We start from the raw sequence: 57,671 nt of genomic DNA, 5'->3' as shown, positions 1-57,671 counted from the left end.
CCTGTCGTCGGGGCCAACGTTCGGCCGCCCTTCCTGGTCGCCGACGTCGGGGCCAACCCGTGGAGTTACGGCAACCAAGGGTGGCTGCTCAACTCGGACGGGCTCAAGCAGGCGTTGTTCGGGCCGATCGACGGCCCACCGCGAAACAGCGGACAGATCGGAATGCCCGGATGACCGGCTCACGGGGCACCATCGTCAAGTTCGGCATCTTCGCGGCGATCATGTCGCTGTTGACCGTGTTCCTGTTCTTCACCTTCGGCCAGTACCGGACCGGTTCGACGAACGGGTACTCGGCGATCTTCACCGACGCCTCGCGGCTAGCCGTGGGTGACACCGTGCGCGTTGCGGGCATCCGGGTCGGCACCGTGACGGACGTGTCGCTGCAATCGGATCGCCAGGTGCTGGTGGAATTCGACGCCGATCGCAAGATTGCACTCACCACCGGCACCAAGGCTGCCATCCGCTACCTCAACCTCACCGGTGACCGCTACCTGGACCTGATCGACGGACCTGGCTCTACGAAGTTGATGCCTCCGGGTTCGCAGATTCCACTGGACCGCACCGAACCGGCGCTCGACCTGGACTTGCTCCTCAGTGGCCTCAAGCCGGTCGTCCAGGGGCTCAATCCGCAGGACGTCAATTCGCTCACGTCCGCGCTGGTGCAGGTGTTCCAGGGCCAGGAGGGCACGTTCGACTCGCTGCTGGCGAAGACGTCGTCGTTCTCCAACACGTTGGCGGACAACAACGAGACGGTCCAGCAGCTCATCGACAACCTCAACACCGTGCTGGCCACCATCTCCAAGGATGGCGACCAGTTCTCCGGTGCCATCGACAGACTCGAGAAGCTCATCGCGGGGCTGTCCACGGATCGCGATCCGATCGGCACCGCCATCTCGTCGCTCGACAACGGAACGGCGTCCATCGCGGATCTGTTGACGCAGGCGCGGCCCCCGCTGGCAGGCACCGTCGACCAGCTGAACCGCCTGGCTCCAAATCTGGAGAGCGGCAAGGGTTATCTCGACGGAGCCTTGATGCGCGCTCCTGGCAACTATCGCAAGCTCGCGCGCATCGGCGCGTACGGCGCCTTCGTCCAGTACTACATCTGCGCGCTCGACATCAAGGTCACCGACCTTCAGGGCAGGGCCTCGTTCTTCCCCTTCATCAAGCAAGAAAACGGAAGGTGCGCTGAGCCGTAATGCTCAAATATCGCGGAGCGCAACTGGCGCGGGCCGGCTTCATGGGCGTCGTGCTGGCCATCCTCGTCATCGCCGTCGGCCTGCAGCCGGAACGGCTGGTCGCCTATGCGACGTCGCTGCAGTACAAGGCGTTGTTCGCGGAGGCCGGCGGCATCATGGTGGGCAACGACGTGACCCTTGCCGGCATGAAAGTCGGCTCTGTCACCGACGTTTCGCTGGACGATGGTGATGCACTGATCGCGTTCACCATCGACGGCAAGTACCGGTTGGGGTCGGAGACCTCCGCGCACATCAAGACGGGAACCCTTCTCGGCGAGCGGGTGTTGACGTTGGATTCGGCGGGTGAGGGCACGTTGAACCGCACCGAGGTGATCCCGGTGTCGAGGACGTCGTCGCCGTATTCGCTCAGCGATGCGGTGGGAGATCTGACCACGAACACCGGTGGCACCGACACCCATCAGCTCAATCAGTCGCTGGACACGTTGTCGTCGACGCTCGACCAGATCGCACCGCGGCTTGGGCCGACGTTCGACGGGCTTTCCCGGTTGTCGCAGGCACTGAACAGCCGCGACGGCAAGCTCGGCGAGTTGCTCAAGACCGCTTCGGACGTCACCGGAATCCTCTCGGAGCGAAGCCAACAGGTGAACAGCCTGATCCTCAACGCCAATGACCTGTTGGCCGTACTCGTCGAGCGTCGTCAGGCGATCGTCGACCTGCTCGCCAACACGTCAGCGGTCTCCAAGCAGTTGGTCGGTCTGGTGGCCGACAACGAGAAGGAGCTGGCCCCGACGCTGGAGAAGCTCAACAAGGTGAACGAGGTATTGGTCCGAAACCGCGACAATCTCGCCAAGGCGATCCCGGGTGCGGCCAAGTACCAGACGACGCTCGGTGAGGCCGTGTCGAGCGGCTTCTACTACACCGCCTACGTGCCGAACTTCCAACCGTGGCAGTTGTTCCAGCCCTTCCTCGACTACGCGTTCGGCTTCCGCAGGGGTCCGTTCGGTTCCGGACAACCACCGACAAACGAGCAGACCGGGCCTCGGGCGGAACTTCCCTTGCCGTACAACGGGGTTCCCGGGGGTTCGCGCTGATGGCGACGTCTCGGAGGTGGCTGGTGCCGGCTTTGGTGGCCGTGCTCGTCGTCGCGCTCATCGGTGGCGGCTTCGTGGCTGCCAGGGCATTGTTCTTCGCACCGACGACCATCACTGCGTACTTCCCTACGGCCACGGCCGTCTACCCCGGCGACGAAGTACGCGTCTCCGGTGTCAGCGTCGGCAAGATCGATTCAATCGAGCCGGAGGGCACGCAGACCAAGATGACCTTCACGGTCGACCACGGGATTCCCGTGCCCGCCGACGCGAAGGCCGTGATCGTCGCTCAAAACCTCGTAGCCGCACGGTATCTGCAATTGACCCCGGCCTACCGATCGTCCGACGGTGGCCCGAAGATGGCCGACGGTGCCGTCATTCCCTCGGATCGCACGGCCGTCCCGGTCGAATGGGACGAAGTCAAGAAGCAACTCGAGCGGTTGGCGACGGACCTGGGTCCCACCAGCGACGTCTCGACCACTTCGGTGGGTCGGTTCATCGACAGCGCCGCCAACGCCCTCGCGGGCAACGGTGAAAAGCTCAGGCAGACACTGGCCGAACTCTCCGGTGTGAGCCGGGTACTCGCCGACGGCAGCGGAGACTTCGTCGGCATCATCAAGAATCTGCAAATCTTCGTCACAGCGTTGAAGGGCAGCAACGATCAGATAGTCGCGTTCAACGATCGGCTGGCCACGCTGTCGAGCGTGCTCGACGGAAGCAAGTCCGACCTCGATGCCGCGCTGACGGATCTGTCCGTCGCGATCACCGAGGTGAAGCGGTTCGTCGCGGGCACCAGGAACCAGACGGCCGAACAACTCGAAGGTCTCCGCCAGGTTTCCCAGACGTTGGTCGACGTGAAGACGGACTTCGAACAGGTGCTGCACGTCGCGCCCAACTCGTTTGCAAACGGCTACAACATCTACGATCCGGACACCGGTTCGCCCCGCGGCGGGTTCTCTCTCCCGAACTTGGCCAGCCCCATGCAGTTCGTCTGCGGCATGATCGGCGCCACCCAGAACACCACTGCGCCAGAGACTGCGAAGCTGTGCCACGACTACCTCGGACCCGCGTTGCGGTTGCTCAACCTGAACTACATTCCGGTGCCGATCTCTCCGTACCTGTCCAAGTCGGCCAGCCCGCACAACATCGTCTACGCCGACCCCGCGCTCGCGCCTGGCGGAGCGGGCGGCGCGCCAAGGCCTCCCGAGAACCCGCCCGCGGTTTCGGCCTACACCGGGCTGGACGGCGACGTGCCGCCGCCTCCCGGCATGGGGCCACGGCCCGACGCTCCGTTCTCGGCGCCCGACCGCCCGAGTAACTTCCCGATCCCCGCGTTGTACCCCGGTGCGCCGGTGCCGATGCCCGAGGACATTCGGATCGGACCGGCAAAGCCGCCGCCGGCGTCGGGAGAGCAGGTCGGAGTGCCGTCTGGCCTGCCGGGAATGATGCTTCCCGCGGAAGCCCCGCCACCTGATCCGGGCGTACCGCCCGGGCCGCTGCTACCCGCCGAGGGGACACCACCGTCATGATGAGTGGAGCTTCGTTCAAACTGCTCGCGGCGGGCACCTGCGTGGCGTTGACCGCCAGCGGGTGCGCGTTCCAGGGCATCAATTCGCTGCCACTGCCGGGTGCGGTGGGGCGTGGATCCGACGCGGTGATCTATCACGTGCAGATCGCGAATGTGTCGACACTGGAGTCGAATTCGCCCGTGCTGATGAACGACGTCGTGATCGGCAGCGTCGGCAAGATGGACGTCCAGGACTGGCACGCCAACGTCGAGATCTCGGTCAAGCCCGACGTCGTCGTCCCGGCCAACGTGGTGGCCAGTGTCGGGCAGACCAGCCTGCTCGGCTCGATGCACCTGGCGCTGAATCCGCCCCTTGGCGAGAAGCCCCAGGGCAAGCTGGCGCCCGGCACCACCATCGGGCTCAACGAATCCTCGACGTATCCGACCACCGAACAGACTCTTTCGTCGCTGTCCGTGGTCGTGAACGCCGGTGGGCTCGGCCAGATCGGCGATATCGTCCACACCTTCAACCAAGCCCTTTCCGGTCGGGAAGAGGACTGGCGCAACCTGTTCACCCGGCTCGACGAATTCATCGGCACGCTGGATCAACAGCGGCAGAACCTCGTTGCCACCATCGAAGGCCTCAACCGGGTCGCCTCGACATTCGCCGGCCGCCGCGACGCGATCAACGATGCGCTGCAGCGGATCCCACGCGCACTCGAGGTACTCGATCGGGAGCGACCACAACTCACCACCGCGCTGACCAAGCTCGGACAGTTCAGCGACACCGCCAACCGCCTCGTCAACGACACGCAAGCCGACCTGGTGAACAACCTGAAGAACCTCCAGCCGACCATTCAGGCGTTGGCCGACGTCGGACCGGAATTCGATGCGGCCATCGCGTACGGGACGGTATTCCCCTACGGACAGAACCTCATCGACCGTGCGGTCAGGGGTGACTTCATCAATCTCTTTGCCACGGTCGACATCTCCGGGCCACGCATGCGGAAGTCGATCTTCCTCGGCACCCGCCTCGATCAGGAGGGCCGTGACCTGGTGCCACTGCCAGGCGAACCGTTCTTCCAGCGCTATACCTACGATCCGTTGGGTCGCCCGCTCGCGCCGGCGCCGCCTGGTGGTCCGCAGGGGCCGGTGCCCCCAGACAATCCCGGCCTGAACCCCGACCCGCCGGGTGCTGCTCAGAGCCTGCCCGGGCCGGGATCCTATCCGGCACAGGCGCCGTTGGTCGCACAGACGCCGCCGCCAATGCAGGCGCCGCCGCCGCCACCTGCCAGCGGCCCGGTGCTCCCCATGGTTCCGCAGGAGAACCCGGACATGGCACCGGTCGACAGTCCGCCGCCACCGGCGGGCGGAGGCCCGATCTTCGCGGGCCCCTATGCGGGGGAAGGTAACTGATGCTTACGCGGTTCATCAGGATCCAGCTGGCGATCTTCCTGATCGTGTCGATCGTCGGCGTGGTGGTGATGTTCTTCACCTACATCCAGATCCCCACACTGCTGGGGGTCGGCCGTGTCAACGTGACGCTGCAACTGCCGACTTCCGGTGGCCTCTACCGATTCAGCAACGTGACGTACCGCGGTGTCGAAGTCGGCAAGGTCACCGAGGTGGGACTCACCAAAGATGGTGCGCAGGCGACGCTTTCGATCGCCACCTCGCCGAAGATTCCCGCGGACCTGGAGGCCGAGGTCCGCAGCGTCTCGGCCATCGGCGAACAGTACGTCGATCTGCGGCCGCGCACCGATTCGGGACCGTATCTGCAGGACGGCTCCGTCATCACGGCGAAGAACATCTCACTGCCGCCTGCGGTCGGCCCGGTTCTGGACCGGGTCAGCAAGTTGGTGGACACGTTCCCCAAGGACAGGTTGAGCGCATTGCTCGACGAGACGTACAAGGGATTCAACGGCGCCGGTTTCGATTTCGGTTCACTACTGGACTCCGGCGCGAAGCTGAGCGCCGACCTCAACGGCGTCGCCGACCAGACCAAGGCGCTCGCCGAGGACAGTCGGCCGCTGCTGGAGGGTCAGGCCGCCACCGCGGACTCGATCCGCACCTGGGCCCGCAGTCTCGCGGGGTTCACCGGTCAACTCGCCGCGGACGACGCCAAGTTCCGCACCGTGTTGCAGACCTTTCCTGGCTTTTCGGACGAAACCTCCGGTCTCCTCAACCAACTGAAGCCGACGCTGCCGGTTCTTCTGGCGAACCTCGGCACCGTCAGCGAGATCCTCATGACGTACAACGCGTCGCTCGAACAACTCCTGGTGTTGCTACCGCCGTATTTCGCTCAGCAACAGTCGTACGCGAACTTCTCCGACGCCACCGGCAGCGCGCGCGGCGACTTCCAGGCCGGGGTCGACGATCCACCTGCCTGTCGGGTCGGCTTCCTGCCGCCATCGTCTTGGCGGTCACCGGCTGACGAGTCGGACATCGACACGCCGGACGGCCTCTATTGCAAGCTGCCGCAGGATTCGCCGATCTCCGTCCGCGGTGTCCGCAACTTCCCGTGCATCAGGAAGCCGGGCAAACGCGCACCGACGGTCCAGATCTGCAACAGCGATCAGGAGTACATGCCACTGGCGATGCGTCAGCACGCCACGGGACCCTCTCCGATCGACCCGAGCCTGATTGCCCAGGGCATCCCCATCGACGACCGAACGACCTTGAGCGACGACATCTTTGCGCCGGTCGAGGGGACGCCGCTGCCGCCAGGTGCGATGCCGGGAGGCGCCTCACCCGCGGGGCCGCCGAACGGTGCGCCTGTCTCGCCGTTGGAGGCCCCACTCGCCACCGCGGTGCCGCCGCCACCGCCGGAGGGCAATTCGCTGAACGGACAACCGATTCCACCGCTCGCACCACCGCCGGGACCCGGTCCCGACGCTGCGGCACCGGTCGACGTGCCGCCGGCACCCGGCGCCAACGTCGTTCCACTGCCACCCGCCGACGGTGCTGTGCCTGCAGCGCCGAGTTCGTTCGGCGGCGCCAAGCCGGGCGCAGGCCCGACGGTCGCCTTCGCCCAATACAATCCGCGCACCGGTGAGTACGTCGGCTCGGACGGCAAGCTGTACAAGGTGACGAATCTTGTTGCGGAGAAGCCACTTCAGAAGACGTGGAAGGACCTGCTGCTGCACTAGTGCGCCGACGAAGAACGCCCTGCCGGTGACGGCAGGGCGCTTCTTCGTGGCTGCGGTACGGGCGGTCAGCTGACCTTGGTGATCTTGACCGGTAGGTTGACCACGATCGACCTGTTCCTGCCGCATGCGCCACTCTCGCCAGTGGTCACGTCCTCGCCCATCCACAGGTCGGACGGCACCAAAACGGTGCCGTCTTCTGTAGCGGGGTAGAACTTGTACACCTGAAGCCCGGGGCCACGCGTGCCGTCGGGGCATGGAATCCAGTCGGGCACATAGTGTTTGACGTACCACAACGTCCCGATTCCAGTGTAGATGTCCTCGGTCCAGCCAAGGCTGCTGGTGACCTTGCCCGAGCAGGTGAGCGCGCTGGTGCACGTGGTGTTGACCGTCCACGTGCTGCGCACCGACGGTTCGTCCTGATACCGGTCGTTCGTCCTCGCCCATTCGCCGTTGGAGACCACGGAATACGTTCCGTTCATGGCATATTGGGGATAGTCGTCCGCGGCGGACTGTGGCGCAGTCAGCAGCGATGCGGCGGTAAGCATCGCGGCCGTTGCGATCACGTTCGCTGGGCGCATGACCTGCTCCTTGAGTCTGTACATGATGGCAATGTCATTCTTAGGCAGGAGAATAACACTCTTTTCGCAGCTAAACGACTGGTTCCGGCGCCATCCAGTCCTGGTTGGGAACCCCTCGGGCGGTGCGGGAGCGGCCGATCTTCTCTGAATGGGAGAATTTCACTCTCCGTTGTGCGAGAGTAGTTTCCGTGCGAATCGTCGTAGCTGCCGCTGCCTGCCTGTTGGCCGCAGGGCTCGGGACGGCGCCCGCGGCGACGGCCGATCCCGTCGCCCCTGCGCCGGTTGAATGCAATGAGCCGTCGTGCGTGCCCGGCATCCAGCCTGGCGCCGTGCTTGGTGCGCCGTGCTCGAACACCACGTATTACGTGTTCGGCGTGACGGACTGGGGCAGGATCGTGTTCTGCGGCTCGCCGCGGAGATACGAGCCGCGCTGGTTCCGGTCGACAGAGTTGCGTGGGATCAAGGTCGAGGGCAGCAATTGCTCTGGCCGTGACGGCGAGATGGCGCAGGCGCCGGACGGCTTGTTCCTGTCGTGCGACGCGCGCAACGGCACGAGTGCCTGGACGCGCGGCGACCTCTGACTCCGCGGGGCCGCCGCTCCGCAGCGAAGAATCTAGAACTTCACCAACGAAAAGGTGTACGTGCTCGTGCCGCCAGGCGCCCCGTAACACCCCGCGTCGTACGTGGACGTGATGGTTCCCGCCAGCGACACCGCGTCCCAGTTGTAGACGTCGTGTGAAGGCAGGTTGTAGCCGATGCAGCGCACCCCGTCGATCACGTCGACCGTCAACGTGTACCGACCGTCGGCGTAGAACGCGGTGTTCTGGAACCGTTGGCTCTTGAGTGGCCGGGGAATGGCGATCACGTTCAGATTGCCCGTCGCGGGGTTGACGACGGGATCGGTGAAATCTGTGCCGCAGGCGGAATCGCCGTTGCCGCAGGAGTACATGACCGCCCAGATCCAGGAGTGGTCGTTCCAGCGGTCGTTGGCGACCTCGTAGTTTCCGATCCTCATGCCGGCGGCACTGGCGGGCGGGGCCAGCGTCATCGCCGCCGTCACGAGTGCGGTGGCATAAGTTCCAGCGATCGCCTTGTTCATCCGCGCTCCCATTCAGGCCCGTATCCCGACCGACTGTATGTCGTGGCCCAACCCGCACCTGGCGAGATTGGCATTCTCAATTGTGGAGAATAGCGCTTACGGCTACTTGACGGGCGTGAACTTGATGTTGAGTTCGGTGAGGCCGCGCAGGATGAACGTCGGCTCGTAGGTGTAGCGGCGATCACCGGCCGGTCCGTGCTTGTCCTCGTCGATCGTGATGTCGGCCATTCGGTCCAGGATGCGTTCGACCGACACCCGTCCTTCGACCCGTGCCAGGGGACCGCCCGGGCAGGAGTGCACGCCGCGACCGAAGGCGATGTGCTCGCGCACGTTCTTGCGGTCCAGGCTGAACTCGTGCGGATCGGCGAAGCGGACCGGATCCCGGTTCACCGCGCCCGGGCAAACCATCAGGATGGTGCCTGCCGAAACCTCCGTGTCGCCGACCGTGGTGTTCTTCTTCGCCAAGCGGAACTGACTCTTGACGGGGGCGTCCATCCGCAGGGCCTCCTCGACGAAGATCGGGATCCGGGTGCGGTCGTCGCGGAGCTGCTGCTGGATCTCGGGCTGGTCGCCCAACACCTTGAGCGAGGCGGACAACAACTTGGTGGTGGTCTCCTGGCCGGCCGCAAACAAGAACGTCGCCGAACGGACGACGTCGATGACCTCTGGCGTGGATCCGTCGGGGTACTTGGCCGTGGCCAGCGCGGTCAGCACGTCGTCCTTGGGCGCCTTGCGCCGCTCCTCGAGGTAGGCGATGAACTTCTCGTCCAGCCACTCCAAGGGGTTCAATGCGACGATGTCGCCGTCGAGCGAGCCGACCTGAGAGCCCGGCCTCGGCGCACCCAGCACCGCGCGGAACTCCTCGTGGTCCTTCTGGGGCACGCCGAGCAGGTCGGCGATCACCAACAGTGAGAACGGCTTTGCGTACGCGGACAGGAACTCGCACTTGCCCTGCGCGATGAAGTCGTCGAGGCACTCGTCGGCGAGCCGCCACATGAAGTCCTCGTTCTCCTTCAGCCGGCTCGGGGTGAGCAGCCGGTTGAGCAGGGACCGCGCGTTGGTGTGGTCGGGCGGATCCATCGTCACCATGTGCTCGAACAGGGGCAACTGGTTGCGGTGCTCGGCGATCAACTCGCTGATGTCGTCGCCTTCCGGCGTGAACGGCAGCGGTGGGAACGGGCCTCCGACCGCGATGCACGACGAGAACGTGTCGGTGTCCTTGAGCACGGTGTTCGCCTCGTCGTAGCCGGTGATCGCCAACACGCCGTAGTTCGGCTCCCGGACCACGGGGCACTTGCTGCGGAGGTGATCGAAGTACGGGTGCGGATCCGGGACCAGAGACTGATCGGTGAAGTAGTCGACGGTGTCGAAGTCAGCGGTCATCTTGGGTTTCCTTCCAGGCTGCGGTGAGCCGGGGAATGGGGTGCGGTGGCGGACGAACGTGCCGACGCAATCGGAGCTGAAAGTGCTGAGCACCTGCTTAGCATGGCGTAGTGTCCTGGTCAAGGAAACGGGGCCCACCGGCGTCTACGATTTGGCTTGCGAATCTGACGTAACCAGCGAAGGAAGTGTTGGCATGGCATCGGACCGGAGGATCGGGGCGCCGGACGCCAAGAACCGCGGTGTCCTGCTCGAAGCCGCCGAGGAGCTGATGCTCGAAGACGGCTATGCGGCCGTGACGTCCCGACGGGTTGCCGAGCGGGCCGGCTTGAAGCCCCAGCTGGTGCACTACTACTTCCGCACGATGGACGAGATGTTCATCGAAGTGTTCCGCCGCCGGGCGAAGCAGGGTCTGCAGGCCCAGGCGCGTGCGCTCGACTCGCCCCAACCGCTCTGGGCGCTGTGGGAGTTCGGTACCGATCCCGCGGCCACCCGGTTGACGATGGAATTCATGGGCCTGGCCAACCATCGCAAGGCGCTACGCACCGAGATCGCCGTCTACGCCGAGCAGTTCCGCGAGCAACAGGTCCAGGCGATCACGACGGCCCTGCGGCGATACGGCTACGAGGTCTCGGACGTTCCTGCCGTGGTGTGGGCGATCTTCGCGACGAGCGTCTCGCAGATTCTCGTCATGGAGCGGGCGCTCGGCATGTCCGCGGGCCACGCCGAGATGCTGGCGTTCTGCGAGGACTGGCTGCGCCGCCTGGAAGGTGAGCGCGTGCAGGCGGCCACCGCCGCCTCCGTCTGACCCGTTCGCGGTCACCAGTTGCGCAGGGAGCAGAGCGCTCCCTTCGGGCCCTGGTTGGTCACCACCACGTTGCCGTCGACGGCGATCACGCAGTGAAAGTTCGGCCGCTGCGGCGAATCGAGGCTGCTCGCCGTCACCATGGCCCATTGGTCCGGGTTGGCGAGCATGACGTCGATGGTCCACAGCTGATTCGGCCCGACGTTGGCCTCGACGTTGGGGCTGAACGCGTAGGGGTTGTGGCTGTACTCGGCGAAGTTCGGCGGATCGACGTCGCGGTAGTAGATCTCCGCGTTCGCGTACGGCGTCTCGGAGAAGACCGTGTACTGGACGCGATGCAGCGGTGGCCCGGGGATCGGATCCTCGTCGGCGGCGGCCACACCGGTACCGACGATCAGGCTGGCCGCCGCAAGCAGCGGGCCAAGTCCAAGGAGGAAGCGTCGGGGTAGTGTCCGGCGTGGCGGAAAGCTCATTTCCGGATTTTAGAACGCTGTTACCCCAGGTTGTCCAGAATGGCCCAAACCCGCAGCCCATCGACGACGAAAGCGAACCCCTGCATGGCCGATCAAGCCACCCTCGACGCGTTCTACGAGCTGACCCGGCTCAAGGCCCGCTACTGCTACACGCTCGACACCCGAGACTGGGCAGGGTTCGCCGATCTCATGACCGACGACATCGTGCTCGACGTCAGCGACGGCACCGGCGTCCCGGTGGTCACCGGCCGCGACGCCGCCGTGGAGCTGATCCGGTCGTCCCTCACGAACGCGAAGTCGGCCCACCAGGTGCACACGCTGCTCATCGAACTGAATGGCGACGGGGCCGACGTCGTCTGGGCCATGCAGGACCGGGTGATGTGGGAGAACGGCCCGGCGCTGACCGGCTACGGGCACTACCACGAACGGTGGGTGCGCCACGGCGGCGAATGGAAGCTGGCGTCGTTGCGGCTGACTCGTCTCATCGTCGAGTTAGAGAACGCCTGACCGGTGGCGCGTCGCACGAAGCTGGTCATCGGAGCAAGCGGCTTCCTCGGCTCGCACGTCACCAGGCGGTTGGTGGCCGACGGGGAGGATGTCCGCGTCATGTTGCGTGAGACGAGTTCGACCAAGGCCATCGACGGCCTGGACGTCCAGCGGTGCTACGGCGACGTGTTCGACGATGCCGCGTTGCGCGCGGCCATGGCCGACTGCGACGTCGTCTACTACTGCGTTGTCGACGCGCGGATGTGGTTGCGCGATCCCGCGCCGCTGTTCCGCACCAACGTCGAAGGGCTTCGGCACGTGCTCGACGCCGCGGTCGACGCGAACCTGAAGAAGTTCGTCTTCACCAGCACCACGGGCACGTTGGCGATCAACGACGCCCGCCCGGTCACCGAGGAAGAGCCGCACAACTGGACCGCGGGCGGCGCATACATCGAGGCGCGGGTCGCCGCGGAGAAGCTGGTGATGACCTACGCGGGCGAAAGGGGACTGCCTGCCGTCGCGCTCTGCATCTCCACCACCTATGGCCCGGACGATTGGCAGCCGACACCCCACGGCGGCGTCATCGCACGGGTGGCCAAGGGCAGGTTCCCCTTCTACCTCGGGTTCTCCTCCGAGGTGGTGGGCATCGAAGATGCTGCGCGCGCAATGGTTCTCGCCGCCGAGCGGGGGCGGGTGGGGGAGCGCTACATCATCTCCGACAAGTACCTGAGCACCAGGGAGATCCACGACATCGCGGCGGACGCGGTCGGGGTGCGGCGACCGCGGATCGGATTGCCGTTGCCATTGCTCTACGTCGGGGCGTACGCCAACGATCTCGCGGCCCGTGTCCTGAAGCGCGACCTTCCCTTCGCCGTCGCCGGCATCAAGATGGCCGAGCTGATGTCACCACTCGACCACTCCAAGGCGCAGCGGGAACTCGGCTGGGAACCGGAACCGGTGGAGGACTCGATCCGCAAGGCGGCGCGGTTCTTCGCAGGCCAGCCGAGATAACTGACCCAGGTTGGCGTATTTTTGCTGCGCAGTTAGTTGACCCGAGTCTAACTATGCCGTTAGCCTTCGAGCCGTGGACGCCCCCGCCGTGAAAGTGCCGTTACCCGGTCCCATCCGTCAGATCGGTTACGTGGTCCGAGATCTCGACGCCGCACTGGCCGACTGGCTCGCGCTCGGCGTTGGCCCGTGGTTCGTGGTTCGAGAGCACTCGCAACGGGTGTTCTACCGCGGCGAGCCGTGCGAGGTGACCATCTCCATCGCGCTGGCGAACTCCGGCGAGCTGCAGGTCGAGTTGATCCACCAGCATGGTGACACCCCGTCCATCTTCACCGAGTTCCTTGACTCCGGGCGCGAAGGATTCCACCAGTTCGCCTGGTGGGTAAAGGATTTCGATGCGGCTGTGGCGGCAGCGGAAGCGGCGGGCTGGCCGGTGGTGTGGTGTGACGCCAGTGCGAGCCCCGTGACGCGCTTCGCTTACGTCGAACCGCCTGCGGGTGGTCCGGCGACCATCTTCGAGATCATGGAACTCACCGACGTCACCAGCGGCATGGGCACCTTCGTGCGGGACGCCGCCACCCAGTGGGACGGCAGCGATCCGATCAGGACCGTCGGCGGTTAATCAGATCGCTTGGCGCGGTTCATCACTCGATCGGCGGCCGCCCAGTGTTCGTCGGACACCCAGAGCCGGGCGAAGGCCGCGACGGCCTCCGGTGCCGACGCTCCGGCCACCACGCGCTTGATCTCGCCCGCAGAGAGCGTTGCCAGTTTCCGCGCTGTCGCGCGCCATTCCTCCTCGAACGACGCACGCGGGAGCACGGCGTCGACGAGCCCGACCCGGTGAGCCTCGGCGGCGTCCAGCACCGACCCGGTGCCCGCCAGTAACAGCGCCTTGCTCTTGCCGACCAGTGCGGCGAGACGTTCGGCACCACCCCAGGCCGGCATGATGCCCAGCGTCACTTGATTGAAGCCGATCTTGATGTCGTCGGCCGCCAGCCGGATGTCGGCGGCAACGGCCACTTCGGCGCCGCCGCCGAGCGCATGGCCGTTGAGTGCGGCCACGACCGGGCCGGGGAACGCGGCGATGCGGTCGCAGATCGATCGCATCCGCCAGGCCATCGCCGACGCCTCCGCCTCGGTCCGCAACGCGGCGAGCTCCTTCAAGTCGCCGCCGGACACGAACGCCTTGTCGCCTGCTCCCTTGATGACGAGGGCGCGCGCCCCGTACGCGCCGTCCAATGCCGCACCCAACTGATCCATCGTCTCCAGCGAGATGGCGTTGCGCGCGTGTGGGCGGTCGATCGTGATGACTGCCAATCCGTCGTCGGTTTCAAGCTCGACCATCGGGTGTTCTACCACCGTTCTCCAAGTGCGGTATTGGCATTCTCGTTTCGGGAGAATAACATCACCACGACATCCCTCAGTGCCGCGGAGGTGCGTACCCCGTCCATGCAACAGCCCACGCAACACCCCGTTCGTGCCCCAAGTCGCTACGCCCGCGCCCGTCGCATTCCGATCGAGCTGACCAAACGGTACGAGGCCGAGGGGTGGTGGACGCCCGAAACCCTCGGTGGACTGTTGGCCCGGGGTCTCGAGGCCAGCCCCGATACGGGGTTCTGGGTGCACTCCGCGCAGCGACCCTGGTCGGGCACGTTTGGCGACGTCGAGTTGGTGGCCCGCCGGCTCGCCGAGGGGCTGCGCAAGCGAGGCGTCGGCCCCGGCGACGTGATCGCCTTCCAACTGCCGAACTGGATGGAGGCCGCCGCGACCTTCTGGGCGTCGGCCTTGCTCGGCGCCGTGGTGGTGCCGATCGTGCACTTCTACGGACGCAAGGAGGTTGGCCACATCCTGGCGACCGCGAAGCCGCGCGTGTTCGTCACCACCGAGCAGTTCGGCCGCATGACGTTCCAGCCCGACCTGTGCGGGGACGTGCCGATCGTCGCGTTGGTGGAATCGGACGAGCGCACGCACGAGGAGCGCATCCACCGCTTCGACGATCTGCTCGACGACGAACCGATGACCGGAACCCTTGCGACCGATCCCGCCGACCCGGCGTTGATCGCGTTCACCTCCGGCACCACACGCGATCCCAAGGGCGTCATCCACAGCCACCAGACGCTCGGTTTCGAGACCCGTCAGCTGCTGGCGAACTACCCGCCCGGTCGTGGCAGGCAGCTCACCGCGACGCCGGTCGGCCACTTCATCGGCATGGTCGGAGCGTGCCTGATTCCCGTTCTCGAGGGCGCGCCGATCGACCTCGTCGACGTGTGGGATCCCGCCAAGGTGCTGGCATTGATGAAGTCCGACGGCCTGTCCATCGGCGGCGGGCCGCCCTACTTCGTCACCAGCCTGCTCGATCATCCCGACTGCACCGACGATCACCGCAGACTCATCACCACCGTGGGGCTTGGCGGTTCCACCGTGCCGGCCGCGGTGACGCGCCGACTGGCCGACATGGGCGTGTTCGTGTTCCGTTCGTACGGCAGCACCGAGCACCCGTCGATCACCGGGTCGGGCCCCGGCGCGCCGGAGGACAAGCGGCTCTACACCGACGGCAACTGCCGGCCCGGTGTCGAGATCAAGCTCGACGATGACGGCGAGATCCTCAGCCGCGGGCCCGATCTCTGCCTCGGCTACACCGACCCGGAGCTCACGGCCGCGCACTTCGACGACGAGGGCTGGTATCACACCGGTGACATCGGCGTGCTCGACGAGGACGGCTACCTCACCATCACCGACCGCAAGGCCGACGTCATCATCCGCGGGGGCGAGAACATCAGCGCACTCGAAGTCGAGGAGGTGCTGCTGGCCATGCCGCAGGTCGCCGAGGCCGTCGTGGTGGCCGCGCCCGACGCGCGGCTCGGCGAGCGCGCGGCGGCGGTGCTGCGGACGAAGGCCGGGCACGCCATGCCGACCCTCGACGACGTGCGCGCGCACTTCGAACGGACCGGCGTCGCCCGGCAGAAGTGGCCCGAGGAGCTGCACCAGGCAGATGACTTTCCGCGGACGGCGAGCGGGAAGGTCCAGAAGTTCGTCGTCCGCCAGGACATTTCAACGTGAGTCCGCCAGGACATTTCAACGTGAGTCCGCCAGGACATCTCAACGTGAGCCCAGGCAACGGATTGCCACTTAACGTTCGTGAGAATATGATTCTCTCAATAGGAAAAGGAGTGTTTCATGGGCCAGATTTCGACGAGGGTCGACATCCCGTTTCCGCTGTTCGACGCGGACAACCACCTGTACGAGCCTGAAGAGGCGCTGACTAAGTACCTGCCCACGGAGTACAAGGACATCGTCCAGTACGTCCAGGTCAACGGCCGCACCAAGATTGCGCTGCGCGGCCAGATCAGCAACTACATCCCCAACCCCACGTTCTCGGTGGTCGCGAAGCCCGGCGCGTGGGAGGAGTACTTCAAGTACGGCAACCCGGACGGCAAGAGCAAGCGGGAACTGTTCGGCGAGCCCATGCGCGCGATCCCGGCGTTCTTCGAGCCCGCGCCGCGTCTGGAGCTGATGAACGAGCTGGGTCTTGACCGCACGCTGATGTTCCCGACCCTGGCCAGCCTGGTCGAGGAGCGGCTGCGCGACGATCCGGTCGCCATCCACGTCATCGTGCACGCCCTCAACGAGTGGCTCGACGACGTCTGGGGCTTCAACTACCAGAACCGCATCTTCACCACCCCGGTGATCACGCTGCCCATCGTCGAGAAGGCGATCGAGGAGCTCGAGTGGGCCGTCAAGCGCGGCGCCAGGGCCATCCTCATCCGGCCCGCTCCGGTCCCCGGGTTCCGCGGACCGCGGTCGTTCGCGCTGCCCGAGTTCGATCCGTTCTGGCAGAAGTGCGTCGAATACGACGTGCTGGTCGCCATGCACTCCAGCGACAGCGGCTACTCCCGCTACACGTCCGAGTGGGACGGCGCCGCTCAGGAGATGCTGCCCTTCCAGACCAACGCGATGAACATCCTCAACGAGTGGCGTCCCGTGCAAGATGCGGTGGCCTCCTGGGTGATTCACGGCGCGCTGTTCCGGTTCCCGACGCTGAAGGTGGCCGTCATCGAGGCCGGGTCGAAGTGGATGTTCCCGCTGCTGGACAACATGGAAGAGGTCTGGAAGAAGGCGCCAGAAGCCTTCCCGGCCAACCCGATGGACGAGATCAAGAACCGCATCCACGTCAGCCCGTTCTATGAAGAGGGCATCGACGACCTGATCAATCTGATCGGCGTGGACCGCGTGCTCTACGGCTCCGACTACCCGCATCCCGAAGGGCTGGGGGAGCCGACGCACTACGTGACCGCACTCGAGCATCTCTCGCTCGAGGATCAGGCAAAGATCATGGGCGGCAACCTGAGTCGCCTCGTCACGGTGTGACCTACCAACCGCGTTGGCGGTCCATCCCCGAGATGGTCCTGAGCGCAGCGGACCGGTTCGGCGACGCCGAGGCGATCGTCGACGGTCCGCTGCGCCTCACCTTCACCGAGCTCACCGACCGGGTGCGGCGGGCGGCGGGCGCCTTCCGCGCATTGGGCATCGACAGGGGTGACCGCGTTGCGGTCTGGGCGCCCAACTCCGCCGAGTGGATCATCGCCGCGTTCGGACTCGTCACCGCCGGCGGAGTGCTGGTGCCCGTCAACACCCGGTTCAAGCCCGAGGAGGCGGCCGACGTCATCGGCCGCAGCGGCGCCAAGGCGGTCCTCGTCCAAAGTGGTTTCCTCGGTGGCGATTACACCGCACCGCCCGGCGTGCCCGTCATCGACGTGAAGTCGGACTTCCTGGGCAGCGGCGAGCCGTTCGAATCCCCGCTCGACGGCGAGGACATCGCCGACATCATCTACACGTCGGGCACCACCGGGCGGCCCAAGGGCGTGATGATGAATCACCTGCAGACGCTGCGGCTGTACGAGGAGTGGGGCGACCTCAACGATCTGCGTGAAGGCGACCGCTACCTCATCGTCAACCCGTTCTTCCACACCTTCGGCTACAAGGCGGGCTGCATCGCGTCGTTGATCCGCGGAGCCACGATCCTCCCCGTGCCGGTGTTCGACGTGGAGTCCGTCGTCGACCTCATCGAGGCAGAACGCGTCACGATGCTGCCGGGACCGCCCACGCTGTATCACTCTCTGCTGGCGGTGCGGGACAAGCACAAGCTGGCCACGCTGCGTGCCGGCGTCACCGGCGCCTCCGACATCCCGGTCGAACTGATTCGCCGGGTGCACGACGAGCTGCCGTTCAAGACGGTCAACACCGGCTACGGCCTGACGGAGTGCGGTACCGCCACGTTGTCCCGACCGGGCGACTCGTTCGACGACATCGCCACCACGGTCGGAGTGCCGTGCGACGGCGTGGAGGTTCGCGTCGCCGAGGACGGTGAGGTGCTCGTCCGCGGCTACAGCGTCATGCAGGGCTATCTCGACGATCCGGTGGCCACGGCGGAGGCCATCGACGCCGACGGCTGGCTGCATACCGGTGACCTCGGCGAGCTGACCGATGCGGGCAGGCTGCGCATCGTGGGGCGCAAGAAGGACATGTTCATCGTCGGCGGCTTCAACGCCTATCCGGCCGAGATCGAGGACTTCCTGTTGGAGCATCCGGCGATCGCTCAGGCGGCGGTGATCGGGGTGCCCGACGAACGCCTGGGAGAGGTCGGCAAGGCGTTCGTGGTTCTCCGCTCGGCGGCCGATGCGCCAGACGCCGCTGCGCTGATCGACTGGAGTCGGCAGCGAATGGCGGGTTTCAAGGTGCCTCGGTATGTACAGTTCCTCGACGAGCTGCCTACGAACGCCACCGGCAAGGTCGTGAAGGATCGACTGCGCTGAGCGTGCGCACAGCGTGATAACAGCATTTCCGCAGGAAATCGACCAGACTTGGCCCGTTTGCGGATGGGGTATCGTCGGGGCGATAGCGAAAATTGAAAACGTCATTCTCATTGTTTGCAAGTTCCACGGATAAGGACAGGAGGTCGCATGCCGCCACGCAAGCGAACCTCGTCGGTGCTCAACGGCGACGCCAAGGATCATCCGAAGGACCCCGACGAGGCGACCAGCCCAGACGACGCTCTCGCGCTCGCGGACGAGGCCGAGGCGGAGGCCGCCGAAGCGGAGGCCATGGCCGCCGCTGCACGCGCCCGCGCGCGAGCCATCCGGCTGCGCAGGCAGGCGGCCGCTGCGGCGGTCTCGACGGGCAGTGCCTCCAACGGCGCCATGACGGCGCACGCGCCGGCCGATGACGCGATCGACGATGAGGCGATCGCCGACGCCGCGCCCGCCGACACCGCGGAGACCGCGAGCGTCGAGCTCGACGAGCCTCCGGCCTCCGATTCCGAGGTGGAAGCCGAGTCCGACACCGACGTCGACGAAGCCGCCGAAGACATCGATGCCGAAGCCGACGAAGACGCGGAAGACATCGACGAAGCCATCGCGGCGAAGCCCAAACGCCGCCGACTCAAGATGCCCCGGATCGGCGTCAAGGCCGTTGCCGCTGCACTCGTAGTGATCCTCTCGCTCGGTCTGCTCGGCCTTGGCGGATGGATGGTCTGGCATCACCAACAGGTCGCCGCCGAACAACAGCGCTCGGCGGAGTTCGCGGCCGCAGCCCGCCAGGGCGTCGTGACGTTGATGTCGCTGGACTTCAACCACGCCGAGGACAACGTCAAGCGCATCCTGGAGAACACGACCGGTGACTTCAAGAAGGACTTCGAAGGTCAGGCCGACGAATTCATCGGCGTGGCCAAGCAGTCGAAGGTGACCACCCAGGCCACCGTCAACAGCACCGCCGTGCAGACCATGACCAAGGACACCGCCACCGTGCTGGTCGCGGTCACCACCAACGTGTCGAATGCTGCAAGCAAGGAGCAGGAGCCGAGATCGTGGCGGCTGCGCGTCGATCTGGCCCGCGACGGTGGGCAACTCAAGCTGGGGAAAGTCGAGTTCGTGCCGTGACCGCAGACGACAAGGACGACGTGGTCGACACGGCCGTCATCGCCGACGAGGCAAAAGAGGCCGACGAGGCAGACTCCGCGACCGAGGCGGACTCAGCGACCGAGGCGGACGAGACCGACTCCGCGACCGAGGCCGACGAGGTCGCCGACGAGACGTCCGAGGACGACACCGCCTCCGACGAGCAGTCCGGTGCGGATCGCCGGGGGCTCAAGCGCTGGCTGGTGCCGATCGTGCTCGCCGCGGTGCTGCTCGGCTCGGCCGGGTTTGCGACGTGGGCGTATCTGGCTCAGTTCCGCCCCGACCAGCAGACCAACGACGCCGTCGCCGCCTCCACGATCAAGGCGGCGACCGACGGGACGATCGCTCTGCTGTCGTACTCACCGGACTCCCTGGACAAAGACTTCGCGTCCGCGAAGACGCATCTGACCGGTGACTTCCTGAACTACTACACCCAGTTCACCCACGACATCGTGACGCCCGCGGCCAAGGACAAGGCCGTGAAGACGTCCGCCACCGTCGCTCAGGCCGGCGTCGCCGAGTTGAAGCCGGACTCTGCGGTCGTGTTGCTGTTCATCAACCAGAACACCACCAGCAAGGAAAACCCCAACGGCTCGTTCACCGCGAGCAGCGTGAAGGTCGGTCTCACCAAGACGAACGGCGCTTGGCTCATCTCCGCGTTCGACCCGGTGTAGCACCGGCGTCGGCCCCGTCGGGGCACTGGTCCAGAATCGCACCATGCCACCTTCGTTGAAGCGCGCCGACCTCGTCCTATCCGGCGGCGGTGTGAAGGGCGTCGGTCTGGTGGGCGCAGTGGTTGCGCTGATGGACGCCGGATATACGCCGCAGCGGGTGTCGGGCACGTCGGCCGGATCGATCGTCGGGGCGGTCGTCGCGGCCGCCGCTCAGACCGGCGAGATGACGGGCTCCCAGGTGAAAGAGCTTGCGCTGCAGCTGGATTACCGGAAGTTCCTCGATCCTGGCCCGGTGGAGCGGGTGCCGCTGTTGGGACCGTCGCTGGCGGTGGCCCGCGGTTCCGGCATCTACAAGGGGGACTACGCCCACGACTGGGTGCGCGGCCAGCTGCGCGACCTCGGCGTGACGACGTTCGGGGATCTCGCTCTGCACGACGACACGTTGCCCGAAGAGCAGCGCTACCGCCTGGTGGTCACCGTCGCCGACGTCACCACGGGCCAGCAGGTGCGGTTGCCGTGGGACTATCGGCGGGTCTACGGGCTGGATCCGGACGAGCAGCTCGTCGCCGACGCCGTCCGCGCCTCGATGTCCATCCCGTTCTTCTTCCGCCCCGTCACGCTGACCAGCGCCACCGGCCGTGCCTCGACGTTGGTCGACGGCGGCCTGTTGTCGAACTTCCCGCTCGACTCGCTCGACCGCACCGACGGGGAGGCGCCGCGGTGGCCGAGTTTCGGTGTCACGGTGCTGCCGAATCTGCCGGACGGCAACGACAAGGTGATCCCCGCGCTCGGGGCGTTGCGTCTGCTCGGACCGCCGCATCTGTTGGAGGACGTGATCACGACGGTTTTGGTCGGGCGTGATCAGGCGTACTTGAACCAGCCGTGGGTGAGTGCGCGCGCGATCCGGGTTGATTCGACCGACGTCGGCTTCCTCGACTTCGACATCACCGACGACGAAGTCGAGGCGCTCTACGCCAACGGTTACTCGGCCGCCGAACGGTTCCTCGCCAGCTGGAACTGGTCGGCATATCTGCGCAGGTTCCGCTGATGGACGTCGTCGCGATCGTGCCGCTGCCGGCGGACGTGCCTGCCGCGGCGGTGCTGGCGCAGGTGGCGGGGGAGGCGGCGCTGGTGCGCGTCGTCGGTGCCCTGATCGGACCGAACCGCGTCCCGCAGGCGTCGGTCATCGTCGTCGCCGCCGACCCGCTGATGGCCGACGTCCGCGCCTGCCTGGACGCCGCGGGCTTGTCCGGGGTCCCAGTGCTCGCATCCGGCGCACCGGGTACGCGCCGTCAGTGCCTGGCAAGTGGCATCGAATACGTTGGGCGCGAACGCCCTTCGGCGTCGCACGTGCTGGTGCACGATCACCGGCATCCACTCGCGCCTGCGGACGTGACGGACAGGGTGATCGCCGCGCTGCGCTCCGGTCACCCGGTCGTCGTACCGGTCCTGCCCATGACTGACACCGTCAAGGCGGTAGACGACCGCGGCGCCGTGATCGGCACCGTCGATCGGACCACGCTGCGGACGGTCCAGTACCCCCGCGGTTACGAGCGTTCGGTCCTCGCCGAGTCGATCATCGGCGACATGGAGTGGCCCGACGTGCCGATCGCCACGGTGGACGGTGACGCCGACGGCTTCGCGGCCGAGTTGCCCGCCGACGTCGACCTCCTCGAGGCGATCAGGGCTGCGCACCGTCCGGGCTGACCCGTTCGCGCAGAAGGTGCGCCGCCACCGTCACGTCATCGGCGAACGTGACCTTCAAATTCGTTGCGGTGCCAGGGAACACGTGCACCTCGATGTCGCTGAACCGCTGAATGCACGACGACGTGTCGGTGCCTTGGAAGCATTCCTCGCCCGCCGCCCGGTACGCGGCTAGCAGCGGCAGCGCCCGGAACGCCTGGGGCGTCTGCACCCGCATCAACGTGACGTCACCCAGTGAGGCGACGCGGCCATCGGCGTCGGCCCGGACCATGTCACCGGCGGGCAGTGCCGGCACTGCGCCGCCGAACTCGCGCGCCGTCGCCAGCGCAGTGCGCATCAACTCGGGCCCTGCCAACGGTCGCGCGGCGTCATGGATCAGCACCACGTCGACGGCACCCGATTCGATGGCCGCCGACAGGTACTCCAGCACGTTGAGTTCCGAATCGTGCCTGGTTTCGCCACCTTCGACGAGTTCCACCGTGGCCCATGGCAATTCGGTGCCGAGCATGCGTTCGGCGATGGCGTGCTCGCTGCGGCGGTACACCAGCACCGTGCGGTCGATCTCGGGTGTGCGTGCGACCGCCTCCACCGACCAGGACACCATGCTGCGGCCGGCCAGCGGCAGATACGCCTTGTTGCCGTCGGCGCCGACGCGCGTACCCATCCCCGCGGCCAGCACCACTCCAACCGCTCCCGGTACTGCGCGCATCCGCTCACGCTAGCGCCCCGCGGCGACGTGCCTCGGGAGCGGGGCGGCCGATCGTCACTCGAGACTGCTGTGAGATCGCAAAAACTCGCGCAGAAGCGATCTCACAGCAGTTTCGAGCGGGGGGTTGACCGCTAGCCGAACTTCGATGCCCGCCGATGCTCGCGATACCACTGCGCCGCCCGGCGGATCGCGTCGTGGATCGGCTCGGGCTGCCAACCCAATTCGCGTTCGGCCTTGCCGTGATCCATCGGCGACATGATGTGCATCAGGCGCACGCTGAGGCTGGACAGCTCCATGTCACGGCGCAGCACGCGGGCCGCGACGTCGCCGGCGTAGCCCAGCGCATAGGTCAGTCCCAGCGGTATGCCGAAGCGAGGCGGTTTCGAACCACCCGCCGCGGCCGCGGTCTCGTAGAGTTCGCGCGCCGACAGGAACCGTTCGGAGATGATGTATCGCTCACCGTTGCGGCCCTTCTCGGCCGCCAGCAGCAGCGCGGCCGCGGCGTCCTCGATGCCGACCACCTCGCTGGCCGTCCCCTTGATGTAGACGGGCATCCGACCCGCAGCGGCCGCCGCGAGCAGTGCGCCGTGGGGTGTCGGCTGGTAGTCGCCGGGCCCGTAGGTGTTGCCGACGCACATCGCGACGGCGGGCAGTCCCTGCTCGGCCGCGTAGCGCAGCACGAGGTTTTCGGCCTCCACGCGGGACTGGATGTAGCCGCCACCCTTGGCGGCCCAGTTCATGGTGTCGGCCTCGGTGGCGGGGGTGCCGTCGTGACGGATGCCGATCGTCCCGATGGTGCTGGTGAAGACGAAACGCCGCAGATCCGCCTCGACCGCCGCGTCCAGGACATGCTGCAGGCCTTCGACGTTCGTGCGGAACAGCGGCGCCGGGTCGCGCAGCCACGCCCGCGTGTCCACGACGCAGTAGAAGACGTCGTCGACCCCGACCATCGCCGCGCGCAAAGCGGCGTCGTCGAAGACGTCCCCGTAGTGGTAGTCCAAGTCGAGGCCCTCGAGCGCCAGCGTGGAACTCGTCGGGCGCACCAACACGCGGACGTCGTCGCCGCGCTGCGCGAGTTGCCGCGTGACGTGGGAGCCGAGGAAGCCGCTCGCACCGATGACCAACTTCCTGGGACCTGCCATGGCGTGAATGTAGCGGGCCGACCACCGAACAGGTACGGTCACCGCCGTCGAGAAAGGACCGAGCGTCCGTGAACCAGCCCGAGCATCACTCAGCACCACCGCCCACTGCGTCGCGCGCACACCGCCTTCGCCGCATGGCAGGCCGTGACCCGCACGAGGAGCACCGGGTCGCGACGCCGCTGGAACTGCTCTTCGACCTGACCTTCGTGATCGCCTTCGGCATCGCGGCGTCCGAGTTCGCCCACCTGCTGGCCGAGGGGCACATCGGTACCGGCCTGACGGCGTTCCTGTTCTCGACGTTCGCGGTCTGCTGGGCATGGATCAACTTCAGCTGGTTCGCGTCGGCCTACGACACCGACGACTGGATCTACCGCCTGATGACCATGATGCAGATGGTTGGCGTACTGATCCTCGCGTTGGGGCTGCCCGTGTTCTTCGCCTCGGTCGATCACGGCGGGCACGTCGACAACCGGATCCTGGTCGCCGGCTACGTGGTGATGCGAATCGCCTTGGTGGGGCAGTGGTTACGCGCCGCCCGCCAGGATCCCGCGCGGCGTTCGGCGTGCCTCATGTATGCGACGGTCGTCGCGATCGTGCAAGTCGGCTGGATCGCCACCATCTTCGTGGACGTGTCGGTCCCCGTCGGTCTGTTCTTCTGGGTGGTGCTGGTGTCGGCGGAGATGAGCGGGCCGTGGTTGGCCGAGCGGCGCGGAGCGGGTACGCCGTGGCACGCACACCACATCGCCGAACGCTACGGACTATTGGCGATCATTGCGCTCGGTGAGGGCGTCGTCGGCACCGTCGCCTCGTTGTCGGCGGTGGTTTCCGAACACGGCTGGACCTCTGACGCCATCCTGCTCGCCGTAGCCGGGACCGGACTCACCTTCGGCATGTGGTGGATGTACTTCATGGTGCCGTCCGCCGACGTGCTGCACGTGCACCGCGAGCGGTCGTTCTGGTTCGGCTACCTGCACATCCCGGTGTACGCCGCGATCGTGGCCACCGGTGCCGGGCTACACACCGCCGCCTACTACGTCGAGCAGCACTCGGAACTCGGCTCGATCGGCACGGTGGTATCAGTCGTGATCCCCGTCGCGGTGTACGTCGGGCTGATCTATCTGCTCTACGCACTCATGGTGCGCACCCGCGACCTGTTCCACGTGCTGCTGATCGTGCTGACGGCCGCGGTTCTCGGGGCGGCCGTCCTGCTGGCCCTGGCCGGTGTGCCCATGGCGGTTTGTCTGCTGGTCGCCACGCTGGCGCCGGTGGTCAGCGTGGTGGGCTTCGAAGTTCTCGGACACCGGCACATCGCCGAAGCGCTCGCGGCCGATCGCGCCGGTGGTGGCTGATTCGTCGGCGCCCCTTCGGGGTAGGCAACGAGCGTCGCTCAAGAGACAAGGAGCACGACGATGCCGAAGACAGGTAAGGGCGGGCAGGCCAAGCAGAGCGAACTGCCCAGCACACTGAAGAAATCACCCGAGAAGGCGCAGCGGACGTTCGCGAAGGCACACGACGCGGCGGCTGAGGAGTACGGCGAAGGCGAACGCGCGCACCGAGTGGCGTACAGCGCCGTCAAACACAGCTTCGAGAAGGTGGGCGACCACTGGGAGGCGAAGGACGAGAAGGGTCCGTCGGATCAGCGCGCGCGCAGCGGTGGGCCCAATGCCAAGGGCGACACCGCGGAGGGCGTGAACGCCAATTCGACGAAGAAGCACCTCATGGACGTGGCGCGCCGACTGGACATCTCCGGTCGGTCGACGATGAACAAGGACGATCTCGTCGAGGCGATCGAGAAGGCCAACCGCCGGGTTTCCGCGAAGAACCGCTGATCCTCAGCGCGCGTCGAAGGTCTCCAGCAGCGAGCGTTCCTGCTCGGCCTTCATCAGCCTGCGGGCCTTCTTCCGGGTGATCAGAATGCCGATGACCGCCAGGATCCAGACGGCATACTGCACGGTCCAGGCCAGCCTGAACGACTCGAACGAGTATCCGCCCGTGGCGCCGAGGATCACGCCCATCGCCTGCATGACCATCAGCGAGGCGAGAAATCCGCCCATGTTGACCATGCCTTGAGCGGTGCCGAGGGTGGCGCTCGGATTGAAGGTCCGCGCGAAGTCGAACCCGACCATCGAGCCCGGGCCGCCGACCGAGATGACCACGATCAGGACGATCAGCAACCACAGCGGCGCGCGTCCAGGCAAGGCGAGCACCACCGTCCACACCAGGGCGTTGCTCGCGATGATCCACAGCACCACGCGCGACCGCCGATGTGGATGGCGGCCGGTGAAGATGCCGATGGCGATGCCTGCCGAGATCGCCGCCACGACGGAGATGGTGAGCAGCGCGCCAGCGGTGCCCGCCGATTGGCCTTGCGCCACCGTCAGATACGGGACGCCCCACATCAGCGCAAAGACGGTCACGGAGAACTGCGTGCCCATGTGCGTGAAGAAGCCCAGCCGGGTTCCCGGACGCAGCCACACCGTCTTCACGCTGGCCAGGGTGGCGCGCACCGACAGGGTCTCCGTCGCGATGACCCTGCCGTGCGGCGCGTCTCTGACCAACGTGAGCACCAGGACCAACGCCAGGACGCCGAGCGCCGACACCGAGATGTACGCGGTGGCCCACGTGGTGCCGGTGAGGATGGCTAGGAACGGTACGGCAGACAGCACTTGGCCCAGCTGGCCGCAGATGCCCGTGAGTTGGGTCAGCAGCGGAACCCGGCGAGGTGGAAACCAGTGCGGCACGAGGCGTAGGACCGAGATGAAGGTGACCGCATCGCCGAGTCCGACGATGGCGCGTGCGCCGATCGCCAGAGGCAGTGACGACGTCAGCGCCAGCAAGAGCTGGCCGGTGGCCATCAATGCGGCACCGACGACGATCAGTGACCGCGACCCGAAGCGGTCGAGCAATACCCCGGCAGGCACCTGTGCGCCTGCGTACACCACCACCTGCAGCACGACGAAGGTGGACAGCACGCTCGGGCTGGCGGCGAACCGCTCGGCGGCGTTCAGTCCGGAGACACCGAGCGTGGTGCGGTCGAGCACGGCGACGATGTAGGCGAGCAGCCCCGTCGCCCAAATGATCCAGGCACGCACTCGGTCAATCGTTGCGCACGGGCGCCTCTCATGGCCAATCGATATCGGACGACGGCGATGAACTCGTGCTGCCTAGATCGCCATATCGGCAGTACAGTTAACATATGTCTCGTTGCGGAGCGCGCACGACAGTGGGTGTGAGCGGCGTATTGAGCGGATACTGTGTTGGCTGAATACCGTTTGGACGAACTCGCGAGCCTGTCTAACGTCAGTTCCCGCAACATCCGCGCGTATCGCGAACGGGGCTTGCTCGACCCTCCGCGCCGGAAGGGGCGGTCGGCGTACTACGACGATCATCACCTCGGTCAGCTGAAGATCATCACCGATCTGTTGCGCAAGGGCTTCAGCTCCGTGCACATCGCCGAGTTCTTCACCAGCATCCGCAACGGCCACGACCTTGCCGACCTGCTCGGTCTGCAGGAGGCGATCTTCGGCCGTCGGCACGAGGAACCGGCCGGGGTGGTGGCCATCGACCCGGAGTGCGACGAGGCGCGTCGGCTGCGTGCATGCGGGCTCGCCGAAGTGGTCGACGGCGAATTGAGGTTCCTCAACTCGAAGATGGCCGAGATCGTGGGCCGAGCCGCCGAGCCGCTGGACTACCTGCGGGCGATCCTGCGGGTGTACGACGCCGCCGGTGAGCCGATAGCGAAATTGGCCGCCGCGAAGGCGCGGGCCTTGCAGCAGTCGATCCTCGCCCGGTACGGATTGAACTTCATGCCGAAGCCCGAGGACATGGCGCAGTTGCGCCGCGTGGTGGCCGACTACCGCGACCTCGGCGACCAGGTCGTCGCCGACCTCCTCGGGGCTGCCGTGGAGCGCTCGCTGGAGACCGCGGTGTCGGACTACGCCGCGTCCGTACTGAACAGTGACTGGGAGCGCAAGGCGCAGTAGCGGTTACACCCGCGTGGTGGCCGGGTCGCCACCGAACCGCTGTGCCAGCCACACCGGGATGATCGCTACCAGCGTCAGTGCGGCCGCAACCACGTTGATGACGGGTGCTTGGTTGGGGCGGAACAGGTTTCCGAAGATCCAGATCGGAAGGGTTTGCACGCTGGGCCCCGCGGTGAACGTGGTCACCACGATCTCGTCGAACGACAGTGCGAAGGCGAGGATGGCACCAGCGACCAAGGCGCCGCGCATCATCGGGAACGTGATGTAGCGGAACGTCTGCCACTGCGATGCGCCGAGATCGGCGGAAGCGTCCTCGAGCTGGGTGCCGAGCCTGCGCAGCCGGGCCTGAGTGTTGTTGAAGACGATCACGATGCAGAACGTCGCGTGCCCGATGATCACGGTCGCCAGCCCGAGCGTGATGCCGAGTGCCGAGGTGAACGTTGCATTCAGCGCGATGCCGGTGACGATGCCGGGCAACGTGATCGGAAGCACCACCAGGAAACTGACGGTGTTGCGGCCGAAGAACTCGTACCGCTGAACGGCGAAGGCCGCCATCGTCCCGAGCACCAGGGCGATCGCGGTGGCGCCAAGGCCGACCAGCGCCGAGTTCGCCAGCGACTTCCACATCCCCGCGCTGTGCGCGGCGGTCTTCCACCAATCCAGCGTGAACCCGCTCGGCGGGAAGGCGAAGGACCGCGACGAGTTGAAGGCGTTGATGATCACCAGAAGCAGTGGCGCGTAGAGAAATACCAGCACCAGTACCGTCCACGCCCGAACCAGGTGTCGGGCTCCCGCCGAGAGCATCAGACGTTCTCCAGTGCACCGGTGCGGCGCATCGCCAGCAGGTACAGCACGATCGCGGCCAACGGGATGATCGACAGCGCCGCGGCCAACGGTTGGTTGTTGGCGGTGACGAGCTGGCCGTAGATGATGTTGCCGAGCAGCTGAGTCTTGCCGCCGACGATGGTGACGGCGATGTAGTCACCGAGCGACAGCGAGAAGGTGAAGATCGACCCGGCGGCGATACCGGGAAACACCAACGGCGCGACCACCATTCGCAACGTCGAGACGTCTGATGCCCCGAGGTCCGAGCTCGCGTCGATCAGTGAGCCGGGGACGCGCTCGAACGCCGCGAACACCGGAATGATCATGTACGGCAACCACAGATAGGTCAGCGTGATGATGGTGGCGATCAGCCCATAGCCGGGGCTGTACCCGATTGCCCACGACAGCGGGCCCTCGGGAGAGAGCAGCATGCGCCATGCGTACGCCTTGACCAGATAGCTGGCCCAGAGCGGGGTGGTCACCGCCACCACGAGCATCAGGCGCACGCGCGGCGAGGCGATCTTCGCCATGTAGAGGGCCAACGGCACCGCGAGGATGGTGCACAGCACCGTGACCACCAGTGCCACGCCGATGGTGCGCAGCGTGACGGTGCGGAACACCTCGTCGGTCAGCACCCGGGTGATGTTGTGGCCGGTGACGGTGCGCACCACCGCCCCGGTGAACGAGTTCGTGGTCCAGAACGCCGAAATCAGCAGCACCACCAGCGAACCCAGGTATGCGATGGTGAGCCAGGCCAGGGGCGGCACCAACAGGAAGGCCAGGCCGAGTCGCCGCGGCAGCCGGGGTGAGGCCGGCGGCGGCGCCGTGGTCAGCGCGTCGTCGGCGCCAACCGTCACCCCTTGATCTGCTGCCACTTGTCGACCCACTGGTCGTAGGCCGTGCAGTTGTCACCGCTGCCATCGACGCACTGGGTCTGGGGCGTGGTCCAGTAATGGATCTGGTCGGCGTACTTCTCGTCCGTCGCGTGATAGATGTCGCAGAAGTCCTTCTCGGTCGTGAAGTCGCACGCCTTCGTCTGGGCCGGCGCCTCACCGAAGTACTCGGCCACCTGTGCGTTGATCTTCGGCGAGGTGATCCAGTCCATCCACTTGTACATGCAGTTGGGGTGCGCGGCCTTCGCTGCGACCATCCAGGTGTCCGACCATCCGGTGGCGCCTTCCTTCGGCAGCACGGTGTTCACCTGGACCTTGTTGTCGGTCCCGATCGTGTTGGCGATCACCTGCCACGTGGTGCCGATCACCGACGTGCCGGACTCGAACGCCTGGACCTCCTTGGTGTAGTCCGACCAGTACTCACTGATGTTCTCCCGCTGCGCCTTCAGCAGATCGACCGCCGCGTCGAGCTGCTCGGACGTCAGTGAGTACGGATCCTTGATGCCCAACTCCGGCTTGGTCTTCGACAGATACAACGCGGCGTCGGCGATGTAGATCGGCGAGTCGTAGGCCGTCACCTTGCCCTTGTACTTGCTCGCCCCGTCGAAGACGGCACCCCACGAGTTCGGCGCGTCGCGCACGACGTCGATGTTGTACATCAAGAGGTTGGCGCCCCAACCGTGCGGGATGCCGTACATCTGCCCGTCCACCGAGTTCCACTTCTTGTCCTTCAGGAACGAAGAAATCGACTCGTAGTTCGGCACCAGCGAGGTGTTGACGGGCGCGACGTCGCCGGCGTAGATGAGTCGTAGCGTCGCATCGCCAGATGCCGACACCCCGTCGTACTGGCCGCTGCGCATCAGCTGCACCATCTCGTCGGACGTGTTGCCGACCTTGACGTTGACCTTGCAAGCGGATTCCTTCTCGAACGGCGTAACCCAGTCGACCGCAGGGTCATTCGAGCCGTTCTCCGCGTAGCCCGCCCACGCGATGAGGTTGAGCTCGCCCTCACCGTTGCCGATGCTGCCGAGCGGTTCGAGCTTCGGCGGCGTTGTACCGGAGCCGGAGCCGGAGCCGGAATCCGAACTGGAACAGGACGTCACCATTCCGGAGACCAGGACGGCACACGCGGTGAACGCCATGCCGAGCCGAACCGCAGACGAATTCATGGGAGCTCCTTAGTCATCACTCGAGGGATTGAGATCGTGTACGGCCTTTTCGGGCCACGCCAACGTGATTGGTGCACCGTGATGCAGAGTCGACGGCAACCAGGTGCTCGCGGTCAGGACGGTCGCGGTCAGCGTGACACCAGGAGAGGCCACGGCGGCGATCTTGGTCGTCGGCCCGGCATAGATGATCTCGGCCACCGTGGCGTCGACCGTCCGCACCCCTGAGACCGAGTCGGTACCGGGAGCGAACACCGCGATGCGCTCGGGCCGGATGGCGAACGTGCCGGTGCGGCCAAGGATGGCCTCGGCGGCGGCGCCGTCGAGCACGTTGGACGTCCCGACGAAATCGGCGACGAACCGATTCGCGGGGTGCTCGTACACCTCGCGCGCCTTGCCGATCTGCTCGATGCGCCCGTCGTTGAAGACGGCGAGCCGGTCGCACAGCGTCAGCGCCTCGTCCTGGTCGTGCGTGACGATGACGAAGGTGATGCCGACCTCGCGCTGGATCGCCTTCAGTTCGATCTGCATCTGCTCGCGCAGCTTGAGGTCCAGTGCGCCGAGGGGCTCGTCGAGCAGCAGCACCCGCGGCCGCCCGACGAGGGCCCGGGCCAACGCGACGCGCTGACGCTGACCGCCGGACAGCTGGGCGGGACGCCGTGGCGCGAAGTCGGTCAGCCGGACCATGTCCAGCGCGTCGGAGGTGCGACGGCGCCGCTCGATCTTCGGCACCCCACGTACCTTGAGCCCGTACTCGACGTTCTGCGCCACCGTCATGTGGGGGAACAGCGCGTACTCCTGGAAGACGGTGTTGACGTCGCGCCGCCGGGCAGGCAGGTCGGTCACGTCGACGCCGCCGAGCCGGATGCTGCCCGCGGTGGGTTGTTCGAAGCCGGCGATCATCCGCAGCACCGTGGTCTTGCCGGATCCGGACGGGCCGAGAAGCGCGAACAGTTCGCCGTCGTCGACGGTCAGGTCGGCCCCGTCGACTGCGACGACGCCGTGGTTGCCGTGCCCTTGGTTTCCGTGCCCGCTGAACACCTTGCGCAGGCCGATCAGCTCGATCTGCGGTTCGCCTCCAACGGTGGCGGTCGTCGACGCCGCGGCGGCGGTCACGGAGGGCGGCCCAGACGGCATGCGCAGAATCGTATGGATCCGTCGGTCAAACCGCACCCCAAAGTGCGGATTTCGTATGAAGCCGGTACTTCGCCGACGGGTTTCGTCTATTCAGCAACGTGAACGGATCTGTGAATCTTGATGCTGCCGTGACCAGTGGCGTTGACGGGGAAATTGATGCCGGTGTCATATTCTGTGGTTCATGTCGATTTCTCGACGCGACGTGCTGAAGTACGCGGCGGTCGCGCCGGCCGTGCTCGGTTTCGGCGGGACGCTGGCTGCGGTCTCCGCGTCCACGGGTGCGCCCTCGGCGTCGGCGGCTCCGCTCGGCGTGCTTCTCGACTATGCGGCGGGCGTGATCAGGGCAACCGACATCCGCGCGGCAGGAGCGGCAGGCGCCATCCGCTACGTCTCCGATCGGCGCCCTGGCGGCGCGTGGATGCTGGGAAAGCCGATCCAGTTGCCCGAGGCGCGCGACCTGTACCAGAGCGGTCTGAAGATCGTTTCCTGCTATCAGTACGGCAAGCAGGACAGTGCGGACTGGCTCGGCGGGCAGAACGCGGGCGTGCAGCACGCCAAGCGGGGCTGGCAGTTGCACGTCGCGGCGGGCGGGTCGTACGGCGCACCGATCTACGCATCGATCGACGACGATCCGACGTATGAGCAGTACAAGCAGCAGGTCGCGCCCTATCTGAAGGCCTGGGAGTCGGTCCTTGGTCGCCAACGCGTCGGCGTGTATGCCAACTCCAAGACCATCGACTGGGCGCTACAGGACGGCATCGGTTCGTACTTCTGGCAACACAACTGGGGATCGCCCAAGGGCTTCACCCATCCGGCTGCGCACCTGCATCAAGTCGAGATCGACAAGCGCAGCGTCGGTGGTGTCGGCGTCGACCTCAACCACATTCTCAAGCCTCAGTTCGGGCAGTGGGACTAAACTTACCGACCAGTAAGTCTTGCCAGCAAACTATTTGGCGCTAGTCGGTCGCTTGGGTAGACAGATTGGCCGCCGGTGTCGCTTTTTTCGCGACCGCCCCGAGGCATTTGGTCGCCGAAAATTTCTACATAACGATTCGGTAACAATACTGCCTTGATCAGCACAGTTGTAGCTACTCGACCGTAACCACGCTCCAGCAGGACGTTTGTACCGCAAGACTCTCGGGCCGCTGCAACGCTGCGTAACCCAATGTGTGGTTACTCGAGCGTAGAACTCGCCAGTAACCATTTGAGGGCAGAAAATTGCCCTGGCTCTTATGACACCCTTATTGCAGCTGGCCCATACCCGGGCTGCCCGATCGGGGAGTCCGGCCACGTCCCTCGATGCCAGAGATGGCGGGAGGTCGACCGGAGCCAGTCGAGATTCGACGCCGAATCGCACGACCCCGCACAGAAGCGGGGCCGCGCCCCAGACGACAGCCCAAAGACGAGCGATACGCGCCACAGCGCAACGAGGAGATGGCAAGACGTGACGATCAACGAACACGACAGAGTGACCACCGGCCGCAATGGCGATTCGAGCGACACGTCCTCGGCACTGACCAGCGCGAACGCGCTGGTCGACCTCCTCAACGCTGGTGAACCCTATGCCGTCGCGTTCGGCGGGCAGGGCGGCAACTGGCTCGAGAACCTCGAGGAACTGATCAGCGCCGCCGGGATCGAGTCGGAGCTGAGCGAGGTCGTCGGCGAGGCCGAGCTGCTGCTGGAGCCCGTCGCCCGCGAGCTGGTGGTCGTCCGCCCGATCGGCTTCCAACCGATGCAGTGGGTGCGCGCGCTGGCCGCCGACGAGCCGCTGCCGACGTCCAAGCAGCTGACCACGGCCGCGATCTCCGGCCCCGGCATCCTGCTGGCCCAGATGGCCGCGATCCGCGCGGTGAAGCGCCAGGGTCTCGATCTGCAGGGCACTCCGCCGGTGGCCATGGCGGGTCACTCGCAGGGCATCATGGCCTGCGAGTCGCTTCGGGCAAACGGTGCTCGCGACGCCGAGCTGCTGGCCCTGCTCCAGCTGATCGGTGCGGCCGGGTCGCTGGTATCGCGCCGGCGCGGCATGGTCGGACGCGGTGACAAGACGCCGATGGTGTCGGTCACCAACGCGGATCCCGACCGCATCGTCGAACTGCTCGAGGACTTCTCCACCGACGTGCGCACGGTGCTCCCGCCCGTGTTGTCCATCCGCAACGGACGACGGTCGGTCGTCATCACCGGCACCCCGGAACAGCTGTCCCGGTTCGAGCTGTACTGCAGCAAGATCACCGAGAAGGAAGAAGCCGAGCGCAAGAACAAGCTGCGCGGCGGTGCGGTGTTCGCACCCGTCTTCCACAGCGTCCAGGTCGAGGTCGGCTTCCACACCCCGCGACTGGCCGACGGCGTCGACCTCGTCGACCGCTGGGCCGCCAAGACCGGTATCGATGCGGCCATGGCGCACGAGATGACGGACTCGATCTTCGTGCGGCCCATCGACTGGGTCGCAGAGGTCGACCGGTTGCACGAGGCCGGTGCCCGCTGGATCGTCGATCTCGGTCCCAGTGACACCGTCACGCGGTTGACCGCACCCATCATCCGCGGCCTCGGCGTCGGCATCGTCGCCGCGGCCACCCGCGCCGGGCAGCGCAACCTGTTCACGGTCGGTGCCGCACCCGAGGTCGCGCCCGCCTGGTCGAGCTATGCCCCGTCGGTGGTCACGCTGCCCGACGGCTCGGTCAAGCTCTCGACCAAGTTCACCCGCCTCACCGGACGCTCGCCGATCCTGCTCGCGGGCATGACGCCCACCACCGTCGACGCCAAGATCGTCGCCGCGGCGGCCAACGCCGGCCACTGGGCCGAACTGGCCGGTGGTGGCCAGGTCACCGAGCCCATCTTCGACGCGCGCATCGAGGAGCTCACGCAGCTCCTGGAGCCGGGCCGCGCGGTGCAGTTCAACACGCTGTTCCTCGATCCGTACCTGTGGAAGCTGCAGGTCGGCGGAAAGCGCCTGGTGCAGAAGGCCCGTCAGTCGGGCGCACCGATCGACGGCGTCGTGGTCAGCGCCGGCATCCCCGAGCTCGACGAGGCCGTCGACATCATCGAGGAACTGAACTCGATCGGGATCAAGCACGTCGTGTTCAAGCCGGGCACCGTCGAGCAGATCAAGTCCGTCATCAAGATCGCCGCCGAGGTGCCCGACCGCGACGTCATCGTCCACATCGAGGGTGGCCGGGCCGGTGGACACCACTCCTGGGAAGACCTCGACGACCTGCTGGTGTCGACGTACGGCGAACTGCGCAAGCTGTCCAACATCACCGTGTGCGTCGGCGGCGGCATCGGCACGCCAGAGCGTGCCGCCGAATACCTCTCCGGCGCATGGGCGGAGCGCTACGGCTTCCCGAAGATGCCGGTCGACGGCATCCTCGTCGGCACCGCGGCCATGGCCACGCTGGAGTCGACCACCTCGCCCCAGGTGAAGCAGCTGCTGGTGGAGACCACCGGCACCGACTCCTGGGTCGCCGCCGGAAAGGCGCAGGGCGGCATGGCATCCGGGCGCAGCCAGCTCGGTGCCGACATCCACGAGATCGACAACGCCGCATCCAGGTGCGGTCGACTGCTCGACGACGTCGCCGGTGACGCCGACGCGGTCGCCGAGCGGCGCGACGAGATCATCGCCGCGATGGCCGCCACCGCCAAGCCGTACTTCGGCGACGTCGACGACATGACCTACCTGCAGTGGCTGCAGCGCTACGTGGAGCTGGCGATCGGCGACGGCGACAGCACTGCCGACACCAAGCGACGCGATTCGCCGTGGCTGGACGTCAGCTGGCGCGACCGGTTCGAGGAGATGCTCAAGCGCGCCGAGGCGCGGCTGCATCCCGCCGACTCGGGCCCCATCGACACCCTGTACGGCGTGGACGCCGAAGGTGAAGCGCTGCTTGAGGATCCGCCGCGCGCCATCGCCGCACTGCTGGCCCGTTACCCCGACGCCGAAGCGGTCAAGCTGCACCCCGCCGACGTGCCGTTCTTCATCACCCTGTGCAAGACGCTTGGCAAGCCGGTCAACTTCGTGCCGGTCATCGACAAGGACGTGCGGCGCTGGTGGCGCAGCGACTCGCTGTGGCAGGCGCACGACGCGCGCTACTCCGCCGACGAAGTGTGCATCATTCCCGGCACCGAGGCGGTCGTGGGCATCACCCGCGTCGACGAGCCGGTCGGTGAGCTGCTCGACCGCTTCGAGCAGGCATCCATCGACGAGGTCATCGCATCCGGCGCCGAGCCGGTCGCCGTGGTGTCGCGCCGTCAGGCCCGCGCCGACGTCACCGGACCACTCGCCGTCGTGCTCGACTCGCCCGACGTGCTGTGGGCCGGCCGCACAGCGATCAACCCAGTGCACCGGATTGGTGCGCCAGGGGAGTGGCAGGTCAACGAAAATCGTTCGGCGACACACCCGTCCACGGGTGCGCGCCTCGAGCTCAGCGGTGAGCAGGTCACGCTGAGCGTTCCGCTGTCCGACATCTGGATCACGATCCGCTTCACGCTGCCCGCGGCCACGGTCGATGGTGGCATGCCCGTCGTCACGACCGAGGACGCGTCGGCCGCCATGCGCGCCGTGCTGGCCATCGCCGCCGGCGTGGACGGCCCCGAGGCCCTTCCGCCCGTCGCCGACGACACCACCACGGTCACCGTGTCCTGGGATCCGGAGGAGGTCGCCGACCACACCGGTGTCACCGCGACGTTCGGTGCGCCGCTGGCCCCCGGCCTGACCCTGGTGCCCGACGCCTTGGTCGGGCGCTGCTGGCCCGCCGTGTTCTCGGTCATCGGTTCGGCCGTCACCGCCTCGGGCTTCCCGGTCGTGGAGGGTCTGCTGAGCCTGGTCCACCTCGACCACGCCGCGCACCTGCTCGCGCCGATGCCGAAGGCGACGGCCGAATTGACCGTCACCGCAACGGCTTCGCCCGCCGTCGACACCGAGGTCGGCCGCGTCGTCCCGGTGTCGGTGACCATCCGCGACGCCGCGGGCACCGAGCTGGCCCGGCTCGAGGAGCGGTTCGCGATCCGCGGCCGCACCGGCGCCGTCGAGCTGACCGACCCGCCGCGCGCGGGTGGGGCCATCACCGATAACGCCACCGACACGCCGCGCCGGCGCCGTCGCGACGTCACCGTCGCCGCGCCCACCGACATGAGCGCGTTCGCCGTGGTGTCCGGTGACCACAATCCGATCCACACCGACCGCGCCGCCGCTCTGCTCGCCGGGCTGAAATCGCCCATCGTGCATGGCATGTGGCTGTCGGCTGCCGCGCAACACGTCGTCACAGCCACCGACGGCAGGGCCACCCCGCCCGCGCGACTGGTCGGCTGGACCTCACGGTTCCTCGGCATGGTGTTGCCCGGTGACGAGATCGACTTCCGCGTCGACCGCGTCGGCATCGACCGTGGCGCCGAGATCATCGAGGTCACCGCGAAGGTCGGCAGCGACCTGGTGATGTCGGCGACCGCGCAGCTCGCCGCGCCCAAGACCGTCTACGCGTTCCCCGGCCAGGGCATCCAGTCCAAGGGCATGGGCATGGACGTCCGCGCCCGGTCGAAGGCCGCCCGCAAGGTGTGGGACACCGCAGACAAGTTCACCCGCGAAACGCTCGGTTTCTCCGTGCTGCACGTGGTTCGGGACAACCCGACCACGTTGATCGCCAGCGGCGTGCACTACCACCATCCCGAAGGCGTGCTCTACCTGACGCAGTTCACCCAGGTCGCCATGGCGACGGTGGCCGCGGCCCAGGTTGCCGAGATGCGCGAGCAGGGTGCCTTCGTCGAGGGTGCGATCGCGTGCGGTCACTCCGTCGGTGAGTACACCGCATTGGCCTGTGTCTCCGGCGTTTACGAGCTGGAGGCGCTGCTGGAGGTGGTGTTCCACCGCGGCAGCAAGATGCACGACATCGTCCCGCGCGACGAGCACGGGCGCTCGAACTACCGACTGGCCGCCATCCGGCCGTCGCAGATCGACCTCCCGGACGACGACGTGCCCGCGTTCATCGACGAAATCGCCGAGCGCACAGGTGAATTCCTGCAGATCGTGAACTACAACCTGCGCGGCTCGCAGTATGCGATCGCCGGCACGGTGCGCGGTCTCGAGGCGTTGGAGGAAGAGGTCGACAGGCGCCGCGAGATCAGTGGTGGCAAGCGCTCGTTCATCCTGGTGCCCGGCATCGACGTGCCGTTCCACTCCAGCGTGCTGCGGGTCGGCGTCGCCGACTTCCGTCGCTCGCTGGAGCGGGTCATGCCGCGTGGGGCGGATCCCGACCTCCTCGTCGGCCGCTACATCCCGAACCTGGTGCCGCGGCCGTTCACCCTGGACCGCGACTTCATCCAGGAGATTCGCGACCTGGTGCCCGCCGAGCCGCTCGACGAGATCCTCGCCGACTACGACACGTGGCGGAACGAGAAGCCAACGGAGCTGTGCCGCAAGGTCGTCATCGAGTTGCTCGCCTGGCAGTTCGCCAGCCCGGTGCGCTGGATCGAGACCCAGGACCTGCTCTTCATCGAGGAGGCCGCAGGCGGTCTCGGCATCGAGCGGTTCGTGGAGATCGGCGTGAAGTCGGCACCCACCGTCGCCGGCCTGGCCACGAATACCTTGAAGCTGCCGGAGTACTCGCACAACACGACTGAGGTGCTCAACTCCGAGCGCGACGCTGCCGTGTTGTTCGCCACCGACACCGATCCGGAACCCGAGGACGACGACTCCACCTCGGACGCCGCGCCCGCTTCGGCGGACGCACCGGTCGCGTCGGAGGCAGCGCCGGCACCGGCGCCTGCGGCCGCACCGAGTGGCGGCCCGCGCCCGGCGGACATCGGATTCGATGCCGCCGACGCCACGCTCGGGCTCATCGCCCTTTCGGCGAAGATGCGCATCGACCAGATCGAGTCGCTGGACTCCATCGAGTCGATCACCGACGGTGCGTCGTCGCGGCGCAACCAGCTGCTGGTCGACCTGGGTTCGGAACTGAACCTTGGTGCGATCGACGGGGCGGCCGAGGCCGACCTGGCCGGGCTGAAGACTCAGGTGACCAAGCTGGCCCGCACGTACAAGCCTTTCGGCCCAGTGCTTTCCGATGCGATCAACGATCAGCTGCGGACTGTGCTCGGGCCCTCGGGCAAGCGTCCCGCTGCCATCGCCGAACGCGTCACCAAGACGTGGGAGCTGGGCGAGGGCTGGGCCAAGCACGTCACGCTCGAGGTCGCGTTGGGTACCCGCGAGGGTTCCAGCGTCCGCGGCGGCGCGCTCGGCGGGCTGCACGACGGTGCGCTGGCCGACGCTGCCACGGTGGACAAGGTCGTCGACGCCGCGGTTTCCACGGTCGCGGCCCGCAAGGGCATCTCGGTGGCATTGCCGTCGTCGGGTGCCGCGGCTGGTGGCGTGGTGGACTCCGCCGCGCTGACCGAGTTCGCCGAGCAGGTCACCGGCCGCGACGGCGTGTTGGCGTCGACCGCCAGGATGATCCTGGGCCAGCTGGGGCTGGACAACCCGGTCAGTGCGCCCGAGTCGGTCAACGACGCCGAGCTCATCGACCTCATCTCCGCCGAACTGGGTTCGGATTGGCCGCGTCTGGTGGCGCCGACGTTCGACTCCCGCAAGGCGGTGCTGTTCGACGACCGGTGGGCCAGCGCCCGTGAAGACCTCGCCAGGCTGTGGCTGATGGACGAGGACGAGATCGACGGCGACTGGATGCGGCTCTCGGAGCGCTTCGAGGGTGCCGGGCACATCGTTGCCACGCAAGCGAATTGGTGGCAGGGCAAGGCGCTGGCATCGGGTCGCAACGTGCACGCCGTGCTGTACGGCCGCGCCGCCGCCGGGGCGGAGAACCCCGCACGGGGCCGCTACGCCGACGAGATCGCGGTGGTGACCGGTGCCTCCAAGGGCTCGATCGCCGCGTCGGTCGCCGCGCAGCTGCTCGATGGCGGAGCGACGGTCATCGCGACCACGTCCAAGCTGGACGACGACCGGTTGGCGTTCTACCGGACGCTCTACCGCGACAACGCCCGGTTCGGCGCACAGCTGTGGGTAGTGCCCGCCAACATGGCGTCCTACAGCGACATCGACGCGCTGGTCGCGTGGGTGGGCAATGAGCAGACCGAAAGCCTTGGGCCGCAGTCGGTCCACATCAAGGACGCTCTGACGCCGACGCTGCTGTTCCCGTTCGCGGCGCCACGCGTCGCGGGTGATCTGTCCGATGCCGGTTCACGCTCCGAGATGGAGATGAAGGTGTTGCTCTGGGCCGTGCAGCGGCTCATCGGCGGCCTGTCGCACATCGGCTCCGAGCGCGACATCGCGTCGCGGTTGCACGTCGTGCTGCCCGGCTCCCCGAACCGCGGGATGTTCGGCGGCGACGGCGCCTACGGTGAGGCCAAGGCCGCGCTCGACGCAGTCGTCTCGCGCTGGAAGGCCGAAACGTCGTGGGCGCAACGGGTTTCGTTGGCCCATGCGCTGATCGGCTGGACCAAGGGCACCGGCCTGATGGGTCACAACGACGCCATCGTCGGCGCCGTCGAAGAGGCGGGCGTGACCACCTACTCGACCGAGCAGATGGCGTCGATGTTGCTCGACCTGTGCGACATCGAGTCCAAGGTCGCCGCCGCACGTGCCCCGTTGCAGGTGGACCTGACCGGTGGTCTCGGCGAGATCGACATCGACATGTCCGAGCTGGCCGCCAAGGCACGCGAGGAGATGGCCGGCGAAGCCGCCGAGGACGACGACGTGGACCTCGCGACCATCCCGGCGCTGCCGTCGCCTCCGCGCGGCTACGCCGCGGCTCCGCCGCCCGCGTGGAACGACCTCGACGTCGACCCCGCCGACATGGTCGTGATCGTCGGCGGTGCCGAGCTCGGGCCCTACGGTTCGTCGCGGACCCGCTTCGAGATGGAGGTCTCGGGCGAGCTGTCGGCCGCAGGCGTGCTCGAGTTGGCGTGGACGACCGGGCTGGTCAAGTGGGAAGACGATCCGAAGCCGGGTTGGTACGACACGCAGTCCGGCGACCTGGTCGACGAGGGTGAGCTGGTGGAGCGCTACCACGACATCGTCGTCGAACGCGTCGGCATCCGTGAGTTCGTGGACGACGGTGCCATCGATCCGGATCACGCTGCGCCGCTGCTGGTTTCGGTGTTCCTCGACAAGGACTTCAGCTTCGTCGTGTCGTCCGAGGCCGACGCCCGCGCCTTCGTCGAGTTCGACCCGGAGCACACCGTCATCTCACCGGTGCCGGACGGGTCCGACTGGCAGGTCACTCGCAAGGCGGGCACCGAGATTCGAGTACCGCGCAAGGTGAAGCTCTCCCGCACCGTGGGCGCGCAGATCCCCACCGGATTCGACCCGACGGTCTACGGCGTCACGCCGGACATGACGAACTCGATCGACCGGTTGGCGCTGTGGAACCTCGTCACCACCGTCGACGCGTTCCTCACCTCGGGCTTCACCCCGACGGAGCTGATGCGCTGGGTGCACCCCAGCCTGGTCGCCAGCACGCAGGGCACCGGCATGGGTGGCATGACGTCGATGCAGACGATGTACCACGGGAATCTGTTGGGCAAGAACAAGCCGAACGACATCCTGCAAGAGGTGCTTCCCAACGTCTTCGCGGGCCACGTCGTGCAGTCCTACATCGGCAGCTACGGCTCGATGATCCACCCGGTGGCGGCATGCGCCACCGCGGCGGTTTCGGTCGAGGAGGGCGTCGACAAGATCAAGCTCGGCAAGGCGGAGTTCGTGGTCGCCGGTGGTTACGACGACCTGACGTTGGAGGCCATCACGGGCTTCGGCGACATGGCGGCGACCGCCGACACCGAGTCGATGCGGGCCAAGGGCATCAGCGACTCGAAGTTCTCCCGCGCCAACGACCGGCGCAGGCTCGGCTTCGTCGAGTCGCAGGGCGGCGGCACGATCCTGCTGGCCCGCGGTGACCTGGCGCTGGAGATGGGTCTGCCCGTGCTGGCGGTCGTCGGGTACGCGTCGTCGTTCGGCGACGGCGTACACACGTCGATTCCGGCTCCCGGCCTCGGTGCCCTGGGTGCAGGGCGTGGCGGTCGGCAGTCGCAGCTGGCCAAGTCGCTGGCCAAGCTCGGCGTCGGTGCGGACGACATCGCGGTGATCTCCAAGCACGACACGTCGACGCTGGCCAACGATCCCAACGAGACGGAGCTACACGAGCGGCTCGCGGCCTCGATGGGCCGGTCGACGGGCAACCCGCTGTTCATCGTCAGCCAGAAGAGCCTGACGGGCCACAGCAAGGGCGGCGCGGCGGCATTCCAGATGATGGGGCTGTGCCAGATACTGCGCGACGGCGTCATCCCGCCGAACCGCAGCCTGGACTGCGTGGACGACGAGCTGTCCAACGCGGCGCACTTCGTCTGGGTGCGGGAAACCCTGCACCTGGGCGAGAAGTTCCCGCTCAAGGCAGGACTCGTCACAAGCCTCGGCTTCGGTCACGTGTCGGGTCTGGTGGCTCTGGTGCACCCGCAGGCGTTCCTGGCAGCACTCGATCCGCAGCAGCGCGAGGACTACCAGCGTCGCGCCGGTGAGCGCGTGCTCGCCGGTCAGCGCAGGCTGGCGTCGGCCATCGCGGGTGGGCCCGCGTTGTACGAGCGTCCGGCTGACCGGCGCTTCGGCCACGACTCGCCCGAGAAGCGGCAGGAGGCCGAGATGCTGCTCGACCCGTCGTCGCGGCTGGGCGAGGACGGCTGGTACTCACGATGAGCGCCTGCGCCAAGGGCGAAGTGGGTCTGGGCTAACGTTCGTCGCATGAGCATCGTCGGGGTCGGCATCGACCTGGTCTCCATTCCGGACTTCGCCGAGCAGGTGGACCAACCGGGAACGGTGTTCGCCGAGACGTTCACGCCGGGTGAGCGCCGCGACGCCGCCGACAAGAGTTCGTCGGCGGCGCGGCACCTCGCGGCGCGGTGGGCGGCCAAGGAGGCCGTGATCAAGGCGTGGTCGGGTTCGAGGTTCTCGAAGCGCCCGATGCTGCCCGAGGGCATCCACCGTGACATCGAGATCGTCACGGACATGTGGGGACGCCCCCGGGTGCGTCTTTCCGGTGCCATCGGCGAGCACCTGAAGGACATCACGATCCACCTGTCGCTGACCCACGACGGCGACACCGCCGCCGCGGTGGCCGTGCTGGAGTCCTGACGCTGGGCCAACCCCCTCGGACCACGGGAGCCACTACCCTCGGCCGGGTGAGTGATCTCGTCGCCCGTGTCCAAGCGGTGCTGCCCTCGGTACGCGCCGATCTCGAAGATCTCGTCCGCATCGAATCGGTGTGGGCCGACCCGGCCCGCCACGACGAGGTCCGGCGCAGCGCCGCCGCGGTGTCGAAGCTGTTGTCCGAGGCAGGCTTCGGTGACGTGCGCATCGTCAGCGAGGGCGGGGCGCCTGCCGTGATCGCCCGGCACCCGGCGCCCCCAGGCGCGCCGACGGTGCTGCTGTACGCGCACCACGACGTGCAGCCCGAGGGGGAACCCTCGCAGTGGGCGTCGCCGCCGTTCGAGCCAACGGAGCGCGACGGCAGGCTCTACGGCCGCGGCACGGCCGACGACAAGGCGGGCATCGCAACGCATCTGGCGGCCTTCCGGGCGCACGGCGGCAATCCACCCGTCGGGGTGACGGTGTTCGTCGAGGGCGAGGAGGAGTCCGGATCGCCATCGTTGGGAGCACTGTTGGGTGCTCATTCCGACCTGCTCGCCGCCGACGTCATCGTGATCGCCGATTCGGACAACTGGAGCACCGAGATCCCGGCGTTGACGGTGTCGCTGCGCGGGCTCGCCGACTGCGTCGTGGAGGTCGCCACGCTCGACCACGGGCTGCACTCCGGGATGTGGGGTGGCGTGGTGCCCGACGCGTTGAGCGCGCTGGTGCGCCTGCTGGCCAGCCTGCACGACGACGACGGCAACGTCGCGGTCGCCGGCCTGCACCAGGGCGCCGCAGCCGACGTCGACTACCCGGCCGACCGGGTGCGGCACGAGACGGGGCTGCTGGACGGGGTCCGCGAGATCGGCTCCGGACCCGTGGTGCAACGGCTGTGGGCCAAGCCCGCGATCACCGTCATCGGCATCGACACCACGCCCATCGCGAAGTCGTCGAACACCCTGATCCCTCGGGCAAGCGCCAAGGTCAGCATGCGCGTCGCTCCCGGTGGGGACGCCAAGGCTCATCTCGACGCGCTGACCCGACACCTCCAAGAGCACGCGCCGTGGGGCGCGCGGGTGACGGTGACGCCGGGAGACGTTGGCCAGCCGTACGCGATCGACGCCTCGGGGGAGGTGTACGACGCGGCCAGGGCGGCGTTCCGGGAAGCGTGGGGCCGCGAACCCGTCGACACCGGAGTGGGCGGCTCGATCCCGTTCATCGCCGAGTTCGCCGCCGCGTACCCGTCCGCCGCGATCCTGGTGACTGGTGTCGAGGACCCGGCCACTCAGGCGCACAGCATCGACGAGAGCCTGCACCTCGGCGTGCTGGAACGCGCGGCGATCAGTGAGGCGCTGTTGTTGGAGAAGCTCGGGGGTTAGGTCCTGCGTGCTATGGCCATTTTCTACGTCAGGGTCGTGATTTCGGCTCAGTGTGCCGAATCCACAGCCGCGATGTAGAAAACGCGCATAGGACCACGAACGGTAGGGTGCCGCAGCCGCGGACAGGCAGTTAGATCCGGCGGGCAGGAGCGCAGCGACTCGCGGATTTAGACCGAGATGTCGCGCCGCAACTTGGCGACGTGGCCAGTGGCCTTGACGTTGTACTGGGCGACTTCGATCTTGCCCTTCTCGTCGACCACGAACGTCGAGCGGATGACGCCCTGAACTGTCTTGCCGTACATGGTCTTTTCGCCGAAGGCGCCCCACGCCGTCAGCACGTCGCGGTCGGGGTCGGACAGCAGCGGGAACGTCAGACCCTCGGCGTCGCGGAACTTCGCGAGCTTCGCGGGCTTGTCGGGCGAGATGCCGATGACGTCGAGGCCGGCCTCGTTGAGTTCGGCGAGGCTGTCGCGGAAGTCGCACGCCTGCTTGGTGCAACCGGGGGTCGATGCTGCGGGGTAGAAGTAGACGATGACCTTGCGGCCCTTGTAGTCGCTCAGCTTCACCGTGTTGCCGTCGGCGTCGGTAAGAGTGAACGCGGGCGCTTCGTCGCCCACCTGGAGACGAGGAGTCGGTGGCATGGGTGGGTGTCCCTTCGGTCGGCCGGCGCGTCGGATCGCCGCCGCGCTGAACTAGGGTAGTTCGGCAAGGCAGTGACGCGAGTTGGAGGGGTTGACGTGGCGGACCGGGATCCGGACAACATCAAGCAGGACATCGACCAGGCTCGCGATCAGTTGGCGTCGACCGTGGACGCGCTGGCCGAGCGGGCGAATCCGCGCAGGCTCGCGGACGATGCCAAGGCGGGCGTGGTGAACTTCGTGAAGACGCCAGTGGTGGCGGTATCGCTCGCCGGCATCGGCACGCTGGTGGTGGTCTTGTTGATCCGCCGGGTCAGGCGGCGCTGAACCGCCGTCAGCGACGACGGCCGAACCGGAACCAGTCGCCGAACCCGCGGCTGGGCGGATTTGCCGTGCGCCCGAGCCTGCTGCAGGTGTAAACCGTGATGATCCCTGTCGGATCGGACGTGTCCTCGATCTCCAGGATGGGCAGGGTCTCCGTCATCGATGCGCTTGTAATAGTCATCAGCGAAGACCTCCCTTCCCATCTCGATCGGCTGATCGGGCGACGCCCGGCGTTGCTCAGCTAATCCTATGGTATCAGCTGTACCCAATTGCTCGCGGATTCAAACTTTGAGGGTTTTGGCTGCCGAACCTTCCGCTACCGGGGGTTTCGTTAGTCGTTCGCCGCTGGATACTGACACCCATGCCGATTACAGCACATAGCTACGGCGTGTGCTGGCGAATCACAGAGAAAATTGACCAGGACGTCAGTACCAGCAGGTTCCTTGACGGTTCCGCAAAATCTCGGCTCGTACTCCACGGCGAAGGTCGGTCGGCCACGGCGACCGCCACGCTCAGAGCAACCAACGACCCGTTGCTTGGATCATCCGGTCGGTGCCGACACGAGTGCGCGTGGCAAAATCAGCGCGCCGGCGCCCACCCCATGAGCCGAGATCTGATCCGCGACGTCGCCGACTTCAACACGTATCCGCCGCTGCGGCTCAAGACCGGCGCAGACCCGCCGGCGAAGTCCTGGAACTGCGGCCTGAACGTCAGAGGGGCGGGCTTGTACCAGAGGTTCCCGTAGAACTGGGTGCGCTGCGCGGGCAGGTGGTCGTAGTGGGCCCGAACGGCGTGCAGCGTGTCGTGGCGGGGGGAGAAGATGACGATGCTGTTGTTCGCCGTCTGGCGCTTCTGGGTGTCGCACCACGCCCACGGAATCCAGCACGTCTCCGCGTCCGGATTGTCCCTCCAGAAGTCGGCGACGAAGCTCCACTCGGGCTTCAGCGTCATGTAGTGGGTGTGATAGTCGGCGTCGTCGGACTGGCCGGGGTTGACGTTCAGCATCCACGTCAACGCCTTCTGCCTGATGTCGGGGTGCGGGCTGATCTCGTAACCGTTCAAGTACTTCTGCAGGCCGCAATCCAGCACGGTCGGCGCCGACACGCCGAACTTCGCAATCAGCAGCTCGCTCCACTCGGGGGACTGGAAGAACGCGTCGAGCGATCGGACCGCATCGGATTGCGGTGTGGCGCAGCGCAACGCCATCCCCTTGCCCTCACAGGCGGCGTGCGTGTTCTTCGGCTTCACGGCGGTTTCCAGCCACTGCACGTATTCCTGGCGGGACTTCGTGCAGCCGGGAAACTCGATCGGCTGGTAGCTCGCGGCGTCCAGCGACGAGAACATGGCGTCGACGTTCGCGGCCTGCGGGAGCGTCACGTCGGGGGACTGCACGACGGCGGCGAAGTCCGCCTCGGAGAGGAGGTTGTCGATGTAGACGTGCGGAAACGGGTCGTTTGGGATCTCCGCTGCCTCGAACTTGTCGAGCAGATAGGTGAAATCGGGCATGCTGCAGGACCCCCCGTGCCGTTGGGTTTTCAGCTGCCGAGCTTAGCCGAACACGTCATGTCACTGCGTCGGACTCGTTGGAGGGCTGCGCCTTCGCAATGTTGAAGCCGACGGCGCCATGGATGACGCTCAACACCGGGCTGGCGATGTCGAACACCGCGAACGGCAGATAGCGCGGTGCGCCGGATTCACGCCGCCGACATTTGCGGCGCCAATTCGCGGCCGCGCGTTTTGCTCAGCTCCCGCTCAGCAGAAATCTAACCGGCTCAATGACTGCGTCGATACGCTCGCCGGGTGCTACCGAGTTCAGCCGTGGTGAGCGGTGGCACGCTCGAACGGGACCGGGTCGCATCGCTTACGGGTCTGCGGGGCATGACCGCCTTGCTGGTGCTGGGCACGCATGCCGCCTTCGCCACCGGCAAGCTGTCCCACGGCTACCTCGGGGTGATGTCCGCACGCCTGGAGGTCGGCGTGCCGATCTTCTTCGTCTTGTCTGGATTTTTGTTGTTCCGGCCATGGGTTCGCGCGTCGGCCTTGGGAACCGTCGCACCGCCCGTCGGTGCGTACTTTTGGCGTCGGGCGCGACGCATCATGCCCGCCTACGTCATGACGGTGCTCATCGCGTTCGTCGTGTTCGCGTTCTATTCTGCGGGCCCGAATCCGGGCCAAAGTTGGGCAGGACTGGTTCGGCACCTCACGCTCACGCAGATCTACCCGGACGATTATCTGATTACCTACCTCCACCAAGGCCTTTCGCAAACGTGGAGTCTGGCGGTGGAGGTTTCGTTCTACGCGGTCCTGCCATTGCTGGCAATGGTGTTGCTAGCTCTGCATTGTCGCGCTGAATGGCGACCGTTACGACTCCTAATGGGTCTGGCCATGATCGCCGCCATCAGTCCGGTGTGGTTGATCGTCGTGAACGCGACCGACTGGTTGCCGAATTCCGCCGGAATGTGGCTGCCCGCCCATTTGGTCTGGTTCGTCGGCGGAATGCTGTTGGCCACCCTTCAATGCATGAACGTGCGTCTAAGTGCGGCGGCAGCGATGCCGTTGGCGATCGTCCTCTTCCTCGTCGTCTGCACCTCCGTCGCCGGCGGCGTCACGATGGGACCGGTCCGGCTGTGGGAACCTCTGACGAAGAACGTCCTCTACGCGTGCATTGCCACATTGGTCGTGGCGCCCTTGGTCCTCGGTGGCGGCGGCTGGTGGGAGCGCTTCTTGCGCAGCAAACCGATGACGTGGTTGGGCGAGATCTCGTACGAAGTCTTCCTGTTGCACGTGCTCGTCATGGCGTTGGTGTTGGGCGCCCTGGACTGGCGACTGTTCAGCGGGTCCCTGCCGATGCTGTTCGGGCTGACATTGGCCGTCACGATTCCGCCTGCCTGGGCGCTGCGTCGGCTCTCGCGTCGGCTCGACGGGCTGTGGCATGCGAGACGAGAGGGCGCGACCAGGCCTTTGTTGCTGGTGTGAAATCTGAGATGATTGGGAACACTGTGGCTCGTTGAGTCAGCAGATGTCTCCACGTCGAAGAGAGAGACCGTGTCCGTCGGCACCATGACCCGGTTTGCGGCCCTGGTCTCGGTGCTCGCCGCCCTCGGCACGGCCGCCACGCTCGCCGGTTCCCCGGCCTCGGCCGCTCCGAAGTGCACCGACATCGAGGTCGTGTTCGCGCGCGGCACCGACGAGCCCGCCGGGATTGGCGTGGTCGGCCAGGCCCTCGTCGACACGCTGCGCCCCATGGTGAAGGACAAGTCGGTCGGTACCTATGCGGTGAAGTATCCGGCGACGTGGGACTTCCTTCAGGTCGCTACGGGTGCCAACGACGCAAGCAAGCGCATCCAGTCCACGGTCGCCAAGTGCCCCGACACCAAGATCGTCCTCGGTGGCTACTCGCAGGGAGCCGCCGTCATGGACGTCGTCACCACGTCGCCCATCGCCGGGCTCGGATACACCGCACCGCTGCCGGCCGCCGTCATTCCACACGTCGCCGCCGTTGCGGTGTTCGGCAATCCCTCGGCGCGGCTGGGCAAGCCGCTGACGACGCTGAGCCCCGACTTCGGTCCGCGCACCGCGGATCTGTGCAACACCAATGACCCGGTCTGTTCGGCCGGGCGGGATTTCGACGCGCACGTCCGGTATCCGCAGTCCGGTCTGGTGAAGCTGGCCGCCCAGTGGATCACCAAGCATGTGCAGGAACGGGATTAGCGGCGGATGAACGGTCTGGACGGCAAGGGCGTGCTCGTCACCGGTGCGGCATCGGGTATCGGCCTGGCCACCGTCCGGCGGCTGCTGACCGAGGGCGCCACGGTGGTCGGCATCGACCTCGCCGCCGAAGCGCCGGACGCCGTCGGCACCGAACGGTTCACCTACCGGTGCGCCGACGTACTCGACGCCGACGGTGTCGGCGCGGCAGTGGCCACCGTGGTCGAGTCAGCCGGCCGGCTCGACGGCGTCGTGCACTCCGCGGGGGTGGCTGGCGGCGGTCCGATGCACCTGCTGCCCGACGAAGAATGGGACCGGGTGATCGACATCAACCTCAAGGGCACCTTCGTCGTCAACCGCGCCGCGCTGAGTCAGATGATCAAACAGGACCGGGCCAACGGCGAACGCGGTGCCATCGTCAACCTGGCCAGCATCGAGGGCCTGGAGGGCACCGCGGGTGGCAGCACGTACAACGCCTCCAAGGGCGGCGTCGTCCTGCTCACCAAGAACGCCGCGATCGACTACGGCCCGAGCGGGATTCGTGCCAACGCGGTGTGCCCCGGCTTCATCGAGACGCCCATGTTCGACTCGGTGGTCGGCCTGGCCGGTATGGAGCAGGCGCGCGAGGGGTTGCGGCACGAGCACAAGCTTCGGCGGTTCGGCCTGGCCGACGAAGTCGCCGCCGTGGCGGTGTTCCTGCTCTCATCGGACGCCAGTTTCGTCAGCGGCCAGGCCATCGCGGTCGACGGCGGTTACACCGCGGGGCGCGACCATCACGTCACGGACATGATGGGGCTTGGCGGGGAGTAGCCCCCGGCTGGAGCCGGACGCGGCAAATCCCAAGGGCCGCTTCGGTACCCACGGTCATCGCTTGGAGGATTACGGTCTGCAGGCCGACGAGATCCGGGACGGTTCGCCGAATACGTTTAGCGCCAAGACATTTAGCCGAGACGAACACGAGCTAGCGCTAGGGCCCGGTAGTCGCCCGGATGATCGGCTCATCACAATCCCGCCGGTGTGAGCGCTGAGGCGGCTCATCCGACAGCTCGACGGATGGTGGCGGGCGCGGCTAGCGGTAGTCCTCTTCGCGTCCAGCACGAGATCGTGCGTTGACCAGTGAATTTGCGAAATCAATTAGCTATATTCATAGTCGTCAATTAGCTGACTGGAGCCAGGCGGCGAGTTGAGGTGAGCGGTCCTCGAATTGCCACAAGCGTCGATGAGTGCTGGCGGTCGAGCTCCAATCAATGTCGAAAATCGGTAAATACCAGGTGAACAGGCATATGACGCAGCGTAGAGCGAGTGCGCAATGCTTGTTAGATTACCACCGCAGATGATGACGGCGACGCCGGACGGTATGCATTCCTGTCGGCGCGACACGTTTGCCATCTTGGGTCGAATCTCTATGCAGATGGTTGCTGTATGCCTATCATCTGTTCCGCCGTCTCGGCGTGAGGCGGCGATACCCGCAATGAAAGGAATCAATGGCGATGGCATCTGGAAGGCACGCGCAGCGGAAGCGGAAGAAGGCTGCGACGACCAAGTTCGTCACCGCCGCGCTCAGCGCCGGCGTCATGGCGACGGGTGGCGCTGCTGGGATCACCGCAGCGCTGACGGCGGAACCGGCCGCCGAGTCCGCGAACCAGGACGTCCAGCTGACTGGCCTTTTCGACTTCCTTGGGTCCGCAATCGGCTCGGTCGTCAAGATCGTCGTGAGCGACGGCGCCTCGTCCAGCACCGGCAACGGCGGTAGCGCGGGCCTGCTCATCGGAAACGGTGGATCCTCCACGGCCACCGGTGGTTCTGGCGGGCAGGGCGGTCTGCTGCTGGGCGGCGGTGGTAACGGCGGTGCTGGTGGTGCCGGCGGTGCCGGCGGCCTCGTGCTGGGCGACGGCGGCGCCGGTGGCGCGGGCAATGCGCCTGGTGTGGCGGGTGGTACGGGCGGCAACGGCGCCTTGCTGATCGGCAACGGTGGCGCTGGTGGCGTGGGTAACGCCGCTCACGGAGGCGACGGCGGTAGCACCGGGATCCTCGGCGTGGGCACCACGGGCGGCGCGGGCGGTGCTGGCGGCACCGGGGCGCACGGCGGCGACGGTGGCCAAGCCGGCCTCGTGCTGAGCAATGGCGGTGCTGGCGGTAGTGGAGGTGCCGGTGCGACGGGCACGGCCGGGACGAACGGTGCAGCTGGCGCGGCCGGCAACACCGGCGCCACCGGCGCGAACGGCGCAACAGGCGCCACCGGAACCACCGGCGCCCCCGGTGCGAACGGCGCGAATGGCACCAACGGTGCGAACGGCGCCAACGGCGCGAACGGTGCCAACTCGGGCACGGCCGGAGCCAACGGGGCACCCGGCACCAACGAATCGGTGCTCATCGGCACGGCCCAGGGCGGGCCAGGAGGTAACGGTGCGCCAGGCAGCGGAACGGGCGCAAACGGTGGCAATGGTGGCCCCGGCGGCTCCGCCAGCACGGCGAACGACGCCAACGGAACCGCACCTGCGATCGGCGGCAACGGCGGCGCAGGCGGGGCGGGCTCACAGGGCGCCTCCGGGCAGAACGGCGCTCCCGGCCAACCGGGAACGGCCGGTGGTGATGGCGGCACGGGCGGCACGGGTGGCACCGGGGCCACCGGCGGTAATGGCGTCGCGGGTCAGCAGGGCCAACAGGGCCAGGCCGGCCAGGCAGGCTCGGCCGGCGGTCCTGCCGGACCTGGTGGCGCAGGTGGCAACGGCGGTGGCGGCGGCTTGCTGCTCGGCAGCGGTGGTGCCGCTGGCAGCGGCGGCGTCGGCGGCACGGGTGGCGCTGGTGGCGCTGGCGGCGCTGGTGGAACCGGCGGAACCGGTGGCACGGGCGGCAATGCCGGTGACGGCGGCACGGGCGGCACGGGCGGCACCGGTGGCACGGGCGGAAACGGCGGAACCGGCGGAAACGGCGGCAACGGTGGCAACGGTGCCACCGGCGGCAACGGCGGTGACGGGGGCAACGGTGGCAACGCCCATGCCGACACCAACAACGAAACGCCGGGTCAAGGTGGTCCCGGAGGAGCAGCTGGGGCGGGCGGCGCCGGGGGCGCCGGTGGTGCCCCGGGCGCTGGCGGACCAGCTGGCGCAGCCGGCGCCGGCGGACAGGGTGGTGCGGGTGGCAATCCGGGCCAGGCCGGTGCCGGCGGTGCAGGTGGCGCCGGCGGTACGGGCGGTGAAGGCGGTGCCGGCGGCTCAGGTGGAGCGGGTGGTAACGCCGGCTCGGCCGGCTCGGGTGGCCTGCTGGGCAGTAACGGCGCCAGCGGCACACACGGGTCCACCGGTGCTACCGGCGCAACGGGCGCGACCGGAGCCACCGGTGCGACCGGCAGTGCCGGCGCGAGCGGCGCTACCGGTTCGCAAGGTGCAACCGGCTCCAGCGGAACCGGCGGTACCGGGGGAACCGGCGGTAGCGGTGGCAGCGCCGGTAGTTCCGGCAGCGCAGGGGCTTCCGGCAACGCCGGGAGCAACGGCTCTCCCGGTGCCCACAATTAGCCGGTAGCCAAAGAGGGTCGGGGACGACCCCAAGCATCGGCCCCCCTTCAGCAGAAGGGGGGCCGATCGCTCGTTTCGGGGAGTCTCGTTTCGGGAGCCATTGTCCTGAAAACGTCAAAGACCCCGCGTTGGCGGGGTCTTTGGGTCGTGCGCAGATGTGTGGTGCGCCGTCAGGGTTTCGAACCCCGGACCCGCTGATTAAGAGTCAGCTGCTCTACCAACTGAGCTAACGGCGCGCGGAAGCGACAATAACAGGCTGCGCCGCGCAGATGAAAATTCGCATCGGCAGGTGAGCGCGGAACGCCATGGTCGGCCTGCACTCCCAGGTTGCCCTTAGACTTAGCCGCGAGCAGTCGATCATCCTGTTTTTCCCAAGCGCGAGGTGGAGCGAAGCATGTGGCAGGTCAATTCCGTGGCCCGTCCGCGTCCGAAGGCCAGATTGCTGGCGGCGGTGTTGCTGGTTCCTGCCGTCGTGTTCGGCATCAGCGCCTGCAGCGGCACACCGGCCGCCCCGCCACAGCCCGACACCATCACCGACAAGGGCACCCCGTTCGGTGACCTGTTGGTGCCGAAGCTCACCGCCTCGGTGACCGACGGCGCGGTCGGCGTGACGGTCGACGCTCCCGTCACGGTCAGCGCCGAGGACGGCGTGCTCGGCGCGGTCACCATGACCGACGAGGACGGTGCGACGGTCGCAGGGCGGCTCAGCCCCGACGGCCTGCAGTGGGTCACCACCGACCCGCTCGGCTACAACGAGCAGTACACGCTCAACGCGCAGTCCCTCGGCCTCGGCGGCGTCACCAGCCAGTCGATGACGTTCCAGACCCACTCGCCCGAAAACCTGACCATGCCGTACGTGCTGCCCAACGACGGCGAGGTCGTCGGCGTCGGCCAGCCCGTAGCGGTCCGGTTCGACGAGAACATCCCGAACCGCCTGGCGGCCGAGAAGGCGATCACCGTCACCACCAACCCGCCCGTCGCGGGTGCGTTCTACTGGCTGAGCAACCGCGAAGTGCGTTGGCGCCCACAGAATTACTGGAAGCCGGGGACCACGGTCGACGTGGCCGTGAACACCTACGGCGTCGACCTCGGCGACGGCCTCTTCGGTCAGGAGAACGTCACCACCCACTTCACCATCGGCGACGAGATCATCGCGACGGCGGACGACGACACCAAGACGCTGACGATCCGGCGCAACGGCGAGGTGATCAAGACCATGCCGATCTCGATGGGCAAGAGCAGCACACCCACCAACAACGGCACGTACATCATCGGGGACCGGTTCTCGCATCTGGTGATGGACTCGTCCACCTACGGCGTGCCGTCCAACTCGCCCAACGGGTATCGCACCGAGGTGGACTACGCCACGCAGATGTCCTATAGCGGGATCTACGTGCACGCGGCGCCATGGTCAGTGGGCAGCCAGGGCTACTCCAACGTGAGTCACGGCTGCCTCAACGTGAGCACCAGCAACGCGGAGTGGTTCTACGAGAACACCAAGCGCGGCGACATCGTCGAGGTTGCGAACACGGTGGGGTCGACGCTGCCGGGCGTCGACGGGCTCGGCGATTGGAACATCCCGTGGGATCAGTGGAAGGCCGGCAACGCCAACGTCTGACGCCGATACGTCAGCCCCTCTGAAGTCGTGCCAGCTGTCGCAGATGCTCGACCTGCTCGCCGTTCCGTGCTCCGGTGATCAATGCCTTGGCGATTCTCAGGACGATGGAGGGCCGGAAGAGCCGTGCGGGTGCGTCGAGCATCCACGCGACCCGAAAGAACTGCTGGGCTACCGCCGGGTCGGTTTCGGTGGCGGTCAAGACGGCATCCATGTAGGTGTTGATGATCCGCGTTGACGGCGACCGCCGGCCCTTTACCTGCGGCAGCGCCAAGTCCGAACCGACCGCCGTCCGCCAGGCCACCTGAATGGTCTTGGCTGATTCGCCGAAGAACCGCCGGGGCAGATCCAAGTCGCCAACGCTCAGACACTTGCCAAGGACCTCGGCCTCGGCCGCCGCGACGGTCATGCCCTGCCCGTATATCGGGTTGAAGCTGCAGACGGCGTCGCCGAGCACCAGCAGTCCGTCTGGGGTGCGGGCTAGCTGGTCGTAGCGCCTCCACCGGTTGGATGGAATCCGGTGCTGGACCACGTCCCCCAGCGGTTCACCCGCGCGTATCGCGGCAACCGCGTGACGTGGCGCGAACTCCGCGATGAACTCGAGCAATTCGCCACGATCCGCCGGGGGTTGCTGGCCACCGAGAGTGCCTCCCAGTACCAGGTAGGTGTCGTTCTCGACCGCGAACATCGCAAAGGTCGTGGGCCGGCTCGCGACGGGATTGACCGTCAGCACCAATTCGCGCAGCATTCCGCGCGGAACACGTACGGGCATGGTGGCATATGCGATGCGCATCTCGAGTTCCTCGACCGGCGGCCGGACGTATCCGAACTCCTCGAGGAACACCGGTGTCCGCGAGCCGCGGCCGGTGGCGTCGATGATGAGGTCGGCGGTCAGCAGAGTCTCGCCCTCATCACCGTGGCGCGCGAGCCGAGCCCCCGTGATGCGGTTCGCATCGGTATCGGCCGTCAAGCCCACGACGTCGTGGCCCTCGAGAAACTCAACATTCGGAATGGCGCGCACGGCCTTTCGCACGCTGAACTCCAATAGCGGACGGCTCACGTGGTAGTCCACCAGCGACGCGGGATCCGGCACGATCGCCGAACGCACCATGAGATGGCCGCCGAATGTGGACCAGAATCTCGAAAGGTCGCCGTCGTCCCACTTCACCGCTCCGTCGGTGACGAGTTGGTCGAAGAACCCAGGAAAGAGCTCGCCGACGATCTGCACGCCCTTGCCGAGCAACACATGCGGATGTCGGTCCTGGGGCACTCCACGGCGATTCGTCGGAGCATGGGGCAGGACGTCGCGTTCGACGACGGTGACCGCACGAAAGTAGTCGGCAAGCACACGGGCAGCGAGGAGGCCGCCCATGCTCGCGCCGAGGACGACTGCTCTGTCACGACATGCGGGCATTCAATTCCTTTGCTGGTGAGACCAATCGGCGAAAGAGACCGCGGTGCTGCATTGATTGCGTTCGGATGGGTCAGACGAAATTGCCTTCAAGGCAACGCATTATCTACTCCCTTGTCGCATCGATCAGCGCGGCAGCCAAGAGGTCCGGATGGGTCAGCATGGCTTCGTGCGGGCCGTCGCATTCCAGAAGGCGAGGTTGATCCAGGCGGTCGGCCATTTCGCGGTAAAGCTCTTGGGGAACTGCCTGGTCTTGGCGCAGGAAGACATAGCTAGACGGCAGGGCCGCATCCCAGAATCGGGGCAGCGAGACGGGTTCGCTGAGCCATCCGAAGGGCACGGGGACGAGCTTGCTGGTGACGGTGGCGATGTCGCGCTCTGAGGCGCCGTTCATGAAGTGCTCGGACCACGTCTGCGGATCCATCGCAACTGTCTGATCTGCGCTATCTCGGGCAGCCAGAACGGAACTCTCGACGAATGGTGGTGGCATCACGTCATTGATGGCCTGCCCGTCGTGCAGCACCCACGCGTCGACGAAGACGATGCGGCGCGTCTGCTGGGCCAGCCGGTCAGCGGCGTACTGGGCGACCGGGCCTCCGCCGCTGTGGCCGACCAGCGCCAAATCTCGTAAGTCGTGCTCTCTGACCGCGTCGACCAGTCCGTCGCCCATCGCCGTGAGGTTGACCCCGACCCGATCAACCGCGACACCTTGCTCGCAACCACGAAGGGTGGGCGCGAAGACTTCATGCCCCATCGAACGTAAGGTCGCCGACACGGCGTCCCAGCACCAACCGCCCTGCCACCCACCATGCACGAGTACGAACTGCATCTGGCCTCCACACTTCTTCGCGATGAATCGGGTCTTGGTTCGTGTCTCAGTCCCGACCGGCGAGCTCCAACTTCATCGCCAATAGTTCTGGGTTGGTGTAGAAAACTTCGTGCGACCCTTCCATGGTCACCAATCTGAAAAGCCCGAGTCGGCGGGCATTGGCGAGCCAGCCTCCCTGCGGATCTCCCGGTGGAAAGGAACCATCGTCGTGGCACAGAACATAGCTGCGCGGGACCGTCGTCAGCTCGTAAAACGCTTTCATGTCAAGCTTTTCGACAATCGGGCCAAGCGGCTCGGGATTCAGCATGCAGTAGGTCTCCTGAGCCCGTTCCAAGTCGGCGTCACCGATGAAGGCGTCTCGAAAGATCTCGAAGGGCAGCATGACGGTGTTGTCTCCCGATTGCTCGGCGAGTATGGGAAATAGCTCTTGAAACGCGACGGGTGCGTTATCCAACACGCTTGTCCCGTCCTCGGGGACGAATGCGTTCAAAAACACCAGTCGCCGCACCTTTTCGGGCGTCTTTGCCGCCAGGCGGGCAATGACGCTGCCAGCAAAACTGTGCCCGACCAGAATGAAGTTGGCCAGGCCGTGTTGGCCGACGTAATCGGCGACGGACGCGACGCAGTCATCGTGACTGACGTTGCGGTCGACGCCTTCTCCGTGTCCCGCCATGGTCGGGCAATGGACCTGGTGTCCCCGTTGCCGTAGGTGCTCGGCGACATCTGCCCATGCGTCCCCGTCGTGACACGAGCCGTGCACGAGAACGTAAGTAGACATTTTGATTCCAATCGTCTCTTGGTGGTTCGGGCCTGAATGCTGTTGGACCTGCTCATGATTCGGTGAGAGCGGCAGGGACGGGGGCGTCGAGGTGTTCGAGCAACGCCGCGAGCTTGTGGTCCAATTCCCTTCCTACCTTGGTGATTTGGGGCATGTTGAAACTGCCGAACTGGGTGCTCGGCCTGTCGACGGTGAACCACGTGGCATGGTCGGCGTCTTCCACGATGGCGGTACGTAGCGGGGCGTGGAGCATGACGCCCGGGTTGTAGCGATACATTCTTTGGGCAATGGTGTGATTGCCCATGAGGTACGCGACGCAGCGGCCGCGGTCGCCGGCCAGGCGCATGAGCGAGGTGAATTCGCGCGACCAATAGAGGATGAAGTCGTGTGGCGCATTCTCTGC

The 57,671-nt window shown here is 66.7% G+C and carries 50 protein-coding genes and 1 tRNA gene (2 of these 51 running past the window's edge); 31 read left to right on the top strand and 20 right to left on the bottom strand.

Going from position 1 to position 57,671, the window contains the following annotated elements:
* The 6 genes in view from N536_RS0116935 to N536_RS0116910 are tightly spaced (each overlapping or abutting the next) and all read left to right on the top strand, a layout consistent with a single transcriptional unit that may run on beyond the window.
* On the top strand, positions 1–174 hold the final stretch of the coding sequence (locus N536_RS0116935) for an MCE family protein (RefSeq protein ID WP_029114676.1). Its footprint begins 1,020 nt before the window's first position; 174 of the gene's 1,194 nt are visible here — the last part of the coding sequence; its start codon lies off the left edge, out of view; its stop codon occupies positions 172–174.
* The gene (locus N536_RS0116930) at positions 171–1,196 is read left to right on the top strand and encodes an MCE family protein (RefSeq protein WP_029114675.1); all 1,026 of its coding nucleotides are present in this window, start codon (positions 171–173) and stop codon (positions 1,194–1,196) included. Before N536_RS0116935 ends, N536_RS0116930 begins: the two co-directional genes overlap by 4 nt.
* Positions 1,196–2,287 (top strand): MCE family protein, encoded by a 1,092-nt coding sequence (locus tag N536_RS0116925; RefSeq protein WP_029114674.1) that lies wholly within the window; start codon positions 1,196–1,198, stop codon positions 2,285–2,287. Before N536_RS0116930 ends, N536_RS0116925 begins: the two co-directional genes overlap by 1 nt.
* On the top strand, positions 2,287–3,813 hold the full coding sequence (locus N536_RS0116920) for an MCE family protein (protein ID WP_036436647.1): 1,527 nt from the start codon (positions 2,287–2,289) through the stop codon (positions 3,811–3,813). Before N536_RS0116925 ends, N536_RS0116920 begins: the two co-directional genes overlap by 1 nt.
* Positions 3,810–5,207, top strand: a complete 1,398-nt coding sequence (locus tag N536_RS38725; protein WP_036436769.1) for an MCE family protein — start codon at positions 3,810–3,812, stop codon at positions 5,205–5,207. Before N536_RS0116920 ends, N536_RS38725 begins: the two co-directional genes overlap by 4 nt.
* A complete protein-coding gene (locus tag N536_RS0116910) occupies positions 5,207–6,940 on the top strand; it encodes an MCE family protein (RefSeq protein WP_029114672.1) in 1,734 nt (577 codons plus the stop codon). Before N536_RS38725 ends, N536_RS0116910 begins: the two co-directional genes overlap by 1 nt.
* 65 nt (positions 6,941–7,005) lie before the next feature.
* Here N536_RS0116910 and N536_RS0116905 read toward each other — a convergent pair whose 3' ends face one another.
* Positions 7,006–7,518 carry a hypothetical protein gene (locus tag N536_RS0116905; RefSeq protein WP_036436766.1) on the bottom strand — a complete coding sequence of 171 codons (513 nt, stop codon included), beginning with the start codon at positions 7,516–7,518 and terminating at the stop codon, positions 7,006–7,008.
* A 188-nt stretch (positions 7,519–7,706) separates the two neighbouring features.
* On the opposite strand from N536_RS0116905, the gene N536_RS0116900 reads away from it, so the two are divergent.
* Positions 7,707–8,099, top strand: a complete 393-nt coding sequence (locus N536_RS0116900) for a hypothetical protein (protein WP_029114670.1) — start codon at positions 7,707–7,709, stop codon at positions 8,097–8,099.
* A gap of 32 nt (positions 8,100–8,131) precedes the next feature.
* Here the strand turns inward: N536_RS0116900 and N536_RS0116895 are convergent, their stop codons facing one another.
* Complete coding sequence (locus N536_RS0116895) at positions 8,132–8,617, bottom strand: hypothetical protein (protein WP_036436644.1); 486 nt, start codon at positions 8,615–8,617, stop codon at positions 8,132–8,134.
* A 102-nt stretch (positions 8,618–8,719) separates the two neighbouring features.
* On the bottom strand, positions 8,720–10,000 hold the full coding sequence (locus N536_RS0116890) for a cytochrome P450 (RefSeq protein WP_029114668.1): 1,281 nt from the start codon (positions 9,998–10,000) through the stop codon (positions 8,720–8,722).
* Positions 10,001–10,193: 193 nt separating this feature from the next.
* Between N536_RS0116890 and N536_RS0116885 the strand changes: the two genes are divergently transcribed.
* Positions 10,194–10,805 carry a TetR/AcrR family transcriptional regulator gene (locus N536_RS0116885; RefSeq protein ID WP_029114667.1) on the top strand — a complete coding sequence of 204 codons (612 nt, stop codon included), beginning with the start codon at positions 10,194–10,196 and terminating at the stop codon, positions 10,803–10,805.
* Between the two features lie 11 nt (positions 10,806–10,816).
* On the opposite strand, the gene N536_RS0116880 is transcribed toward N536_RS0116885, so the two are convergent.
* The gene (locus tag N536_RS0116880) at positions 10,817–11,275 is read right to left on the bottom strand and encodes a hypothetical protein (protein ID WP_029114666.1); all 459 of its coding nucleotides are present in this window, start codon (positions 11,273–11,275) and stop codon (positions 10,817–10,819) included.
* Between the two features lie 84 nt (positions 11,276–11,359).
* Here N536_RS0116880 and N536_RS0116875 point away from each other — a divergent pair, with 84 nt between their 5' ends.
* The 3 genes from N536_RS0116875 (at position 11,360) to N536_RS0116865 (ending at position 13,391) form a co-directional block, all read left to right on the top strand.
* Positions 11,360–11,782, top strand: coding sequence for a nuclear transport factor 2 family protein (locus N536_RS0116875; RefSeq protein WP_029114665.1), 423 nt, complete (start codon positions 11,360–11,362; stop codon positions 11,780–11,782).
* Positions 11,783–11,785: 3 nt separating this feature from the next.
* On the top strand, positions 11,786–12,772 hold the full coding sequence (locus tag N536_RS0116870) for an NAD-dependent epimerase/dehydratase family protein (RefSeq protein ID WP_029114664.1): 987 nt from the start codon (positions 11,786–11,788) through the stop codon (positions 12,770–12,772).
* A gap of 73 nt (positions 12,773–12,845) precedes the next feature.
* A complete protein-coding gene (locus N536_RS0116865) occupies positions 12,846–13,391 on the top strand; it encodes a VOC family protein (protein WP_369798431.1) in 546 nt (181 codons plus the stop codon).
* Here the strand turns inward: N536_RS0116865 and N536_RS0116860 are convergent.
* Positions 13,388–14,113: an enoyl-CoA hydratase/isomerase family protein gene (locus N536_RS0116860; RefSeq protein ID WP_029114662.1), complete on the bottom strand. Its 726-nt coding sequence runs from the start codon at positions 14,111–14,113 to the stop codon at positions 13,388–13,390. The two genes, N536_RS0116865 and N536_RS0116860, sit on opposite strands and share 4 nt — an antisense overlap.
* Before the next feature lie 105 nt (positions 14,114–14,218).
* On the opposite strand from N536_RS0116860, the gene N536_RS0116855 reads away from it, so the two are divergent.
* The 7 genes from N536_RS0116855 (at position 14,219) to N536_RS0116825 (ending at position 22,103) form a co-directional block, all read left to right on the top strand.
* On the top strand, positions 14,219–15,829 hold the full coding sequence (locus N536_RS0116855) for an AMP-binding protein (RefSeq protein ID WP_051574562.1): 1,611 nt from the start codon (positions 14,219–14,221) through the stop codon (positions 15,827–15,829).
* Positions 15,830–15,946: 117 nt separating this feature from the next.
* Positions 15,947–17,137: an amidohydrolase family protein gene (locus N536_RS0116850; RefSeq protein WP_029114660.1), complete on the top strand. Its 1,191-nt coding sequence runs from the start codon at positions 15,947–15,949 to the stop codon at positions 17,135–17,137.
* A gap of 32 nt (positions 17,138–17,169) precedes the next feature.
* On the top strand, positions 17,170–18,582 hold the full coding sequence (locus N536_RS0116845) for a FadD3 family acyl-CoA ligase (RefSeq protein WP_231514561.1): 1,413 nt from the start codon (positions 17,170–17,172) through the stop codon (positions 18,580–18,582).
* A 147-nt stretch (positions 18,583–18,729) separates the two neighbouring features.
* Positions 18,730–19,704 carry a hypothetical protein gene (locus N536_RS0116840; protein WP_029114658.1) on the top strand — a complete coding sequence of 325 codons (975 nt, stop codon included), beginning with the start codon at positions 18,730–18,732 and terminating at the stop codon, positions 19,702–19,704.
* Entirely contained in the window at positions 19,701–20,396 is a 696-nt protein-coding gene (locus N536_RS0116835; protein ID WP_231514556.1) for a hypothetical protein, read from the top strand. The genes N536_RS0116840 and N536_RS0116835 overlap by 4 nt, the downstream gene beginning before the upstream one ends.
* Before the next feature lie 43 nt (positions 20,397–20,439).
* Positions 20,440–21,444 (top strand): patatin-like phospholipase family protein, encoded by a 1,005-nt coding sequence (locus tag N536_RS0116830; RefSeq protein WP_029114656.1) that lies wholly within the window; start codon positions 20,440–20,442, stop codon positions 21,442–21,444.
* Complete coding sequence (locus tag N536_RS0116825) at positions 21,444–22,103, top strand: 2-C-methyl-D-erythritol 4-phosphate cytidylyltransferase (protein ID WP_029114655.1); 660 nt, start codon at positions 21,444–21,446, stop codon at positions 22,101–22,103. The genes N536_RS0116830 and N536_RS0116825 overlap by 1 nt, the downstream gene beginning before the upstream one ends.
* Here N536_RS0116825 and N536_RS38720 read toward each other — a convergent pair.
* Positions 22,078–22,809, bottom strand: coding sequence for a 2-C-methyl-D-erythritol 4-phosphate cytidylyltransferase (locus N536_RS38720; protein ID WP_036436642.1), 732 nt, complete (start codon positions 22,807–22,809; stop codon positions 22,078–22,080). The genes N536_RS0116825 and N536_RS38720 overlap by 26 nt on opposite strands.
* Before the next feature lie 131 nt (positions 22,810–22,940).
* Positions 22,941–23,951, bottom strand: a complete 1,011-nt coding sequence (locus N536_RS0116815; protein WP_029114654.1) for an NAD-dependent epimerase/dehydratase family protein — start codon at positions 23,949–23,951, stop codon at positions 22,941–22,943.
* 134 nt (positions 23,952–24,085) lie between these two features.
* Here N536_RS0116815 and N536_RS38715 point away from each other — a divergent pair, with 134 nt between their 5' ends.
* Both N536_RS38715 and N536_RS0116805 read left to right on the top strand, forming a co-directional pair.
* Positions 24,086–25,300: a low temperature requirement protein A gene (locus N536_RS38715; protein WP_036436640.1), complete on the top strand. Its 1,215-nt coding sequence runs from the start codon at positions 24,086–24,088 to the stop codon at positions 25,298–25,300.
* 60 nt (positions 25,301–25,360) lie between these two features.
* A complete protein-coding gene (locus N536_RS0116805) occupies positions 25,361–25,780 on the top strand; it encodes a ChaB family protein (RefSeq protein ID WP_029114653.1) in 420 nt (139 codons plus the stop codon).
* A 3-nt stretch (positions 25,781–25,783) separates the two neighbouring features.
* Here N536_RS0116805 and N536_RS0116800 read toward each other — a convergent pair whose 3' ends face one another.
* Positions 25,784–27,043: a nitrate/nitrite transporter gene (locus N536_RS0116800; protein ID WP_029114652.1), complete on the bottom strand. Its 1,260-nt coding sequence runs from the start codon at positions 27,041–27,043 to the stop codon at positions 25,784–25,786.
* A gap of 165 nt (positions 27,044–27,208) precedes the next feature.
* Between N536_RS0116800 and N536_RS0116795 the strand changes: the two genes are divergently transcribed.
* Positions 27,209–27,934 carry a MerR family transcriptional regulator gene (locus N536_RS0116795; protein ID WP_029114651.1) on the top strand — a complete coding sequence of 242 codons (726 nt, stop codon included), beginning with the start codon at positions 27,209–27,211 and terminating at the stop codon, positions 27,932–27,934.
* Between the two features lie 3 nt (positions 27,935–27,937).
* Here the strand turns inward: N536_RS0116795 and N536_RS0116790 are convergent, their stop codons facing one another.
* The 4 genes from N536_RS0116790 to N536_RS0116775 are packed head-to-tail and all read right to left on the bottom strand — an operon-like array spanning position 27,938 to position 31,955.
* The gene (locus tag N536_RS0116790; RefSeq protein WP_036436638.1) at positions 27,938–28,738 is read right to left on the bottom strand and encodes an ABC transporter permease; all 801 of its coding nucleotides are present in this window, start codon (positions 28,736–28,738) and stop codon (positions 27,938–27,940) included.
* Complete coding sequence (locus tag N536_RS0116785) at positions 28,738–29,592, bottom strand: ABC transporter permease (RefSeq protein ID WP_197040164.1); 855 nt, start codon at positions 29,590–29,592, stop codon at positions 28,738–28,740. Before N536_RS0116785 ends, N536_RS0116790 begins: the two co-directional genes overlap by 1 nt.
* Before the next feature lie 20 nt (positions 29,593–29,612).
* Positions 29,613–30,821, bottom strand: a complete 1,209-nt coding sequence (locus tag N536_RS0116780) for an ABC transporter substrate-binding protein (protein ID WP_029114648.1) — start codon at positions 30,819–30,821, stop codon at positions 29,613–29,615.
* A gap of 9 nt (positions 30,822–30,830) precedes the next feature.
* Positions 30,831–31,955 carry an ABC transporter ATP-binding protein gene (locus N536_RS0116775; RefSeq protein ID WP_029114647.1) on the bottom strand — a complete coding sequence of 375 codons (1,125 nt, stop codon included), beginning with the start codon at positions 31,953–31,955 and terminating at the stop codon, positions 30,831–30,833.
* Positions 31,956–32,136: 181 nt separating this feature from the next.
* Here N536_RS0116775 and N536_RS0116770 point away from each other — a divergent pair, with 181 nt between their 5' ends.
* From N536_RS0116770 to N536_RS0116755, 4 genes are all read left to right on the top strand, one after another.
* A complete protein-coding gene (locus N536_RS0116770) occupies positions 32,137–32,871 on the top strand; it encodes a DUF1906 domain-containing protein (protein ID WP_029114646.1) in 735 nt (244 codons plus the stop codon).
* A 528-nt stretch (positions 32,872–33,399) separates the two neighbouring features.
* Positions 33,400–42,639, top strand: coding sequence for a type I polyketide synthase (locus tag N536_RS0116765; RefSeq protein ID WP_029114645.1), 9,240 nt, complete (start codon positions 33,400–33,402; stop codon positions 42,637–42,639).
* 45 nt (positions 42,640–42,684) lie between these two features.
* Positions 42,685–43,074, top strand: a complete 390-nt coding sequence (locus N536_RS0116760) for a holo-ACP synthase (protein WP_029114644.1) — start codon at positions 42,685–42,687, stop codon at positions 43,072–43,074.
* The gene (locus tag N536_RS0116755; RefSeq protein ID WP_197040163.1) at positions 43,071–44,450 is read left to right on the top strand and encodes a dipeptidase; all 1,380 of its coding nucleotides are present in this window, start codon (positions 43,071–43,073) and stop codon (positions 44,448–44,450) included. Before N536_RS0116760 ends, N536_RS0116755 begins: the two co-directional genes overlap by 4 nt.
* 167 nt (positions 44,451–44,617) lie before the next feature.
* Here the strand turns inward: N536_RS0116755 and bcp are convergent, their stop codons facing one another.
* Positions 44,618–45,091: a thioredoxin-dependent thiol peroxidase gene (gene bcp, locus N536_RS0116750; RefSeq protein WP_029114642.1), complete on the bottom strand. Its 474-nt coding sequence runs from the start codon at positions 45,089–45,091 to the stop codon at positions 44,618–44,620.
* 96 nt (positions 45,092–45,187) lie between these two features.
* On the opposite strand from bcp, the gene N536_RS0116745 reads away from it, so the two are divergent.
* Positions 45,188–45,415, top strand: a complete 228-nt coding sequence (locus N536_RS0116745; RefSeq protein ID WP_029114641.1) for a DUF3618 domain-containing protein — start codon at positions 45,188–45,190, stop codon at positions 45,413–45,415.
* A 7-nt stretch (positions 45,416–45,422) separates the two neighbouring features.
* On the opposite strand, the gene N536_RS42240 is transcribed toward N536_RS0116745, so the two are convergent.
* Positions 45,423–45,593: a hypothetical protein gene (locus N536_RS42240; RefSeq protein ID WP_155948626.1), complete on the bottom strand. Its 171-nt coding sequence runs from the start codon at positions 45,591–45,593 to the stop codon at positions 45,423–45,425.
* Between the two features lie 398 nt (positions 45,594–45,991).
* On the bottom strand, positions 45,992–46,918 hold the full coding sequence (locus N536_RS38710) for a hypothetical protein (RefSeq protein ID WP_051574561.1): 927 nt from the start codon (positions 46,916–46,918) through the stop codon (positions 45,992–45,994).
* A 294-nt stretch (positions 46,919–47,212) separates the two neighbouring features.
* Here N536_RS38710 and N536_RS38705 point away from each other — a divergent pair, with 294 nt between their 5' ends.
* From N536_RS38705 to N536_RS43445, 4 genes are all read left to right on the top strand, one after another.
* A complete protein-coding gene (locus N536_RS38705) occupies positions 47,213–48,388 on the top strand; it encodes an acyltransferase (protein WP_051574560.1) in 1,176 nt (391 codons plus the stop codon).
* An 84-nt stretch (positions 48,389–48,472) separates the two neighbouring features.
* Positions 48,473–49,123: a cutinase family protein gene (locus N536_RS0116720; RefSeq protein WP_029114640.1), complete on the top strand. Its 651-nt coding sequence runs from the start codon at positions 48,473–48,475 to the stop codon at positions 49,121–49,123.
* Positions 49,124–49,129: 6 nt separating this feature from the next.
* Positions 49,130–49,930, top strand: a complete 801-nt coding sequence (locus tag N536_RS0116715) for an SDR family NAD(P)-dependent oxidoreductase (RefSeq protein WP_029114639.1) — start codon at positions 49,130–49,132, stop codon at positions 49,928–49,930.
* Positions 49,931–50,610: 680 nt separating this feature from the next.
* Positions 50,611–52,635 (top strand): hypothetical protein, encoded by a 2,025-nt coding sequence (locus N536_RS43445; RefSeq protein WP_155948625.1) that lies wholly within the window; start codon positions 50,611–50,613, stop codon positions 52,633–52,635.
* A gap of 160 nt (positions 52,636–52,795) precedes the next feature.
* Here N536_RS43445 and N536_RS0116690 read toward each other — a convergent pair.
* Positions 52,796–52,871 (bottom strand) — tRNA-Lys (locus N536_RS0116690).
* A 158-nt stretch (positions 52,872–53,029) separates the two neighbouring features.
* Between N536_RS0116690 and N536_RS0116685 the strand changes: the two genes are divergently transcribed.
* Positions 53,030–54,253 carry an Ig-like domain-containing protein gene (locus N536_RS0116685; protein ID WP_029114637.1) on the top strand — a complete coding sequence of 408 codons (1,224 nt, stop codon included), beginning with the start codon at positions 53,030–53,032 and terminating at the stop codon, positions 54,251–54,253.
* Between the two features lie 10 nt (positions 54,254–54,263).
* Here the strand turns inward: N536_RS0116685 and N536_RS38695 are convergent, their stop codons facing one another.
* The 4 genes from N536_RS38695 to N536_RS0116665 form a co-directional block, all read right to left on the bottom strand.
* Positions 54,264–55,664, bottom strand: a complete 1,401-nt coding sequence (locus tag N536_RS38695) for an NAD(P)/FAD-dependent oxidoreductase (RefSeq protein WP_197040156.1) — start codon at positions 55,662–55,664, stop codon at positions 54,264–54,266.
* Between the two features lie 103 nt (positions 55,665–55,767).
* The gene (locus tag N536_RS38690) at positions 55,768–56,490 is read right to left on the bottom strand and encodes an alpha/beta fold hydrolase (protein WP_051574558.1); all 723 of its coding nucleotides are present in this window, start codon (positions 56,488–56,490) and stop codon (positions 55,768–55,770) included.
* Positions 56,491–56,536: 46 nt separating this feature from the next.
* The gene (locus N536_RS0116670) at positions 56,537–57,268 is read right to left on the bottom strand and encodes an alpha/beta hydrolase (RefSeq protein ID WP_029114636.1); all 732 of its coding nucleotides are present in this window, start codon (positions 57,266–57,268) and stop codon (positions 56,537–56,539) included.
* Positions 57,269–57,320: 52 nt separating this feature from the next.
* A protein-coding gene (locus N536_RS0116665) for a DUF302 domain-containing protein (RefSeq protein WP_029114635.1) crosses the window boundary here: on the bottom strand, positions 57,321–57,671 show its 3' portion. Its footprint extends 189 nt past the window's final position; the window shows 351 of its 540 coding nt (coding positions 190–540); its start codon lies beyond the right edge, outside the window; its stop codon occupies positions 57,321–57,323.

This window comes from Mycobacterium sp. URHB0044 (assembly GCF_000620625.1).
GTDB lineage: Bacteria > Actinomycetota > Actinomycetes > Mycobacteriales > Mycobacteriaceae > Mycobacterium.
Note: the sequence above shows the minus strand (reverse complement) of the source record. Positions and strands in the feature narration are given on the sequence as shown.

Excerpts from the sequence above, each read along its gene's own strand:
- N536_RS38725 (WP_036436769.1), top strand. The coding sequence starts at position 3,810 with ATGATGAGTGGAGCTTCGTTCAAACTGCTCGCGGCGGGCACCTGCGTG.
- N536_RS38715 (WP_036436640.1), top strand. The coding sequence starts at position 24,086 with ATGGCAGGCCGTGACCCGCACGAGGAGCACCGGGTCGCGACGCCGCTG.
- N536_RS0116775 (WP_029114647.1), bottom strand. The coding sequence starts at position 31,955 with ATGCCGTCTGGGCCGCCCTCCGTGACCGCCGCCGCGGCGTCGACGACC.
- N536_RS0116875 (WP_029114665.1), top strand. The coding sequence starts at position 11,360 with ATGGCCGATCAAGCCACCCTCGACGCGTTCTACGAGCTGACCCGGCTC.
- N536_RS0116715 (WP_029114639.1), top strand. The coding sequence starts at position 49,130 with ATGAACGGTCTGGACGGCAAGGGCGTGCTCGTCACCGGTGCGGCATCG.
- N536_RS0116815 (WP_029114654.1), bottom strand. The coding sequence starts at position 23,951 with ATGGCAGGTCCCAGGAAGTTGGTCATCGGTGCGAGCGGCTTCCTCGGC.
- N536_RS43445 (WP_155948625.1), top strand. The coding sequence starts at position 50,611 with ATGGCATCTGGAAGGCACGCGCAGCGGAAGCGGAAGAAGGCTGCGACG.
- N536_RS0116920 (WP_036436647.1), top strand. The coding sequence starts at position 2,287 with ATGGCGACGTCTCGGAGGTGGCTGGTGCCGGCTTTGGTGGCCGTGCTC.
- N536_RS0116790 (WP_036436638.1), bottom strand. The coding sequence starts at position 28,738 with ATGCTCTCGGCGGGAGCCCGACACCTGGTTCGGGCGTGGACGGTACTG.
- N536_RS0116855 (WP_051574562.1), top strand. The coding sequence starts at position 14,219 with ATGCAACAGCCCACGCAACACCCCGTTCGTGCCCCAAGTCGCTACGCC.
- N536_RS0116925 (WP_029114674.1), top strand. The coding sequence starts at position 1,196 with ATGCTCAAATATCGCGGAGCGCAACTGGCGCGGGCCGGCTTCATGGGC.
- bcp (WP_029114642.1), bottom strand. The coding sequence starts at position 45,091 with ATGCCACCGACTCCTCGTCTCCAGGTGGGCGACGAAGCGCCCGCGTTC.
- N536_RS0116805 (WP_029114653.1), top strand. The coding sequence starts at position 25,361 with ATGCCGAAGACAGGTAAGGGCGGGCAGGCCAAGCAGAGCGAACTGCCC.
- N536_RS0116780 (WP_029114648.1), bottom strand. The coding sequence starts at position 30,821 with ATGAATTCGTCTGCGGTTCGGCTCGGCATGGCGTTCACCGCGTGTGCC.
- N536_RS0116685 (WP_029114637.1), top strand. The coding sequence starts at position 53,030 with ATGTGGCAGGTCAATTCCGTGGCCCGTCCGCGTCCGAAGGCCAGATTG.
- N536_RS0116770 (WP_029114646.1), top strand. The coding sequence starts at position 32,137 with ATGTCGATTTCTCGACGCGACGTGCTGAAGTACGCGGCGGTCGCGCCG.
- N536_RS0116840 (WP_029114658.1), top strand. The coding sequence starts at position 18,730 with ATGCCGCCACGCAAGCGAACCTCGTCGGTGCTCAACGGCGACGCCAAG.
- N536_RS0116880 (WP_029114666.1), bottom strand. The coding sequence starts at position 11,275 with ATGAGCTTTCCGCCACGCCGGACACTACCCCGACGCTTCCTCCTTGGA.
- N536_RS0116845 (WP_231514561.1), top strand. The coding sequence starts at position 17,170 with ATGGTCCTGAGCGCAGCGGACCGGTTCGGCGACGCCGAGGCGATCGTC.
- N536_RS0116825 (WP_029114655.1), top strand. The coding sequence starts at position 21,444 with ATGGACGTCGTCGCGATCGTGCCGCTGCCGGCGGACGTGCCTGCCGCG.
- N536_RS42240 (WP_155948626.1), bottom strand. The coding sequence starts at position 45,593 with ATGACTATTACAAGCGCATCGATGACGGAGACCCTGCCCATCCTGGAG.
- N536_RS0116850 (WP_029114660.1), top strand. The coding sequence starts at position 15,947 with ATGGGCCAGATTTCGACGAGGGTCGACATCCCGTTTCCGCTGTTCGAC.
- N536_RS0116890 (WP_029114668.1), bottom strand. The coding sequence starts at position 10,000 with ATGACCGCTGACTTCGACACCGTCGACTACTTCACCGATCAGTCTCTG.
- N536_RS0116905 (WP_036436766.1), bottom strand. The coding sequence starts at position 7,518 with ATGCGCCCAGCGAACGTGATCGCAACGGCCGCGATGCTTACCGCCGCA.
- N536_RS0116670 (WP_029114636.1), bottom strand. The coding sequence starts at position 57,268 with ATGTCTACTTACGTTCTCGTGCACGGCTCGTGTCACGACGGGGACGCA.
- N536_RS0116885 (WP_029114667.1), top strand. The coding sequence starts at position 10,194 with ATGGCATCGGACCGGAGGATCGGGGCGCCGGACGCCAAGAACCGCGGT.
- N536_RS0116930 (WP_029114675.1), top strand. The coding sequence starts at position 171 with ATGACCGGCTCACGGGGCACCATCGTCAAGTTCGGCATCTTCGCGGCG.
- N536_RS0116860 (WP_029114662.1), bottom strand. The coding sequence starts at position 14,113 with ATGGTCGAGCTTGAAACCGACGACGGATTGGCAGTCATCACGATCGAC.
- N536_RS0116910 (WP_029114672.1), top strand. The coding sequence starts at position 5,207 with ATGCTTACGCGGTTCATCAGGATCCAGCTGGCGATCTTCCTGATCGTG.
- N536_RS0116760 (WP_029114644.1), top strand. The coding sequence starts at position 42,685 with ATGAGCATCGTCGGGGTCGGCATCGACCTGGTCTCCATTCCGGACTTC.
- N536_RS38710 (WP_051574561.1), bottom strand. The coding sequence starts at position 46,918 with ATGCCCGATTTCACCTATCTGCTCGACAAGTTCGAGGCAGCGGAGATC.
- N536_RS38720 (WP_036436642.1), bottom strand. The coding sequence starts at position 22,809 with ATGCGCGCAGTACCGGGAGCGGTTGGAGTGGTGCTGGCCGCGGGGATG.
- N536_RS38690 (WP_051574558.1), bottom strand. The coding sequence starts at position 56,490 with ATGCAGTTCGTACTCGTGCATGGTGGGTGGCAGGGCGGTTGGTGCTGG.
- N536_RS0116720 (WP_029114640.1), top strand. The coding sequence starts at position 48,473 with ATGACCCGGTTTGCGGCCCTGGTCTCGGTGCTCGCCGCCCTCGGCACG.
- N536_RS0116830 (WP_029114656.1), top strand. The coding sequence starts at position 20,440 with ATGCCACCTTCGTTGAAGCGCGCCGACCTCGTCCTATCCGGCGGCGGT.
- N536_RS0116895 (WP_036436644.1), bottom strand. The coding sequence starts at position 8,617 with ATGAACAAGGCGATCGCTGGAACTTATGCCACCGCACTCGTGACGGCG.
- N536_RS38695 (WP_197040156.1), bottom strand. The coding sequence starts at position 55,664 with ATGCCCGCATGTCGTGACAGAGCAGTCGTCCTCGGCGCGAGCATGGGC.